The sequence below is a fragment of the Kumtagia sp. genome (assembly GCF_059502445.1).
This window is the reverse complement of the sequence record NZ_JCACER010000026.1, coordinates 1-56,295: the sequence shown is the minus strand read 5'-3', so window position 1 is coordinate 56,295 and position 56,295 is coordinate 1. Positions and strand designations below refer to the sequence as shown.

Sequence of the window (56,295 nt, the reverse complement as noted above, 5' to 3'; positions counted from 1 at the left end):
CCGGCCGGCACCGGCTTGGTGCGGAAGACGACGTCCTCCTGCGCCTCGCGCAGGAAGAAACCGATCGGCGGATAGATCCTGAGAGCCTCTCTCGCCAGCGCGTCGGCGATCGAGTCCGGGTCCGCCGCTCCCCAGAATCCCTCCCCCTCGGTCTTGCCTGCGAGTGCCGCGGCGGTCGCGTCCTGCAGTTCCGGACGTCCGGCAAGCTCGTAGGAGAGCCAGGACAGCGTCGAGGCCGTGGTCTCGTGGCCGGCAAGCAGCATGACGGCGATCTCGTCGAGCAGCGCCTCTTCTCCGGCCAATCCCGGCTCCAGCCGGCCGGCCTCGGCGAGCGCGAGCGCGAAGGGCGCGGTCTCGAGCGGCCGGTCCCCATTGATCAGGGGCGTGACGAAGCGCTCCCGCATCAGCGCCCGCATCTCCCCGCCGATCTCCTCGATCCCCATGTCCCGCATCACGCGGGCACGCGCCCGTTCGTCCTGCCCGGCAAGCATCAGCACCAGCGGTGCCGCCTTCCTGTGGAAGGCGAAGAACAGCCGCGTGAAGCGAAGCGACTGGTCCGCATCGAAGCGATCGCCGAGCGTGCAGTGCGAGACGATATCGACGGTGAGCCGCGACAGTTCCTCGCTGATCGCGACCTGGCCACCCGGGGCAGCCAGCCAGCGGGCGAGATAGTCCGCCGTGATCGCCTCCGTCACCCGCCGCACCTCTTCGTCGGGGATCGTCGCCAGCGAGCGCGAGAAGATGCGGCGCGTCTCCTTGACCGACGCGCCGCCCGGCTGGCCGAAGACGCCGCCGCCGATCAACGGTTTCAGCAGATCATGCACCACCGCGCTTTTCGGGAACTGGCCGGCGCGGTCGAGCATCACCGTCTCGACAACCTTCGGATCATTGGCGAAGACGAGCTTGCTGCTGGCCAGATCGATCAGCATGAGCCACCGCTCGAGCGGCTTTCCCGCGGCGTAGCGCATCGGATCGGCGAAGATCCGGGCGGCCAAACGGCTGGCGAACGGCACCCGGCCCAACGACCAGGACAGCATGCTCAGGAGGCGGGGAATGGCAGTCGCTCCTTGACCGCGATCGAATACGGACCGGAAATCTCGTAGACCACATGGCCCCACCTGATCCGCCGTGTCCAGGCGGCCGCGACGATCACGCTGAGATGGAACAGATCGACCAGCGGCTGGAGCAGGCCGAGCAGCAGTTGGATCAGCCGGACCGGGACGGAGTCGGGCATGTCGAGCCGTCTGGCGACGTCGCCGACCAGCGCCTGCTTCAGCACCGCCAGCGCGGCAAGGCCAATCGCCGCCCACAGGTAGTCGCCCGTCGCGCGGACCTGCCAGAGCACCGCGATCCAGGCGGCGAGGCGAACAGCGACCGTCGCCAGAGCCATGCGCCAGAGCCAAGGGCGGTAGATGTGGCCGATCCGATACTGGCGCACGGCGAAGCGCCAGGCTGCAACGAGGCCAAGATCCGTGGGGGAGGGAATCAGCAGTGCGCCGCGCGTAAGAACCCGCAGCCCGGCAGCCGAGGCATGCTCGGCGAGTGAAAGATCGTCGGAAAGGGTCGAATCAAGGCTGACGGAAAGCTGCATGCGCTCGGCAGCCGCCGGCGAGATGCCGATGCTGCCGCCCCAGACGACGCTGGTCGAGTTCCAGCCGGTGCGCGGCAGCAGGGTGACGGCGCGGTCGATCGCCGCCACCAGATGCGCGCCCAGGCGATGTTTTCGCACCTGCTGCCAGCGATGGCCGGTCACCAGATCGAAATTGCCGTCCATCAGCGGAGAAACCAGCGCGCTCAGCCACCAGCGTTGCGGAACGATGTCGCCGTCCATCATGACGATGGCCTGGTCGCGCTCGTCGATCAGCGCGAGAGCGGCCTGCTGGTTGCGGCACTTCTGCGCCTGGTCGCGGGCGTCGCCCGCCACCACGATCTCAACGGGAAAGCGCGCCATCGGCGCCGCCTGGCGGACCCGTTCATAGGCAGGATCGTCATGCGATTCCACCGAGACGATCAGGCGGGCGGGAAGCAGCGTCTGTGCGTTGAGCGTGCCGATGAGCGTCTCGAGCCCAGGCATCGCGCCGGTGATCGGCAGGATGACGCTGACGGCTGCACGGCGCTCGGAGCGCGGCTTCTGCAGGCGCATGAGCCGCACGATCACGCTCGCCAGCGACAGCAGGTTTATGCAGAGCCCGACCAGGGCCAGAGGCAGAACCCAGGACCACATTCCTCCCCTCTACGCGATGGCGGCGCTGAACGGTAGCGCTAACCTGCGCGCGGCCGGCGTCACCTGCTCGAAGAGGACGAACTTTCGCCCCAGATACCGCGCTCGCTCACCTGGATGCCGGCGGGGCCGAGAATGACGGCGAACAGCACGGGCAGAAAGAACAGGATCATCGGCACGGTGAGCTTGGGCGGCAGCGCGGCTGCCTTCTTCTCCGCTTCGTTCATGCGCATGTCGCGGCTCTCGCTGGCCAGCACGCGCAACGCATGCCCGACGGGCGTGCCATAGCGTTCCGCCTGGATGAGCGCCTGCATCACCGACTTGACCGATTCGAGACCGGTGCGTCCCGACAGGTTCTCGAACGCCTGGCGGCGCTCCGGAAGATAGGAGAGCTCCGCATTGGTCAGGATCAGCTCCTCGGCGAGTTCGCCCGATTGCGTGCCGATCTCGTCGGCGACACGGCGCATGGCGACCTCGACCGACATGCCCGACTCCACGCAGATCAGCATCAGGTCCAGGGCATCGGGCCAGGCGCGCTGGATGGACTGCTTGCGCTTCGTCGCCTTGTTGGTGACGTAGAGCACAGGCGCATAGAAGCCTGCATAGGCGGCGGCAATTGCCACGAACACTTTTACGAAGAACGGCTGCTCCGGCATCGCGCCGAGGAAGAACAGGTAGAACAGGGCGACAGCAAAGAAGACGAAAGGCAGGACGAAGCGGAAGAACAGGAACCGGTTGAGCGGATTCTGACCGCGGAAACCGGCGACCTTGAGCTTGTTCAGCGTGGCCTCGTCGACCAGCGCACGCTTGAGGTCGAGCCTTTCGACGAAATTGCGTATGCCGATCGACTGCTGCTCGCGCAGGCCCTTGCGGCGGCGGTCGGCCTCGGCCGCCAGGCGGGCCCGCTGCCTGGCGCGCAACTCGTCCCGTTCCAGCGCGACGCTCTTCATCCGCGCCCGGAGGGGATTGCCGCCGAGGGCCGGCATGACGGTGAAGATCGTCGCAAACACGGCGATGCCGACCAGAAGTGCGATCAGCAGCGAAGGATCTGTCAGGAGTCGGACGGTCTGTTCGGACATCCAGCTAGACCTCGAAATTGATCATCTGCCGCATCACCAGGATGCCGATCAGCATCCACACAGCCGAGACGCCGAGAATGAGATTGCCGGTCGACGTGGCGAACAGCGGCATGATGTAGGTCGGGCTGGACAGGTAGACGAGGCCGGCGACGATGAAGGGCAGCGCCCCGATGATGGCGGCAGAGGCCTTGGCCTCCATCGACAGCGCCTGAACCTTGGCCTTCATCTTCTTGCGGTCACGCAGCACGCGCGAAAGGTTGCCGAGCGCCTCGGAGAGATTGCCGCCGGCCTGATTCTGGATCTGGATCACGATGCCGAAGAAGCCGGCTTCCGGGCAGGGCATGCTTTCGGGCATCCGCATGACGGCGTCAGGAATGGACATGCCGAGCTGCTGGGCTTCGACGATGCGGCGGAATTCGCTTCTGACCGGTTCGGCCGCCTCGTTGGCGATCAGCCGGATGCCGTCGTTGAGCGGCAGCCCGGACTTGACCGCGCGCACGATCACGTCGAGCGCATTCGGGAACTCGGCGAGGAAGGCCTTGACGCGGCGCGCCCGTTTGAACGACACGAACCAGCGCGGCAGGCCGAGCGCGCCGACGATGAGCAGGCCGGGCAGCAGCAAAAGCGGCAGCCCGGCGATGAAGCCGGCCGCCGTCAGCGCCAGCCCACACAGCGCCGAGTAGAGATAGAAACGTTCGATGGAGACGGTGAGGCCGGCCTGCCGCAACTGGATGCGCAGCGGCGGCCGGCGGATGTTGTTGTCCCGCACCTTCTGCTTTTCGTCGAGCTCCTTGAGCGAATCCTGCACCGACTTGCGGCGGCGGGCCGCTTCGGCGGCGCGGTCGCGAGACGCCTTGACGACCGAGCGGTCGGTTTCAGCACGCTTGATCGTGTCGAGCCGCCGGTCGGCCTGCTTCTCGTCGGCGATCCGGTTGAACAGGAAGGCGTAGGCGACGGCCCCGGCGCTGACGCCGGCGAGCGCGATGAAGACCAGCAGGGTGGAGTCCAGACCGAACATCATTCCGCCCGCTTTTCCATCGCCTCGAGCGCGGTGGCGAGGCGATGCTCCTCGCCGAAATAGCGGGCGCGCTCCCAGAAATGCGGGCGTCCGATGCCCGTCGACATATGCTCGCCGATCAGCCGTCCCTGGGCATCCTCGCCCTTGAGATTATAGACTACCAGATCTTGGGTGATGATGACGTCACCCTCCATGCCGACCACCTCGGTGATGTGGGTGATGCGGCGAGAGCCGTCGCGCAGGCGCGCCGCCTGGATGATGACGTCGATCGAGCCGACGATGATCTCGCGCACGGTCCTCTGCGGCAGCGAATAGCCGCCCATGGCGATCATCGATTCCATGCGGTTGAGGCATTCGCGCGGGCTATTGGAGTGAATGGTGCCCATCGAGCCGTCATGGCCGGTGTTCATGGCCTGCAGCAGATCGAACACTTCCGGCCCGCGCACCTCGCCGACGATGATGCGCTCGGGACGCATGCGCAGGCAGTTGCGGACCAGGTCGCGCATGGTGACCTCGCCCTCGCCCTCGAGATTTGGCGGCCGGGTTTCGAGACGCACCACATGCGGCTGCTGAAGCTGCAGCTCGGCGGAGTCCTCGCAGGTGATGACGCGTTCGTCGCGGTCGATGTAGTTGGTGAGGCAGTTGAGCAGCGTCGTCTTGCCGGAGCCGGTGCCGCCGGAGATGAGGATGTTGCAGCGAACCCGGCCGATGATCTTGAGAATCTCGGCGCCGTGGGGAGAGATCGCGCCGAATTTCGTGATCTGGTCGAGCGTGAGCTTGTCCTTCTTGAACTTGCGGATGGTCAGCGCAGTGCCGTCGATCGACAGCGGCGGCGCGATCACGTTGACGCGCGAGCCGTCGGGCAGGCGGGCATCGCAGATCGGCGAAGATTCGTCGACGCGGCGGCCGACCTGGCTGACGATGCGCTGGCAGATGTTGAGAAGCTGCTGGTTGTCGCGGAAGCGGACGCCGGTCTGCTCGACCTTGCCGTTGACCTCGATGTAGACGTTCTTGGCGCCGTTCACCATGATGTCGGCGATATCGTCGCGGGCGAGCAGCGGCTCCAGCGGGCCGAAGCCGAGCACATCGTTGCAGATGTCCTCGAGCAGTTCCTCCTGCTCGGAGATCGACATCACGAAATTCTTGATCGCGATGATGTCGTTGACGATGTCGCGGATCTCTTCGCGGGCGCTGTCGGGGTCGAGCTTGGCAAGCTGCGACAGGTCGATCGTATCGATCAGCGCGGAGAAGACCTGGCTTTTGGTGTCGTAGTAGGTCTCGCTCCGTTCGCGCTGCGCCCGCCGCGGTTCGGCGGGAGGCGCCGGCACCTCCGGACGCCTGGGTGCGAGCACCGCCGGCCCTGCATCGGGCTGACGCGGCGTCAGCGTCGCCGTCGCGCCGGCCGCCGGTGCCATCGGCATCGGAGGGGGAGCGCGGAACTCGGGCGTCGTCCTCGTCCCGTCGTCGTTGCCTCTTCTACCGAACATGACTTTTCTGCCGTTACGCTGCGGAGGATCACTTCTTCTTCAGCTTGAGCTTGCCGATGATGCCGGAAAGCCCCGGCTTCGCCCGCGGCTTGATCTCGCTGCGGCCTGTCAGCACATGCGCGATCTCGCGGATAGACTGGACGATCGGGTGCTTGGCGTCCATTTCCCCGAGCATGCGGCCGTTGTTGGCCGCATTGCCGAAGAGCTGCGGATCGAAAGGTATGACGCCCACCGGCACCACGCCGAGCGGATCGGCGAAATCGTTGATCGATATCTCCGAGCGCTTCGGCACCCCGGCCTGGTTGATGATCAGCTTCGGCGGGGCGTCGTTCGGCCGCGTCTTCTTCAGCATGTCGACCAGGTTCTTGGTGTTGCGCAGGTTGGCGAGCTCCGGCGTGGCGGTGATCACCACGTCGTCGGCCTGCATCAGCGTCTGCTTGCTCCAGCCGGTCCAGACATGCGGCACGTCGAGCACGAGCAGCGGCGCGCTGCGCTGCGCCGTCTCGATGATCTGCTTGAAGGCATCCGCCTCGAAGTCGTAGACCCGATCCAGCGTCGACGGCGCAGCCAGCAGCGACAGCCGTTCGGCGCACTGGGCGAGCAGTCGATCCAGATAGACCTCGTCGATGCGCTCCGGCGAGAACACGGCCTCGGCCATGCCTTGCGCCGGATCCTGGTCGAAATTGATGTTGGCGGTGCCGAAGGCCAGATCGAGGTCGGCGACGACGACCTCGGAACTGAACAGGTTCGACATCGCCCATCCGACATTGTGGGCTATGGTGGAGGAGCCGACGCCGCCCTTCGCACCGATGAAGGCAATCGACCGGCCGATCGGCTCGGCCGAGGGATCGACGAAGATTCCGGAGATCACGCCGAGGATATCGGCGAGCGAAATCGGCGCGACCATATACTCCGAGATGCCCGACTTGATCAGGTCGCGGTACAGCGACACGTCGTTGTAATGGCCGATCACCACCACCTTGGTGCTTGGGTCGCAGCATTCGGCGAGTTGGCCGAGGCTTTCCAGCAGCGGGCGGGGCTCGCTGCGCGACTCGACGATGATCAGGTTGGGCGTCGGCGCACTCTGGTAGAAGTCGACGGCGGTGGGTATGCCGCCCATGTGGATCTTGACATGCGCCTTGGCCATCCGCCGGTCCAGGCTCGCCCGCTCGACCGGCACGGCGATGCCGTCCGTCTCGCAGAATGCCTGGATCGAGATGCGCGGTACCGGACGCAGCGCATGCAGCTCGGAAATGTCGCGCTCCATCGCGCGGCCCGGATCGAGCTCTGAGTCGTAAGCCAGAGTGCCCATGGATCGCCCCGTCCTCAGTATTCGATCTCGCGCGTCGGCTCGTCGGCCCACACCGGTGCGTTGCGGTAGTCGTCGATGACGACGCTGCGCCGCTCGGCATCGACCTCCGTCGTCTTGCGCGGCCCGAGCAGGTCGGCGGGATTCTCGAGTTGCGCGGCAAGGTTGTTCTGGTAGGAACAGCCGAAATTGGCGTAGTGCTTGTTCTCGCTGGTCTCGCCGAGATCCGCGGGCCACCGGCCGCATTTGTTGGTCTGCGCCGTGATCGCCGTGTAGCTCACCCGCACCGGCGCCGAGACTTCGGCCGCACCGGCCTGGTAGGACGAGATCATGATCCGGCTGGCCGGCACGCCCTGCTTCTTAGCGTAATGCGCGAAAGCGCTTCCGGCCTCGGAAGCGGCGACCTGGTTGGCCGAGCCGACCGGAACCAGGATGGTCAGCGGCGGCGCGGCGCTGCGGTCGTAATTGTCGAGGAAGCCACCGAGCGCGACCCGCTGCGTATTGGTTATGCCGCGATCGCTGGCGCCGACCGGCAGATCGATCACCTGCTCCTTCTCGGCGATCACGATCGGATGGCTAGTCCGGTAGTCGTCGGGCACGGAGCCCACCGTCACGCTATCGGTCCTGGCGGCGCAACCGCCCAGCAGGGCAGCGGCGAGCGCGGCGGCAAGCACGGTAGCCGGCCTGCGCATGATGCGGATCGGGACGGGTCGCGGCGCCGCGAGGGGAGCCGTCCTGGAGGTCTTCTCGATCATGGCTCGTCCCCCGATCACTTGTAGATGTAGCCGACCATGCCGTGATAGCGGCCGTCGGGCTTGTCCGTCTTCATGGTCCCGTAGACGCGGTTGATGCGGCCGAGGAACATGCCCGCGCCGTCGCTGGCGGGGTTGAAATTGTCGTCCGGCTTGGCGAGCGCGGCACGCGCCACCGGCTTGCTCAGATAGGGCGTGATCAGGATCACCAGCTCCGTCTCGTTGCGCACGAAGTCGCGGCTGCGGAACAGCGTGCCCAGCACGGGTATCTTGGAAAGCCCGGGCACGCCCTGCACGGCCTGCCGGACATCGTCGCGCACCAGGCCGGCGATCATCATCGAGCCGCCGGACGGCAGCTCGACGGTGGTGTCGGCGAGCCGCTTGCGGATGGAAATGAGATTGGTGCCCGGCAGATTAGTGCGCGGCTCGAAGATGCCTCCGAACAATCCCGGATTCTTGGCGGGCGGGCCGCCGGGGGCGGTGACCGATCCTTCGGTGGTCGGCTCGGATACCGAGGTGCGCACCTTCAGGCTGATCCGGCCCGGCGAGAGCACGACCGGCAGGAATTCGAGGCCGATGCCGTATTCCAGCTTCTCGATCTCGTAGGTCACCTGGCCGGTCTCGTTGTCGTCAGACACGTTGCTTGAGCGGCCCGTGACCAGGTTGAACTCGCCGCCGACCCTGAAAGTCGCCTTCTCGCCCGAGACCGCCGTCAGCGTCGGCTCGGCCAGCGTCTTCATCACGCCGGCCTGCTCCATCGCATTGACATAGGCGTCGATCGCCGACGTCCCGAGCGCGAAGCCGGAGGCAGAGAGCGGCGCGCCGAGGCCGAAGGAGTTCTCGGCGATGGCGCCCCAGCTGATGCCGTTGCTGTCGCCGCCGGCGATCAGGTTGACGCCGAGCTGCTTCATGACCGTGCGGCTGACCTCGGCCACCGTAACCTTGAGCGTGACCTGGTCCTCGCCGATGATCTTCAGCAGGTTGACGATCCGGCTCACCCGGCGTTCAGAATCCGGGTTGTTGATGTCGACGCCGCTGTCGCTCGACCCGCCCGAGGCCGTCTGCGAATACTGGCCGGTCGTCGCCTCACCGCCGCTGACGAAGATGGTCGCGAGCTCCGCCGCGCGCTTGGCGTCCAGGGGCGTCTCGACCGTGCCGGTGAGCACGACATTGTCGTTGAGCAGCTCGACGGTGACGTCGGACGTCGGCAGGAAGCGCTTGATGTAGCCTTCCAGCCCCGCGACATCGCGTTCGATCTGCAGGTCGAGATTGGCGATCTGCTCGCCATTGGGCCCGAAGACGAAGATGTTGGTCTGGCCGACCGCCTTGCCGAACAGGTAGATGCGGCGGGCCGTGCGGGTCACCGCGTCGGCGACCGCCGGATTGGCGACCAGGATGTCGTAGGCATCGGTCGGCAGGTCGATGACGATCGACTTGTTGAGGCCGAGCTTGATCGGCTCGCTGCTGCTGCGCGACGGGCCGACCTCGACGCGGCCGGATCCCGCCTGCGCCGCCGTGGGCGGCATGACCGTACCCGCCAGCACCGCAAGCGCCACGGCAAGCGCTGTCGCATTCCTGAGAACCCGCTGCGAGGCGCGGCGCCCCGTCATCGGCCGAGACACGGCGTCCGCTCTCATTTCCTCGCTCCCACTTCGGAGACTTCGCCGGATTTGATCAACCGCACGGTGCTGCGCTTGCCGTTGCCCGAGACCAGGTAGTCGGCCTCGCCATCCGGTACCTCCTGCGCGTCGGCGACGGAACGCAGGGCCAGCGTCAGGCGATCGGCCATCTGCTGGGCGACGGTGATGATCTCCGCCTGCTGCGGCGTCAGCTCGAGCGTCGCGGTTTCGCCGACCTTCACCTTCTTGCCGTCCTCGTCCTCCTGGATGGTCTGGTCGATGGCCAGAACCTTGATGTTCTTCAGGATGGTCTCGGTGACGAAGCCGGTGGCGGTGGCCTTGTCGGACCGCCGGGTCATGATGACGTCGACGAAGTCGTTGGGCAGGATGAAGCCGCCGGCGGAGGTGTCGGCGGAAATCTGCGTCGCTATGGCGCGGCGGCCGGACGGCAGCACCGAGGACATGAAGCTCTGGCCTTCGCCGACCAGCTTGGAGCGGCGGAGCGGCTCGCCGCCATAGATCGGCACACGGGCTATGCCCGTCCGCAGCTTCTCCATGGCATCGGGCTCGGCATTGCGGGTTATGAAATTCTCGTTGATGCCGGCGCTGGGCCAGTCCTGCCAGGAGAGCTGGTCGCCGATGCCGGCGCCCATCGGTACGTCGCCGGAAACCACAAGCACCTGGGCCGTGGAGATCGACGGCGTCTCGGATTCGACGACGACGGCCGGCAAGGGCGCCGTCATGTTCTTGGCAACCCAACCTGCTCCGCCCGCCGCCACGGCGGCGACGCCCAGAATGATAAGCCGCGATGCAGCCATATTCCAAAACCCCGCGCTCGGCACCCCATTCAGCCGAGACGCAGGTTGCAGCGCCAATCGTCAAATTACGGTTAACGCTCTACCAACAATTGTGATTAATTTTCCGTTGCGCTTTGACCGTGCGGCGAAGTCCGCGCAAGCAATCGAGGGGTCAAGCCTGACGATCCCGCTCCTTCAGCCGGTCAGCCTTGTCACCGCCCAGGCCATCAGCGGCGCGTGCGGATAGGTGAGCAGGCCGCCGATGCCGAGGGCAATGCCATAAGGCACGCCGGCCTTGCTGTCGGCGATATTGCGCAGGAACATGTTGTTGCCGGTGTAGACCGACAGCGCCGACCCGCGGAAGCTCAGTATGCCGAGCGTCAGCACGCCGCCGACCACGGCCGAGATCGCCAGATACTGCGCCAGCGGAAAGCCCATGCCCATGTAGAGAGCCGTCGCCGCCATCAGCTTGGCGTCCCCTCCCCCCATGGCGCCCATGGCGAAAAGACCGAACCCGGCAATCAGCACCGTCAGGCCGGCGGCGAAATGCCAGCCATAGGTCGTCCAGTCCATGCCGGTCAGCGGCGCGACGACGGCGAAGGTCGCGACGAGCACAAGTGACACACGGTTGGCAATCGTCATGGAAAGCAGGTCGGAAACCGCCGCGAAGACCATGCAGAACGGGAACACGACGAAGATCAGGGCTTCCAGCATGCGTGCATTCCGATTTCGGCCGATTTCAAGATAACCCGGCTGCGCTAAACGGCGATAAGCCCAGTCCGAAAAATTAAAGGTCGGGATGCATGGAGCTCAACGAAAGAGGCCGCCCTCTTGGAGCGGCCCTTCCGATTCCCGGCCTGCAGTCAGACCAATGGTCTGTCTGCTTCCGCAGATTACGGGTTGCCGGCAGGCGGCGCTGCCTTCGGCGCCAGCTCGTCGGCGACCTCCTGGAACTTGTCACCGATGCTACCGCCGAGGGCAGTCGCACCGGTGATGATGGCAAGCGCGATGAGAGCGGCGATCAGACCGTATTCGATGGCGGTCGCGCCGGATTCGTCCTTCACAAAACGTGCAAACAGTTTCGACATGACAGAGACCCTTAACTCCACGTGTTACAGCACTTCCGTCAACTGTTCTTGGGGTTGATCGGATGACCGGCAATCTACGCAGCAGCCCTTTCGATGCGCTTAACGAACAGCCTTACCGAAACCTTGCATGCACTTCCGCGATCCCGTGGTTAATCATTCCAAAAGCAGAAATCTTTAATAAAAGTCGATCTTCCGGCCAATAGGCCAAGCACTTCAATGAATTCGGCTGAGGCATCAGGCGGTCGCACCGATCACCGCCCGCCTGGGTTCGTCGACAAGGCAAGCCGGCTTAACCGGCGATTCACCAATATCGTTCATCTTCGTGAAAGTGCCCGTCCACCGGAGAGCCGAGATGGCCGTATCGAAGACCTGTTCCCGTCTGCTCGGCGCGCTTGCGGCGCTGGTGCTGACCGCGACCGCCGCGGCTCATGCCGAGGGCGGAATCGAAGTGGTGATGAACCAGGCCAAGATCGTCAAGCTGGCGCGCGCCGCCGACACGATCGTGGTCGGCAACCCGCGGATCGCCGACGCCGCCGTCCAGGACGCCACCACCATCGTGCTGACCGGCAAGGGATTCGGCGTCACCAACCTGGTCGTTCTCGACGAGGCCGGCAGCCCGATCGTCGACGAGCAGATCGTCGTCACGCGCCAGACCGCAAACTCCGTGCGCGTATACAGGCGTGCCGACATCCAGACGCTTTCCTGCGCGCCGTTCTGCGAGGGCTCCTACAAATCGGCTGCCGAGTACACCTCGGAAGCCGAAATCTCGGCGGGGCCATAAAATTCGCGCCAGGCATGCCCCGTTAGCGGGACGTGAATGCAGGCATCGCGATTTTAACGATCGCCAAAACGGCGGATCAACAAGTTTCGTCTAGGTTGCCGCCGAACATGTGGGGCATGGGGCGGATCATGAGCACGTCTCCCGAGGCGAGCGGTCGTAGAAAGAAACCGGCGTTTTCGCCGTTGCGGCGTTTCGCCGGCAATTCCAGCGGCGCCACGGCGATCGAATTCGCCATGCTGGCGCTGCCGTTCTTCCTGCTGGTGCTCGCCATTATCGAGGTCTGCCTCTCCTTCGGCGGCCAGCAGGTGCTGGTGAACGCGACCAACGACGTCGCCCGCCAGTACCGCACCGGGCAGATCAGGCCGACGAACAACCCCGCGGCGGACGAGACGAAGCTGAGGGACGAGATCTGCGAGCGCCTCGAAATCATCGTCAGCAGCGGCTGCCCCGGGCTCACCGTCGATCTGCAAAGCTATACGACCTTCGAGGATGCGGCCAAGGTTCCGATCGCCTATCCGGACAAGGACGTGGCAACGCCTGGGCTGGCGGGCTCGAAGAACATGCTCCGCGCCTACTACAGATGGCCGCTGATCACCGATCTCCTGCAACTCATGGGATCGAAGGACAAGGACGGCACCACGATGCACTTCGCCGTCGCGGTCTGGCAGAACGAACCCTTCAACGATTGAGGCCGCGGCCAAGCGGAAAGTCAGGACCATGAACGCGCGTCTTTGGACACTTCGCCCTTCCCTTCGTCGCGCCTGCGCGAGGCTGGCGGGCGACCGCCGCGGCGTGGCGGCGGTGGAATTCGCCCTTCTCGTACCCATTCTGATGGCGATGTATTTCGTCACCATCGAGGTCGCTCAGGCGATCGACGGCAACCGCAAGGTCGGACGTATCGCCAGCATGGTCGGCGACCTGATCACGCAGCAGCCCGAGATCACCAAAAGCGAGCTCGAGGCGATCATGAAGATCGGCGGGTCGATCATTCAGCCTTATTCCCGCTCGGGGGCAACGATCACGGTTACGGCGATCCAGATCACGGCCAATCCCGACTCCAAGGTGCAGGTCGCCTGGTCCAGCAAGCTCGCCGGCGGGTCCTATAGCAAGCCGTTCACAACCGGTTCGGCAGCCACGGTACCGGACGCGCTGAACGTTCCCGGCACCTTCGCCATCAAGGTCGAGGCCGATTTGTCCTACCTGCCGATGATCGCATGGGGCGACGGCCAGAAGACGGCGCTCGGGCTAGGCGGGCTGTTCGACGACATCAAGATGAAAGAGACCTATTTCCTGCGGCCGCGCATGAGCACGACCATTCCGTGCACCAGTTGCTGAGCCGCAGACCATCCATTCATCCGCCAAAAAAAACGGGCGCCGCATCGCGGCGCCCGAAGCATTATTGCGTCAGCGCTCAGGCGACGACGAAGTCGGCGCTAGTGAGCGAGAGGCCAGGGGCCAGGCTGGCGAACTGCACCGCGGACGAGCCGCCGGCATTGCCGTCGGCGTCGTAGAGCAGGGCGCCGCTGTCGGTATCGTAGATGATGCGATGGGCCGCAGCTGTCGCCGCACCGGCCGCATTGGCGACGAAAGCCCCCGCCGCCAGCGGTCCTGCTCCAAGGACCGTGAAGATCGCGCTCGCGAGCTCGATCGTATCGGACGCCACGTTGTAGCCGACGATGGTGTCGACATTGCCGGCGCCGAGTGCGCTTGAGAACACGTAGGTGTCGGGCCCGGCGCTGCCAGTCAACGTGTCCGATCCGCCCTTGCCGTCGAGGCGGTTCGCACCGGCATTGCCGAAGATCTCCTGCGCGAACTCATTGCCGGTCAGATCGACACCGGCAAAGCCCTTCGAGTTCGTGGTCTTCATCACCTCGACCTCGACACCTGCCGCCAGCACGAAGTCCACGAAGCTGGCGACCGTGTCTTGTCCTTCGCCGCCGGCCTCGATGATCGTATCGCCGGAGTTGTAGACGAAGTAGGTGTCGTCACCGTCGCGTCCGCGCATCACGTCGGCCGCGCCGGCGCCGCCGTCGTTCAGGACGTTGTCGCCATCGTTGCCGATGATGGTCTGCGCGAACTTGTTGCCGGTCAGGTCGATCGCATCGGTGGCGGTCTGCGAGGTGGTCACCAGCGATTCGACATGCACGCCATTGCCGAGCTGGTAGTCGACCCCGGCGGCGACCCGGTCGGTGCCTTCGGCCGCTCGTTCAACAACGACGGCATTCGAATTGTAGACGATATAGGTGTCGTTGCCGTCCCGCCCGATCAGGGTATCGGGTTGGCTGTCGCTTGCGCCCGGACCGGTTCCGCCGTCGTGCAGCCGGTTGTTGCCGTCATTGCCGACGATTCTCTGAGCAAGCGCGTTGCCGCGCAGATCGATGCTCGAAGTACCGGTCGATTTGGTCGTCGTCAGCACCTCGATTTCCTGACCTGCCGCGAGGACCCAGTCGATGTTGGACGCCACCCGGTCGGCAGTGCCGCCGCCCGCGACTTCGTCCACCACATCCGACAGGCTGTTGACGATATAAGTGTCGTTGCCCAGCCCGCCGGTCATCTTGTCGTTGCCGATACCGCCATTCAGCGTATCGGCGCCGTTGCCGCCGACCAGCGTGTCGTTGCCGAGCGCACCGGTCAGCGTATCGTCGCCGTCCAGTCCGGTAAGGACGTTGGCATCGGCATTGCCGATGAGGGTGTCCTTGAAGTTTGACCCGCGCAGGTTGGTGATGCCGGTCAGGATATCGCCCTCGGCATGCCCGCCTGACCCCACGGTCGCATTGGTAAGCGCGATCTTCACGCCGAGAACATTCACGTCGATCGTCGACGTCGTGCTCAGGTTGATCGTCACGCCTGCGGTCGAGGTGTCGTAGATCGCGGTGTCGTTGCCGGACAGGCTGATGGTGCCGACGTTCAGCACGACGTTGAGCACGCCGCCAATAATGTTGTCAGCCCCCGCGCCTCCTTCGATGATGTCGTTGCCGGCGTAGCCGATACAGGTATCGTCCCCTCCCTTGCCGTAGATCTCATCGTCGCCAAGACCTGTCACAATCCCAAGAAGTCCCGGAAGGACGTTAGGATTGTCGTCGCCTTCGAACTTAGCCATTTCTACCTCCACTTGTGCGGGGAACGAACCAACCTGCAATCTATGCAGGCGCTTCCCCGCAGCGGGAGAGACTATATACCGATTCTTGACAAGCAATAATCCTATTAGGATCGCTTTTATCTACAATTTAATCGGGTAATTGCTTTATTTAATGCTGATTGTACTGTATATTCTATAATAAACTACTTATAGAAAATATAGTATAAGTCATAAATATACTTATTCGCTCAAGTTATTATTCTTGAGTTTGAGCTGAATGTATTCGCTCATGAAGCGCCTCCCCGTCCTGCCGGTTCCACGATTCGCTTGCAGCGGCGGCGCGCTGCCTCTAGCCTTCGGAAAAACACCGAGGGAACGCCGATGCTGCCTGGCATCAAGGCCGGTTTCGAACTCGATGCCCGGCTCGAAGCCGACAGCGTGTCGCTGTTATGGCTCGGGCTGTGCGAGCTCCGTCTGATGAACGATCGGCGCTGGCCGTGGGTGCTGCTGATCCCGCAGCGCCCCGGCATCGAGGAGTTGCACGACCTCACCCCGCTCGACCAGGCGATGCTCACCTTCGAGACCAACATGGTCGCGCAAGGGCTGAAACAGGTCACCGGCTGCACCAAGATCAACTCCGGCGCGCTCGGCAACATCGTACGGCAGCTGCATGTGCATGTGGTGGCGCGCTCGGAGGGCGATCCCGGCTGGCCCGGTCCGGTCTGGGGTTTCGGCCCGCGCGAGCCCTACAAGGTCGACGCCATGCGTAGTTTCATCGACAAGATAAGAGCGGCGCTGTAGGGTCGGCCTCCCGACTCAAGCGCCCATGCCCATGCCCTTCCGCCTCTTCGACGCGCCCGAGCGCGAACCCAGCCAGTTCGTCGGTTTCGCCGGCAACCGTCTCGACCGGCGCGCCGAGAAGCGCGGCGACGACGCGGCTCAGCTTGCCCTCACGGAGCCTGGGGCTCGGGTCCTGCTGGTGCACGCCGGACGCGCCTACCTGCGGCCGAACGGCGAGGCCTTTGGCGGCTTCTTCGCGCTCTCGGAGGTGGAAAGCTTCGGTGCGTCGCCGGCGGAGATGGTCCTGCTCGGCTTCGACGAGGCCGGGCCGGTGCTCGCCGCGGCGGCCGGTGTCGAGCCCGAGCTGCTTCCCGAATCCGTCAAGGCGATCGACTACCGCTCCGTCTATATGCAGGGACTGCTCGGCCTGGCCGAGCTCGGCGCGCTTGCACAGGGGGCGGCCCTGCTCGCCTGGCATGCCAGCCACCAGTTCTGTGGCCGCTGCGGAACCCGGACGGAGATGCGCGCCGGCGGCTACAAGCGCCAGTGCCCGGCCTGCGGCACAGAGCATTTTCCGCGCACCGATCCCGTGGCGATCATGCTCACGGTGACGCGCGGCAAATGCCTGCTCGGACGGGGGCGGCATTTCGCCCCGGGCATGTATTCGGCTCTGGCCGGCTTCATCGAACCCGGCGAGACGATCGAGGCGGCGGTGCGCCGCGAGACTCTCGAGGAATCCGGCATCCGGCTCGGCCGCGTCGTCTACCATGCCAGCCAACCCTGGCCGTTCCCCTATTCGCTGATGATCGGGTGCTTCGGCGAGGCGCTCGACGAGGACATCCGGCGCGACGAGGCCGAGCTGGAGGACTGCCGCTGGTTCTCGCGCGACGAGGTGCTTGCCGCGCTGGCCAAAAACCATCCCGGCGGGGTGTTCGTACCGCCGCCAGGCGCGATCGCCCATCATCTCATCCGCTTCTGGGCCGAAAACCCGTAGGCGCCCCGTTCACACGCAAGGAGACGACATGATCCGGCACACCGTCGTGTTCACGCTCAGGCACGAGCCGGGATCGGCCGGGGAGCGCGATTTCCTCACCGAGGCGCGCAGGCTGGCCGACATTCCCGGTGTCGAAAAGTTCGAGCAATTGCGCCAGGTCAGCCCAAAGAACGATTTTCGCTTTGGCTTCTCGATGGAGTTTTCCGACCAGGCCGCCTATTCGGGCTACAACGACCACCCGTTCCACGTCGCTTTCGTCCGCGACCGCTGGATACCGGAGGTGGAAACCTTCCTGGAAATCGACTACGCACCGCTGGATTGAGGGTCGCGAGGCCGCTCGGCCTCAATCCGCGACGTTCCACTCCTCACGCGAATCGCTGCGCGGATAGACGCCGAGGATGCGCACCTCCTTCGAGAAAAACCGCAATTCGTCGAGTGCGTTCTTCACGCCCGGATCGTCCGGATGGCCTTCGATGTCGGCGTAGAACAGCGTCGCCGTGAAGGCGCCGAGTTGGTAGCTCTCAAGCTTGGTCATGTTGACGCCATTGGTGGCGAAGCCGCCCATCGCCTTGTAGAGCGCGGCCGGCACGTTGCGCACCCGGAAGATGAAGGTCGTCATCATCCTTGCGTCGGGCGACGGCCGTTCGGCCCATTTCTTGTCCTTCGTCAGCACGACGAAACGGGTGACGTTGCTGTCGGTGTCCTCGACGTTCTCCTCGATGATGTCGAGGCCGTAGAGGTCGGCCGCGAGCCGCGGCGCCAGAGCCGCCATGCCGCGGTCGCCCATTTCGCCGACCAGCTTGGCTGCGCCCGCCGTATCGCCGGCGACCACAGGCTTCCAGCCGTTCTTGCGGATGAACTTCCGGCACTGGCCGAGCGCGTGGATGTGGCTGTGCACGCTCTTGATTTCCTTGCGGGCGACGCCTGGCAGGACCATCAGCTGGAAATGGATCGGCAGGAAATACTCGGCGATGATGTGCAGCCTCGATTCGGGCAGCAGGTGATGGATGTCGGCGACGCGGCCGGCGATCGTGTTCTCGATCGGGATCATGGCGAGGTCGGCCTTGCCGGTCTCCACGGCGTTGAAGGCGTCCTCGAAGGTCGGGCAGGGCAGCGGTTCCATGTCGGGAACCATGTTGCGGCAGGCGGTGTCGGAATTGGCGCCCGGCTCGCCCTGGAAGGAGATGCGGTTGGTCTTGTCGGCCATCGTCAGGCTTTCCTGCTCAGGATTTCGCGGGCGCGCTCGAGATCCTCGGGCGTGTCGACGCCGAGCGGCACCGAGGCGACCAGCTCGACATCGATGCGCATGCCGGCCTCCAGCGCACGCAACTGCTCCAGCCGCTCACGCTGTTCCAGCGGGGAAGGCGGCAGCGCCACGAAGCGGGCAAGCGCCGAGCGGCGATAGGCGTAGAGCCCGATGTGATGATAGTGCGGGCCTTCGCCCCAGGGCGCGGTGGCGCGGGTGAAGTACAGCGCCCGCAGCCGGCCCCGCGACAGGGGAGAGCCGACGACCTTGACCACGTTCGGATTCGTTCGCTCCTCCTCGCGCGAGATTTCCACGCCGAGCGTGCCGATGTCGACGGCTGGGTCGGCCAGGGGTGCCAGCGCGGCCGCGATCGTCGCCGGCTCGACGGTCGGCAGGTCGCCCTGGACGTTGATGACGGTCTCCACGCGCGCCTCGGGGTCGAGCGCGGACAGCGCCTCGAAGATGCGATCAGAGCCCGATTGATGATCGACGCGCGTCATCACCGCCTCGAAGCCGTTCGCCTGCACCGCCTGGGCGACGGCCTCGGTGTCGGTCGCCACCACGACGCGGCCGAGACCGCTCTCGGCGGCGCGCGCCGCCACATGCACGATCATCGGCAGGCCGGCGATATCGGCGAGCGGTTTTCCCGGCAGGCGTGTGGAAGCCATGCGGGCGGGGATCAGGATGAGTGTGGTCATTTGGCTCGGGCGGGTCGCAAAACAGGGGTTTCGAAAGTGGCAAAACGTCTCATGGGCGGCGCCCTTATAGGAGTTGCAACGACCAAGCAAAAGACCTAGTTTCCGCGCCACCTGACCGGCGGCTCCCGGTCGCGGCACCCTTGCCCGCGGACCGGAAGCGCACGGAGACCAAGGGCGGACTCAGGAGCCAGGAGCGTATGGACTCTTTCGAATTCAACAAGATCGTCGGCGCGCTGCTGGCGGCCGTCTTCGTGATCTTCTCTGTATCCCTGATTTCCGACTCGATTTTTGCCGCTCCCACGCCCGAAAAGCCCGGCTACCACATCGAAGCGACGGAAGAGGCGCCAGCCTCCGGCGGCGGCGAAGCCCCGGCGCAGGAATCGGCTCTGCCACTGATCGCCGGCGCCAACGTCGAACAGGGCGCGGCCATCTTCAAGAAATGCATCGCCTGCCACACCGACGACAGCGGCGGCGCCAACAAGGTCGGCCCGAATCTCTGGGGCGTCGTCAACCGCCCGGTCGCCTCGCATGCCGGCTTCTCATATTCGGCGGCCATGAAGGACTTCGCCCAGGGCGGCTCCGTGGTCTGGGACTACGAGCACCTCGACCATTTCCTGCTGTCACCGAAGGCCCTGGTCAAAGGCACCGCCATGGGCTTCGCCGGCCTGAAGAAGGTCGAGGAGCGCGCCGCCGTCATCGCCTATCTGCGCACCACGGCCGACAGCCAGGCGCCGCTGCCGGAGGCTTCCGCCGCACCGGCCGCAGAAAACGCATCCGCTCCCGCCGATGCGGCACCGGCGGCCGAAAACGCCGCGCCGAAGCCGGCTGAAGGTGCTGCTCCCGCCGAGGGTGCCGCCCCGGCGGAAGGCGGTGCTGCCGCGCCGGCCGAGAATACCGCTCCGGGCGCCGCCCCGCAGCCGGCCGAACCGGCGCCTGCCCCGGCACAATGACAAATTTGTAATCGAAGACTTCATGAAAAAGCCGGGTTCAGCCCGGCTTTTTTGTTATCAAGGGTTGGTTCGTGCCGCTGCCCGGTTCCCATCGCTGGCGAGTGGACTAGGTTATGGCAAGTTCTGTCAGGAGGTCTGGATGAAGGGTCTGCCCCGTGCGCGCAAGCTGGTACCGGCGATCGCCGCCTTGCTGATGGCCGTGACGGCCGGCCACGCCCAGGAATGGCAGACCACCTCGTCGCTGATGGGCGAATCGAAATACGGCCAGAACTTCGCGCGCTACGACTACGTCAATCCCGATGCGCCGAAGGGCGGGACGCTGAATTCCACGGCGCTCGGCACCTTCGACAGCTTCAATCCCTATATCGTCCGCGGGACGCCGGCGGCGGGCTTCGCCCAACTTCGAGGAGGCTTGCTCTACGATACGTTGATGGATGCGTCTACCGACGAGGCCAGCGTCAGCCATCCGCTGGTGGCGGATGCCTACAAATATCCGGACGACTATTCGTCGGCGACCTACAGGCTCGATCCGCGCGCCAAGTGGCATGACGGGCAGCCGATCACCGTGGACGACGTGATCTGGTCGTTCAACGTGCTGAAGGCCAACAGCCCGATGTACAACCGCTACTACGAGAACGTCACCGAGGCGGTGGCGCTCAACGATCGCGAGGTCGAGTTCCGCTTCGACCAGAAGGGCAACCGCGAACTACCGCAGATCATGGGCGACCTCGTCGTCCTGCCGAAGCACTGGTGGGAAGGCACCGACGCGGACGGCAGGAAGCGCGACATCACCCAGCCAACGCTGGAGCCGCCGCTCGGCTCCGCCGCCTACAGGATCGCCAGCTTCAAGCCGGGCTCGGAGATCGTCTGGGAGCGCGTCAAGGACTACTGGGGCCAGAAGCTTCCCGTGAAGATCGGCCGCGAGAACTTCGACAGGCTGCGCTACGTGTATTTCCAGGACGACAACGCGATGTGGCAGGCCTTCACCAAAGGGGGCTTTGAAGACATTCAGATGGAGATGAGCTCGCGGCGCTGGGCTACCTTCTACAATTTCCCTGCCTTCAACGCCGGTGATGTCGTCAAGAAAGAGTTTGCGGCGACCGCACGCGCCAACATGCAGGGTTTTGCCATGAACATGCGCCGGCCGCTGTTCCAGGACCGCAAGGTCCGCGAGGCGCTGACCTATGTCTTCGATTTCGAGACGATGAACAGGACCATCTTCTTCGGCTTCAACACCCGGGTGAACAGCTATTTCGTCGGCAGCGAGTTGGCCTCCTCCGGTCTGCCGAAAGGCAAGGAACTCGCAATCCTGGAGCAGTTCAGGGACCAGCTTCCGCCGGAAGTGTTTACCCAGGAATACAAGCTTCCGGTCTATGAGCAGCCTAAACCGCAGGCCGGCGACCGACTGCAGCCGGCCCCCGCGAGCCAGCCGGAGCCCGAACGCAACCATCTGCGCGATGTCGTCAGGCTGTTCGCCGAAGCCGGCTGGAAAATCCAGAACGGCCGCATGACAAACGAGAAGACGGGCGAACCCTTCAGGTTCGAAATCCTCGGCAACAACAATACGGATGGGGTGATCGCCACGCCCTACATCAACATGCTGCGCAAGGTCGGCATCGATGCAACACTGCGCATCGTCGATCCCAACCAGTATGTCAATCGCATCAACAACTTCGATTTCGATGTGGTGACGACGGTACTCGGCCAGTCGAGTTCCCCGGGCAACGAGCAGCGGGACTTCTGGTCGTCGAGGGCTGCGGATACACCGGGATCGCGCAACCTCTCCGGTATCAAGAATCCGGTCGTCGACGCGCTGGTCGAGAAGGTGATCTTCGCGACCGACCGCGAGGAATTGGTCGCCGCCACCAACGCGCTCGACCGCGTTCTGCTGTGGAACTTCTACGTGGTGCCGCAGTACACGCGGGCCGTGACCTGGCTCGCCTACTGGAACAAGTTCGGCATCCCTGAAAAGCAGCCGGACTATATCGGACCCGACACCCAGTCCTGGTGGATCGACGCGGACAAGGAGAAGGCGCTGGCGGCGAAGTACAAGGGCGTCAATTGATGCGCGCCAGCCGCCGCGGGTTCCTCGCCGGGGTGGGCGCCGCGCTCGCAGCGCCTCTCCTGCCGCGAAAGCTCTTCGCGGAGAACCCCGCGGGCACGCCGCTGCACGGGCTTTCCGCCTTCGGCGACCTGAAATACGGCCCCGATTTCACGCATTTCGACTATGTCGACCCCGATGCGCCGAAGGGTGGAGTGTTCAATTTCTCGCCGCCCAACTGGCTCTTCAACCAGAACCCGCAGACCTTCAACACGCTGAACAGTTTTGTGGCGCGCGGCGACGCGCCACCGCGCATGGAGCTGTGCTTCGATTCGCTGATGACCAACAAGTCGACGACGGCGCTCGACGAGCCCGACGCCGTCTACGGGCTGCTGGCCGAAAGCATCACCATCTCGGAGGACCGCAAGAGCTTCGAGTTCGCGCTGCGGCCCGAGGCGCGCTTTCACGACGGCTCGCCGCTCACCGCCGAGGACGCGGCCTTCACCTACAAGCTGTTCAAGGAGGACGGCCATCCCAGCCTGCTGCTGGTGCTTACCGAGATGACCGAGGCGGTGGCGCTGGACCGGCACCGATTGAGGCTGAGCTTCTCCGGCAAGCATTCGGAGCGCACCATCCTCGACGCGGTGACGTTCCCCATCCTGTCGAAGGCCTACTACACCGAAAACAGCTTCGAGGGCGGCGACCTCAAGCCGCCGCTGGGTTCGGGGCCTTACAAGGTCGGCCGCGTCTCGGCTGGGCAGACGATCGAATACGAGCGGGTCGCCGACTATTGGGGCAGGGACCTGCCGGTGAACCGCGGCACCTACAATTTCGACCGCATCCGCATTGATTTCTACCGCAACCGGCAGGCCGGCTTCGAAGCCTTCAAGAAGGGCGACGTGCTCTACCGGCAGGAACACACCGCGCGGGTCTGGGCGACGGACTACGACTTCCCGGCGATCGCGCAGGGGCGCATAATCAAACGGGAATTTCCCGGCGAGAAGCGGCCGTCGATGCAGGCCGTGGCGATAAACCTGCGCCGGGAACGCTTCCGGGACGTGCGCGTGCGCCGGGCGATCGGCATGTGCTTCGACTTCGACTGGACGAAGCGCAACCTGTTCTACGATTCCTATGAGCGCTCGCAGTCCAGTTTCGAACGTTCCGACTACAAGGCCGAGGGCATGCCTTCGCCGGAGGAACTCGCCCTGCTGGAACCCTTGCGCGAGCTGCTTCCGCCCGAGGTGTTCGGCGAGGCGGTCGTGCAGCCGGTCTCCAACGCCTCGGGACGCGACCGCAAGCTGCTAGGCGACGCCTCGAAGCTGCTTGCCGAGGCCGGCTGGAAGCGCGACGGCGGCGTGCTGGTCAATGCCAAGGGCGAGCGGCTGACCCTCGAGTTCCTCGACGACGACGACAGCCTTCTGCGCATCATCGCGCCTTGGGTCGAGAACCTGAAGGCGATCGGCATCGACGCCTCGATGCGGGTGGTGGACGCCGCGCAGATGCAGGCGCGGCAGGCCGATTTCGACTTCGATCTGGTGATGATGGCGGTGTTGTGGGACGCAACCCCGACCGAGGATGGGCTGGCGACGACGTTCCATTCCCGCTCGGCGAAGCTGGCCGGCTCGCGCAACCTGCCCGGCACGGCGGATCCTGCGGTCGACGCGCTGATCGCCGCGGTCGGCCGCGCGACCGACCGCCAGAGCCACATGGCCGCCATGCGCGCGCTCGACCGGGTCTTGCGCGCGCGCCAGGACTGGATTCCATGCTGGTATCTGGCGAATCACCGTGCCGCGTTCTGGGACATGTTCGGCTTCAAGGAGCCGAAGCCGGACTACGGTTTCCCGGTCGAGGCGCTGTGGTGGCATGACAAGGACAAGGCGTCGGCGATTGGCAAAGGGTAGGATCTTTCCCTTGGTACGAGGGCGAACGCGACGGCGCGTTGTCGCGGGTCTCGCCCGGTCGCACTCTACGCGACGAGCGGGTTCCTTCTGATGGCCGCCTATATCCTCCGCCGCCTGCTGCTGATGGTACCGACCTTGCTCGGCATCATGGCGATCTCCTTCATCGTGGTGCAGTTCGCTCCGGGCGGTCCCGTGGAGCAGGTCATCGCACGGCTGACCGGCCAGGGCGGCGATGCCATGGACCGTATCTCCGGCGGCGGCGGCGGTGACATGGCGGCCACCAATTTCGACGCCGGCGGCGAGGCATCGTCGCGCTACCGCGGCGCGCAGGGGCTCGATCCCGAGTTCATCGCCAAGCTGGAGCAGCAGTTCGGCTTCGACAAGCCGCCGCTCGAGCGCTTCGGTCTGATGCTGTGGAACTATGCCCGCTTCGATTTCGGCGAGAGCTATTTCCGCAAGATTTCGGTGATCGACCTGATCCTGGAGAAGATGCCGGTCTCGATCTCGCTCGGGCTGTGGCTGACGCTTCTCTCCTATCTCATCTCCATCCCGCTCGGCATCCGCAAGGCGGTGAAGGACGGCTCGGCGTTCGACACCTGGACCAGCGCGGTGGTCATCGTCGGCTACGCCATCCCCGCTTTCCTGTTCGCCATCCTGCTGATGGTGCTGTTCGCCGGCGGGTCGTTCTTCGACTGGTTCCCGCTGCGCAATCTGACCTCCGACAATTTCGACCAGCTGTCCTGGCCGGAGAAGATCGTCGACTATTTCTGGCACCTGACGCTGCCGCTGACGGCGATGGTGCTGTCGGCCTTCGCCACCACGACGCTGCTGACGAAGAACTCCTTCCTCGACGAGATCCGCAAGCAATATGTGGTCACGGCACGCGCCAAGGGCCTGTCGCAGCGGCGCATCCTCTATGGCCACGTCTTCCGCAACGCCATGCTGATCGTGATCGCCGGTTTTCCCGGCGCCTTCATCTCGGCCTTCTTCACCGGCTCGCTGCTGATCGAGAACATCTTCTCGCTCGATGGACTCGGCCTGCTCGGCTACAAGTCGCTGCTCGACCGCGACTATCCGGTGGTGTTCGCCAACCTCTACATCTTTTCGCTGATCGGCCTGTTCGTCTCGCTGCTCTCCGACCTCACCTACACATGGATCGACCCGCGCATCGATTTCGAGCGGAGGGACGTCTGATGTCGGACGTGCTCGCCAAGGCGACGGTCGAAGGCGTTCGCCATCAGGTCAAACGGCCACGGCTGTCGCCGCTCAACCAGCGGCGCTGGCAGAACTTCAAGGCCAACCGCCGCGGTTTCTGGTCGCTGTGGATTTTCCTGGTGCTGTTCGTGCTGTCGCTGGTCGCCGAGCTGATCGCCAACGACAAGCCGCTGATCGCCTCCTACAAGGGCGAGATCCTGTTCCCGGTGCTGGTCGACTATCCGGAAGAGATGTTCGGCGGCTTCTACGCCGTCACCGACTACCGTGATCCGGTGATCCAGGACGAGATCAACGCCAATGGCTGGGCGGTCTGGCCGCCGATCCGCTATTCCTACCGCACCGTCAACAACGAGATCGCCGAGCCGGCACCCTCGAAGCCATCCTGGATGTATTCGAAGGAAAAACGCTGCGAGCGCTACCCGGCCGGCGTCGAAGACCCGAACTGCACGCTCGGCAACTGGAACTGGCTCGGCACCGACGATCAGGCCCGCGACGTCTTCGCCCGCGTCATCTACGGCTTCCGCATCTCGGTGCTGTTCGGCCTGATCCTGACGTTCGGCTCGGCCGTGATCGGCGTGTCGGCCGGCGCGGTCCAGGGCTATTTCGGCGGCTGGACGGACCTGATCTTCCAGCGCTTCATCGAAATCTGGTCGGCCATCCCGGTGCTTTACCTGCTCCTGATCATCGCCGCGATCCTGCCGCCCGGCTTCTTCATCCTGCTCGGGCTGATGCTGGTGTTCACCTGGGTCGGCTTCGTCGGCGTGGTGCGGGCGGAGTTCCTGCGCGCCCGCAACTTCGAATATGTGAATGCGGCCCGCGCCCTCGGGGTGCCGGACCGCACCATCATGCTCCGCCACCTCCTGCCCAACGCCATGGTGGCGACGCTGACCTTCCTGCCCTTCATCCTCAACGGCTCCATCACTACGCTGACCTCGCTCGACTTCCTCGGCTTCGGCCTGCCGCCAGGCTCGCCGTCGCTGGGCGAACTGCTGAAGCAGGGGCAGCGCAACCTCAACGCATCATGGCTCGGCCTGTCCGGCTTCGTGGTGATTTCGCTGATGCTGTCGCTGCTGATCTTCATCGGCGAAGCCACACGCGACGCCTTCGATCCGCGGAAGACGTTCAGGTGAGACAAGCGGCATGGTATAAGGTCGTCGGTCTTCTACAGCGCAGACCGCGACGCTATGGCAGCGGTCCTCGAGAGTTGGAACTCGTTCCGTGAACAAGATCGTGCTCGAACATTATCCGGCTTCAAAATTGCCCCAGGAGTTGCGTGAAGGAATAGACCTTGCGGCAACGGTGAAGATTACCGTCGAAGAAGAAGCCGTTCGAAAACCGATGAACCGGGAAGAACTCCGAAATTCGCTGCTGACTGCTCGTGCCAAGGCGAAAGGCGTAACGCTCGAAGAGGCCGTCGCTCGCGTGCGCGAATTGCGGGACGAGTGGGACGATTGATGGAAATCATCAAGCGTCTCTACGTGGACACGAACATACTTATCGCGCTCGGCGAAGGCACGGACGATATCTCCAACCTTCTTTACTCTCTGGTCGACAGCCAAGCTCCTGACGAGCAACCATTTCTTTGCACTTCCGAATTGAGTTTGGCGGAACTGCTTGTCAGGCCATATCGCGAGCAGGATGAAACGCTAATCCAACTCTACGACAATTGGATTCAACGGCAAAATCCTTGGCTTCAGGTCGGTCCCGTCGATCATCAAACTCTGTGGTACTCGGCCGTCCTGCGGGCCTCCTACCGATCGCTCAAACTGCCTGATGCAATCCATTTGGCCACAGCGATCGGTTTCGAGTGCAGCCATTTCCTCACTGCCGACACCCGAATCCAGAACAGAGTCGAACTCTTTCATGAGCGAAGGGGCATCCGCCGTGGTCCCGCCGTTCTGGATGTTGTGCGACCGGACGCCGGCACGCTGAAAGCTATACTTGAAAGTCGGATTCCAAGTTGACCGCCCCCCTCCTCTCCGTCCGCGATCTCTCCGTCACCTTCACGCAGGGGGGGCGGACGACGACTGCCGTCGACCGCATCTCCTTCGACATCGCCAAGGGCGAGACGGTGGCGCTGGTCGGCGAATCCGGTTCCGGCAAGTCGGTCTCGGCGCTGTCGGTGCTTAAGCTCCTGCCCTATCCGCCCGCCGCCCATCCGGGCGGGCAGATCCTGTTCCAGGGCGACGACCTGCTCGTCAAGGACGAGCAGGCGCTGCGAAAGGTGCGCGGCAACAAGATCACCATGATCTTCCAGGAACCGATGACCTCGCTCAATCCGCTGCACACGATCGAGCAGCAGATCGTCGAGGTGCTGTCGCTGCACCAGGGCATGGGCGACAGGCAGGCGCGGGCGCGCACGCTGGAGCTGTTCCACGAGGTCGGCATACGCGATCCGGAAAAGCGTCTCGGCGCCTATCCGCACCAGCTTTCCGGCGGCCAGCGCCAGCGTGTGATGATCGCCATGGCGCTGGCCAACGAGCCGGAGCTGCTGATCGCCGACGAGCCGACCACGGCACTCGACGTCACGGTGCAGGCGCAGATCCTGGAGCTGCTGGCCCAGCTCAAGCAAAAGAACGGCATGTCGATGCTGTTCATCACCCACGATCTCGGCATCGTGCGCAAGATCGCCGACCGGGTCTGCGTGATGACGAAAGGCAAGATCGTCGAGACCGGCCCGACCGCGGAGATCTTCGCCAATCCGCAACATGACTACACGCGCCACCTGCTGGCGGCCGAGCCGAAAGGCCGCCCGCCGGCAGCCGATCCGGACGCAAAGACGGTGATGTCGGGCAAGGACGTAAAGGTCTGGTTCCCGATCAAGGAGGGGTTCTTCCGGCGCACCGTGGACCACGTGAAGGCGGTCGACGGCATCGACGTCACGGTGCGCGCCGGCCAGACGGTCGGGGTGGTCGGCGAATCCGGATCAGGCAAGACGACGCTGGGGCTGGCGCTCTGCCGCATGATCTCCTCGCAGGGTCGCATCCGCTTCCAGGAGCGCGACATCGACGCGATGACCTTCGCCGAGATGCGGCCTTTGCGCCGCGAGTTGCAGATCGTCTTCCAGGATCCCTTCGGCTCGCTCAGCCCGCGCATGTCGGTGGCCGAGATCATCGCCGAGGGTCTGCTGATTCACGAGCCCGGGCTGTCCGCCGATGCCCGGGACGAACGTGTGGTCGCCGTGCTGAAGGAAGTCGGCCTCGACGCGGAAACCCGCTTCCGCTACCCGCACGAATTTTCCGGCGGGCAGCGGCAGCGCATCGCGATCGCCCGGGCCATGGTGCTCAATCCGAAATTCGTGATGCTGGACGAGCCGACATCGGCCCTCGACATGAGCGTGCAGGCGCAGGTGGTCGATCTCCTGCGGGCATTGCAGGCCAGGCACGATCTCGCCTATCTGTTCATCAGCCACGATCTGAAGGTGGTGCGCGCGCTCGCCAACGAGGTCATCGTCATGCGCAACGGTCGAGTGGTCGAGCACGGCCCGGCCAGCCAGATCTTCGAGCGACCGCAGACTGACTACACCCGGGCGCTGATCTCGGCCGCCTTTCGTATCGAGACGGCCAAGGCGGACGTCGTCAGCGAGTAGCCGACCGTCGGCCGCCGCGGGCCTCGCGAAATGGTCGACCTCAGAACTCGCGGCCGAGCCTGGCGTCGACCGAATGCCGGTTGCCGCCGCGGATGGCGAAGAAGATGAAGATCGCCGCCCACAGGATCGACTTTTCGGCGCCGGAATAGCCTTCCGCCCGGACGATCCAGTGAACGTAGACGGTCACCAACAACACGATGGTGGCGGCGACCGACGCCGGCCGGGTGAGCAGGCCGAGCGCGATGAGGATGCCGCCGAAGAATTCGGCAGCGGCAAGCAGCGGCGACCAGAAGACACCCGGATAGAAGCCGAGGCTCTCGACCATCCCGGCCGCGCCGAAAGGGTTGACGATCTTCGGCACGCCATGGGTGACCAGCGCCAGACCGGCGACGACGCGCAGCAGCGTCTCGGCACCATCGTGCAGGCTGCCATAGAGGCGGCCGAGGGCAGGAATGATCAGGCGGCGGCGTGTCGGTAGGCTGGCGTCCGTCATCGGGTTCTCCGAATTTGCTGCGTTGCAGCAGAACGCGTAGGGGAGATCGCCGGTCAACTCAATCGAGCTGACAAAAAGTTGATCCGATAGAGAAGGTTTCCGTCACCGAGTCGCGATCTTGCCGCTCGACATGCGGCACCTTCCGTCAGCCGTCCCGCCCGGCGACACAGGCAGGCGGAGGTGAAGGATCAAACAAGAGTCAAAATCAGGAATCCCTGCTATGCAATGGCCCCGAGGTGCGGGCCGTTGTGGCGAGCGCGGCGATGGCCTGCCGGATGGTCTCGCGCGTGAACGGCTTTTCGACGACCGGCCTGCCCGCCCGTTCGAGGAAATGCGCCGCCGACAGGCCGAGCGTATCTCCGGTGACGAAGACGAAGCGGTCGGCAGCGGCGGGCACCGTCTCCCGCGCCCAGTCGTACAGAGCGGGGCCGTCGGTGTTCGGCATTCTGAGGTCGCAGAAGATCGCGTCGAACGGAGTCGCCGCCATGGCATGCTTGGCGTGGGCGCCATCCCCTACGACGGTGACCGAAAAGCCTTCCGTCTCCAGGAACAGGCCGACCATCTCGGCGACGTCGGGCTCGTCGTCGACGACGAGCGCGGTGCGGCCGATGCCGCCTTTCGTAATCTGCGGCTCGCGCCGGTCCGGCTGGCTGCCGGCACAGGGCTCGACCGGCAGCCGCAGGCGGAAATGCGCGCCCGCCGGGCCGTCGAGAAGCTCCAGCCGGCCGTTGTGGGCCTGCACGACGCCCAGCGAAAACGCCAGCCCGATCCCGGTTCCCACGCCCTGCGGCTTGGTGGTGAAGAACGGATCGAATATCCGGCTGCGGACGTCCGCCGATACGCCGGGCCCGTTGTCCGACACGAGGATCTCGATCTCGCCGCCGATCATCGCCGTGGCGATCTCGATGTGGCGCGGCTCGGGAATCTCCTGCAGCGCCTGCTGCGCATTGATGATCAGGTTGAGCAGCACCTGGTGCAGCTGATCGGGATCGACTTCGAGCAGCGGCAGGTCGTCGGAGAGCCGCGTGTCGACCTCGACGCCGGCCGTACGCAGGCCGTAGCTCGCTATGTCGAGCGCGGCGCGGATCAACTCGTTGACGTCGACGCTGCGGCGCTCGGGATGGCGTTCCCGCGCCATTGCGAGGAAGGTCTTGACGATGCGGGCGCAGCGTTCCGCCGCGCGCTTGATCTTGCCGGCACGGTCGGCATGGACCGTGCCCGCTAGCTGCTCCTCCAGCATGGCCGCCTGCGCGAACACCACCGCCAGCGGATTGTTGAGCTCGTGCGAGACGCCGGCAAGCAGCGACCCGAGCGCATTCAACCGTTCGCTCTGGGCAAGCGCCTCGCGCGAGCGCGCCAGCTCGGCTTCCGCCGCCTTCCTCGCGGTGAGGTCGAGAATGCTGCCGACGATCACCAGCCGACCGTCCATCTCGACATGGCGCCAACTAAGCGAAACCGGGAAAACCGATCCGTCGAGCCTGCAAAAATGCGCTTCCACGCCGTCGACGCGCGCCACCTCGCGCGACATGGCGTTGATGCGGCGATAGTCCTCGCGGGTCGCGAACCAGCGATGTCGCAGGAACCGCTCCTCGTCTCCCGGGCCGACCCCCATCATCTCGCGAAAGGCCGGGTTGGCGACGATCAGCTGGTTGGCCTCATCGATGAAGACGACCGGAACTGGATGGTGGTGGGTCACGGCGCGGAAGCGTTTTTCGCTCTCCGCCAGCCGCTCCGCCGAGCGCTTGAGTTCGGTGATGTCGATATCGAAGCCGCCGATGCGCGCCTGCTGCTGGTCTTCCCACTGGACGGGAAAGCGTACCACCAGGCTCCAGGCGTAGTCCGTCGCCTGGCTCAGGAATTCCTCGACGGCGATCGCCTGTCCCGCTTCCAGAACGCGGCGGTCGTTCTCCGCGATCATCGCGGCTTCCTCGTGCCCAAATATATCCACGGCCGAAAGCCCGATCGCTTCTTCGGCCGGCCGCCCGAACACCTTTCCCATTTCGGGATTGGCGATCAGATAGCGGCCGTCGACATCCTTGAGATACATGCCGATGGGCGCATGCCGCATGAACGCCTCCAGCCGCGCCTGGCTGCCGAGCAGCGCGGCGTCCCTGGCGTGGCGCGCCGAGAGATCGCGCAGGGTCGCGACGAAGAAGCGTCGGCTGCCGCTGCGCCCCCCCGTGATCGCAAGCTCCACCGGAAACTCGCTGCCGTCGGCGCGGACCGCGATCTGTTCTGAACGCTGCCCGAGCAGGCGTGGGACGCCTTCCGCCAAAAAGGCGTTGCGACCGAGGGGATGTACGTCGTGCAGGTGCGGCGGGACGATGAGGTCGTAGATCGTGGCGCCGATGGCAACGGCGCGGCGACAGCCGAATGTCGTCTCCGCCGCCGCGTTGAATTCGATGACGCGGCCGGTCTCGTCGGTGACGACGATGCAGTCCAGCGACGAACGGATCGCCGCAGCCAGGATCGCGTCGGCGGAGGCGGCCGTGGCGTCAGCCTGTTCCACGCGAGGCTTTTCTTCGAAAGGTCTCACATGCCGACCTTTGTATTGCAAACGCCGCTCTATCCCGATGGCGTCACATCAATGTTCGCCTTCAGTTGGCGAACGTCCCGAAATATCATCAATTAGCACCGGAAGGCCGCGGACTGAACTACTAAAGCTTCTGCGCATGAAAGCGAAATCGCGCGCCACGCCGCGAAGAACAGCCGCAGACGAGGAGCGGTCGACGGGGCTGCCGTGCCTCGCCCTCAGACCCTATCGCGTGTCCACCGCTCCGGGAACGGACAACGTCTGCAGCGAGCTGGGATCCTTGCCGCCGATCCAGCCGAGAACGGAGCGGGCGAGTTCCTCGCCGGCGAGGCGGAAATCCTCGTTGACCACCAGCAGTTCCGGCCGGAACAGATGCAGCAGGTCCGAAGACTGCTTCGACACCACGTCCACGTCGCGGCCGAGTTTCAGCCCGGCATCCTCGATGCCGGCGACGATCGCCAGCGTCGCCGCCGCGGCGCTGCTGACGAAACCGTCCGGACGGTCGCTCCGGCGCATGATCTGCGTGGTACGGCCGCGGATATGCTCGAGCGTGTGATCGATCGACACCGCGTTGAAGGACACTTCGGTAGCGCCGACCTCGTTCAGCGCGTCGGCGAAGCCGTCGACGGTGTGGGCGTAGTAAGTCAGGCCGGTGGGCGGTGCCAGCAGGGCCAGTCGGCGCCGGCCCATCGCGGCCAGTTGGCGCACAGCGATCTGGGCGAAGGCGTAATTGTCGAAGTCGTGAAACGGGTGCACGAGGCCCATGTCGGTGCGCCCATGCGTGGCGAAGGGCATGCCGTGCTCGAGCAGGTAGCGGGCGCGCGGATCGTTGGGCTGGGTGCGCGAGATGATGACACCGTCCGCCGACCCGGTTTCCACGACGTAGCGCACCGGCTCGAGCGGGTCCCGCGAGCGGGAATAGGGCGTGACGATGAGGTGGTAGGGCGTGTCGGCGATCACTTCGGAGATTCCGTAGATGATGTCCGACACGAAGCTCATGATCTGCTGGTCGGTGTCCAGCACCAGGCTGATGACGTTGGTCTTGCCGGTGCGCAGGCGAACGCCGGCCCGGTTCGGCCGGTAGCCGATCTGACGGGCGACGAGCTGTACCCGCCGCTTCGTCTCCTCCCCGATGTCGGGAGCGTCCTTCAGTGCCCGCGACACGGTGGTGACGCCGAGCCCGGTCATGAAGGCGATCGTCTTCAGCGTCGGCCGCGGGGCCTCCACCGTTCGCTCGCTCATCTGCCCCTCTCTGCCCGTGCCCCGCATGGCGTCCGCCTATCAGGCCCACGGTTCCACGGCAATTGCGGCCTGCGGCAAATGCTGCCGGCGGTCGATATCGCCCGGATAATCTGAAACGTTGCAGATTTCAATGCTGCATTCACGTATGGGGCAAAAGGCGGCCGCTGTGGGCCAGGAAAACGCACCATTGTAAACGCCCGGTTTGGGCCGTTTCGGCATTCCCGTGCACTTGTGCATCGCAACACAGATGTTTTGCACCGCAACGATCCGATTGCAGGAGATCATAATTTCGGGCGTCGAAAAAACTTGGCGTGTCAGCCAGAAGTCGGGTTGCGTGCTCCTGACAAATCCAATACAGAAAAATCTGTAACGTTTCAGTTTCAGGGAGGAATACCGATGCGTTATCGATTTTCGCGTGCCGTGCTCGCTGCCGGCGTAGCGTTCCTAGCAACCGTACCGGCTCACGCGACCGATCTCGAAGTCACCCATTGGTGGACCTCGGGCGGCGAAGCGGCTGCCGTCGCCGAATTCGCCAAGGCCTTCGACGCCACCGGCAACAAATGGGTCGACGGTGCCATCGCCGGTTCCGGCGACACCGCCCGGCCGGTCATGATCAGCCGCATCACCGGCGGCGACCCGATGGGCGCTACACAGTTCAACCACGGCCGCCAGGCCGAGGAACTGGTCCAGGAAGGCCTGATGCGCGACTTCACCGAACTCGCCGCCAAGGAGAACTGGACCGGATTGATCAACCCGCCGACGCTGCTGCAGAATTGCACGCTCGACGGCAAGATCTACTGCGTGCCGGTCAACATCCACTCCTGGCAGTGGATCTGGCTGTCCAACAAGGCGTTCGCCGATGCCGGCGTGCCGGTGCCGAAGAACTGGGACGAGTTCGTCGCCGCGGGGCCGGCGCTCGAAAAGGCTGGCAAGATTCCGCTGGCGATGGGCAAACAGGCTTGGCAGCAGTCCGGCGCGCTCAACGTTCTGATGGCGGCGATCGTCGGACCGGAAACCTTCCTCAAGGTCTACAAGGACAAGAGCGCCGACGTGGCCGGAGGTCCCGAGATCGCAAAAGTGTTCAAGGCTGCCGACGACGCGCGCAAGCTGGCCGCGAAGTCGAACGTGCAGAACTGGAACGAGGCGACCGCCATGGTCATCGGCGGCCAGGCCGGCGGGCAGATCATGGGCGATTGGGCGCAGGGCGAGTTCCAGGTGGCCGGCCAGGTGGCGGGCAAGGACTATACCTGCCTGCCCGGCCTCGGCCTCAATGCTGTCATCGCCACCGGCGGCGACGCCTTCTACTTCCCCAAGCTCGACGATCCGGAAAAGTCGAAGGCGCAGGAGGCGCTGGCTTCGGTGCTGATGTCCAAGGAAGCGCAGGTCGCCTTCAACCTCAAGAAGGGCTCGCTGCCGGTGCGCGGCGACGTCGATCTGACGACGGCCAATGACTGCATGAAGAAAGGCCTCGAGATCCTCGCGGCCGGCAAAACCATGCAGTGGACCGACGAACTGATCAGCCCGGACACGACCCAGCAGATGAACGACCTCATGTCCGAGTTCTTCAGCACGCCGAGCCTGACGGCCGAAGCCGCCCAGGCGCGCTTTGCCGAGATCATCGGCGCCGCCGACTGACGCGGCTTCCGCGGCGCCGGCCCACTGCGGCCGGCGTCTCCGGCCATTCCATCCCGAGGGAAGCTGATGGCAGACCGGACCCGTCCCAGCGGGCTTTTCAAGAACGTCAACGCCAAGATCGCCTCGATCCCGATGATCCTGACGGCGCTTTGCGTGTTCCTCGGCGGCACGCTTTGGACGGTCGTCTATTCGTTCACGGATTCGAAGCTGCTGCCGCGCCTGCGCTTTGTCGGCCTCGATCAGTACGAACGGCTGTGGTCGGCGCCGCGCTGGCTGGTGTCGATCGAGAATCTCGCGGTCTACGGCGTCCTGTCGCTGATTCTCAGCCTGGTAATCGGCTTCGTCCTCGCCGCCCTGCTCGACCAGAAGATCCGCTTCGAGAACACGTTCCGGACGATCTTTCTTTATCCGTTCGCGCTCAGCTTCGTCGTCACCGGGCTGGTCTGGCAGTGGATTCTCAATCCGCAGTTCGGCATCCAGCACATCGTGAGGAGCCTCGGCTTCGAAAGCTTCACCTTCGACCCCCTCTACAACGCCGACATCGTCATGTACGGCATCCTGATCGCCGGCTTGTGGCAGGGGACCGGGCTGGTCATGTGCCTGATGCTCGCCGGCCTGCGCGGCATCGACGAGGACATCTGGAAGGCCGCGCGCGTGGACGGCATCCCGATGTGGAAGACCTATCTCTTCATCGTCATCCCGATGATGCGGCCGGTCTTCATCACCACGCTCGTCATCATCACCTCGGGCATCGTCAAGCTCTACGACCTGGTGGTCGCGCAGACCGGCGGCGGACCCGGCAACGCCTCGGAGGTTCCCGCCAAATATGTCTACGAGTTCATGTTCCGGGCCCAGAACCTCGGCCAGGGCTTCGCCGCCTCCACGATGATGCTGCTCAGCGTCGCCATCATCATCATCCCGTGGGCCTATCTCGAATTCGGAGGCAAGCGCCGTGGCTGATCCCGCCGCTCTCCCGACGTCGGCCGGCGTGGAACCGCACGGCCCCCGCCCTCGCCGCGCCATCTCGCGCCGCAACGTCATTCTCTATGGCACGCTGGCCGTCGTGGCGATCTACTACCTGCTGCCGCTCTATGTGATGGTGGTCACCTCGCTCAAGGGCATGCCGGAAATCCGGCTCGGCAACATCTTCTCGCCGCCCGTCGAAATCACCTTCGAGCCCTGGGTCAAGGCGTGGGCGACGGCCTGCACCGGGCTGAATTGCGACGGCCTTTCCCGCGGCTTCTGGAATTCGGTGCGCATCACCGTACCGTCGGTGATCATCTCGATCGCCATCGCCTCGGTGAACGGCTACGCGCTGGCCAACTGGCGCTTCAAGGGCTCGGAGACGTTCTTCGCCATCCTGATCTTCGGCGCCTTCATCCCCTACCAGGTGATGCTCTATCCCATCGTCATCATCCTGCGCGAGATCGGTCTCTACGGCAGCCTCTGGGGCCTCGTCATCGTGCATTGCATCTTCGGCATGCCGATCCTGACCCTGCTCTTCCGCAACTACTTCACCTCGGTCCCGGAAGAGCTGTTCAAGGCAGCGCGCGTCGATGGCGCCGGGTTCTGGGGCATCTATCTCAAGATCATGCTGCCGATGTCGCTGCCGATCTTCGTGGTGGCGCTGATCATCCAGATCACCGGCATCTGGAACGACTTCCTGTTCGGCGTCGTCTACACGCGCCCCGACACCTATCCGATGACGGTCCAGCTCAACAACATCGTCAATTCCGTCCAGGGCGTGAAGGAGTACAACGTCAACATGGCAGCGACCCTGCTCACCGGCCTCGTGCCGCTGGTCATCTACTTCATCTCCGGAAAGCTGTTCGTGCGCGGCATCGCCGCCGGCGCGGTGAAGGGCTGAGCATGACGAGCGTCCTGGTCAAAGACGTCTCGCTCAACTTCGGCGCCGTCGAGGTGCTGAAATCCCTCAATCTCGACGTGACCGAAGGCGAGTTCATCGTGCTGCTCGGGCCGTCGGGCTGCGGCAAGTCGACCCTGCTCAACTGCATCGCCGGGCTGCTCGACGTGTCGGCCGGGCAGATTTTCATCAACGGCAAGAACGTCACCTGGGAGGAGCCGAAGGACCGCGGCATCGGCATGGTGTTCCAGTCCTACGCCCTCTACCCGCAGATGTCGGTGGAGGGGAATCTCTCCTTCGGCCTTAAGAATGCCGGCCTGCCGAAGGACGAGATCGCCAGGCGCATCGCCCGCGCCGCCTCCATCCTGCAGATCGAGCCGCTGCTCAAGCGCCGGCCGGCGGCGCTGTCGGGCGGCCAGCGCCAGCGCGTGGCGATCGGCCGGGCGCTGGTGCGCGACGTCGACGTCTTCCTGTTCGACGAGCCGCTCAGCAACCTCGACGCAAAGCTGCGCTCGGAGCTGAGGGTCGAGATCAAGCGGCTGCACCAGAAGCTCGGCAACACCATGATCTACGTCACCCACGACCAGATCGAGGCGATGACGCTGGCCGACCGCATCGCGGTGATGAAGGGCGGGCTGATCCAGCAGCTCGACGCGCCGCAGGCGATCTACGGCAAGCCGGTCAACCGCTTCGTCGCCGGCTTCATCGGCTCGCCCGGCATGAATTTCCTGGAAGGCCGGCTGGAGCCGCGCGACGGCCAGCCGCGCTTCGTCGCCGACGGGCTGGATATCCCGCTCGCGACCTACGCCTTCGACGCGGCCGGCTTCCGCCCCGGCCCGGCAGTGTTCGGCATGCGGCCCGAGCATGTCGGCCTGAACAGCGGCACCGGCTGGCCGTTCTCCTCCGCCACGACGGTCGAGGTGGTCGAGCCGATGGGCTCCGACACGCTGGTGTGGGCCAGGCTTGCCGGCCAGAATTTTACCGTGCGCGTCTCCTCCGAGCGTGCGCCGACCGTCGGCGATCAGATCGTGATCGGCTTCGATCCGCTGCGCGCCTCGCTCTTCGACGCCGATACCGGCGTCCGCCTCTGACACCCTTCGACAGCAATGGGAATGTTCCGATGACCTGGTCCTTCCAACTCTACAGCGCCCGCAACTTCCAGCCCTGGTCCGACGTGCTGAGGACGCTCGGCGAACTCGGCTACAAGCAGGTCGAGGGTTTCGGTGGCGTCTATGCCGAGCCGTCGGCCTTCCGCGCCGATCTCGACAGGAACGGTCTTGCCATGCCGAGCGGGCATTTCCCGATCGACATGCTGGAGACCGATTTCGGCATGGCGGAGACGATCGCCAGGACGCTCGGCATGAAGCTGATCGCCTGCCCCTATCTGCAGGCGCCCGACCGGCCGACCGATGCCGAGGGCTGGCGCGGCTTCGGCAAGCGGCTGGCGGCGGTTGCCAAGCGGGCTGAGGACGCCGGCTTGGCCTTCGCCTGGCACAATCACGACTTCGAGTTCCAGCCGCTTGCCGACGGCTCGACCCCGCAGGACCGGATTTTCGAGGGCGCGCCCGATCTCGGCTGGGAGATCGACGTTGCCTGGGTCATCCGCGGCGGCGCCGACCCGCTGAAGTGGATCGGCGAGCATGGCCAGCGCATCGTCGCCGTGCACGTCAAGGACATCGCCCCGGCCGGCGAGAACGCCGACGAGGACGGCTGGTCGGATGTCGGCCACGGCACGGTGGACTGGAAAGGCCTGCTGGCGACGCTGAAGGCCAGGACGCCGGCAAAATATTACATCATGGAACAGGACAACCCGAACGACTTCCGGCGCTTCGCCAGCCGGTCGATCGCGGCGGTCAGCAGTTTTTGAGGGACACGCATATGGCAAAAAAGCTTGGAGTGGGGGTGATCGGCTGCGGCAACATCTCCGCGGCCTATTTCTCGCTCGCGCCGCTCTTCCGCGGCTTCACCATGAAGGCCTGCGCCGACATCAACATGGACGTGGCCAAGGCGCGCGCCAAGGAGTTCAAGGTGCGCGCCGAGACGGTGGAGGACCTGCTCAAGGCCGATGACATCGACATCGTCGTCAACCTGACGGTGCCGGCGGTCCACTACGCGGTATCGAAGGAGATCCTTGACGCCGGCAAGCACGTCTATTCCGAAAAGCCGTTCGTGCTGACCGTCAAGGAGGGTGCCGACCTCAAGACGCGCGCCGAGAAGAAGAAGCTGCGCATCGGCTCGGCGCCGGACACCTTCCTCGGCGGCGCGCACCAGCTCGCCCGCGATATCATCGACAGCGGCAAGGTCGGCAGGATCACCAGCGGTACCGCCTTCGTGATGAGCCACGGCATGGAGCACTGGCACCCGAACCCGGACTTCTTCTTCCAGCCCGGCGCCGGCCCGGTGCTCGACGTCGGCCCCTACTACGTCACCAACCTGATCCAGCTCATCGGCCCGGTGAAACGCGTCGCCGCCATCTCCTCTACGCCCTCGCCGGAGCGCACCATCACCTCGAAGCCGCGCTTCGGCGAGAAGATCAAGGTGACGACCCCGACCACCATCCATGCCCTCGCGGAATTCGAGAATGGCGCGGTGGTGACGCTGAATTCCAGTTGGGACGTATGGAACCACAGCCACAAGCCGATGGAACTCTATGGCGAGGAAGGCACCATCCATGTGCCCGATCCCAACTTCTTCGGCGGCCAGGTCACCTTCACCAGGCAGGCCTCGGCGATCAAGAAGATGCCGAAATGGGAGCATCCGCTCGGCGTGCCCAACCAGAAGCATTCGATCGGCATGATGGCCAACTATCGCACCGTCGGCCTCGCCGACATGGCCATCGCCATTGCCGAAGGCCGGCCGCACCGCTGCTCGATGGAGCTGGCGCTGCACGCCGTCGAGGTGATGACCGGCATCCTCAAGGCCGGCGAGACCGGAAAATTCGTGGAGATGACGACGACCTGCGAGCGTCCGGCGGCGCTCGGACCGAAGGCGGCGAAGGCATTGCTGGCGAAGAAGAAGTAAGGGAGGATTTCTGAAGCGATTTGTCCGGCCACGCTTTTTCGCCAGGGTGCGTCCTTCGAGGCTCGCCCGCCGTGGCCGGTGGACACATTCGAGGATCGTCCGGGCTCGCATCTGAGGTGCGAGCCCGCGGGGCGGAGGCTTTGGGGGCCGAACTCTCGAAGGGCGAGCCTCGAAGGACGCACCGCAAGCAGGATCCAGCGGCGCATCGCGCCCTTGGCTCAATCGAACCCATGCCGGCGGACCTTGCCTTCGCCACAAATATCGGTCACAGGCGCGTTCACTAGGATAGCCCGCCGTTTCGCGGGATGCGTGGCGCTTGACGATCTCGTCGCGCCCGACGCTGTGAAAGTAAGAGCAATGACGATGACGCAGGCCGGCGTGAAAGCGCCGGAAAGCCCCTGGCGCGGCGAAGCGCGCGCGATGCTGTCGCTGGCCTGGCCGATGATCCTCACCAATCTCGGCCAGACGGCGATGAACGCCACCGACGTGATGATGATGGGGCGGCTCGGCCCGCAGGCGCTGGCAGCCGGCGCGCTCGGCTCCAATCTCTATTTCATGCCGCTGATCTTCGGGCTCGGCCTGATCCTGGCGACGTCGCCGATGATCGCTACCGAGCTCGGCCGCAAGCGCCACTCGGTGCGCGACGTGCGCCGCACCGTGCGGCAGGGGCTGTGGCTGGCCGGGCTCGTATCGATCCCTATCTGGCTGTTCCTGTGGAACACGGAAGCCATGCTCGTCTGGATGGGGCAGGACCCGGCGCTGGCGGAACTGGCCGGCCAATACATGGTCTGGCTGCAATGGGCGGTGCTGCCCTTCTACGGCTACATCGTGCTGCGCTCCTTCATCTCGGCGCTGGAGCGGCCGGGCTGGGCGCTGGTCATCGTCTTCGCGGCGGTCGCCTTCAACGTGCTCGCCAACTGGTGCCTGATGTTCGGCAATCTCGGCTTCCCGACGATGGGCATCGCCGGCGCGGGAGCGGCGACGACGCTGTCGAGCCTGCTGATGTTTCTGGGCATGGCGGCGGTGGTGACGATCGAGCGGCGGTTCCGCCGCTATCGGCTGTTCGGCCGCTTCTGGCGGGCCGACTGGCCGCGCTTCATGGCGCTGCTCAAGCTCGGCCTGCCGATCGGCGGCATCCTCGCCTTCGAGGTGACCATCTTCAACGCGGCGGCACTGCTGATGGGGCTGATCTCGTCGGCCGCTCTCGCCGCCCATGCCATCGCCATCCAGCTCGCCTCGATCTCCTTCATGGTGCCGCTCGGGCTGAGCCAGGCGGTGACGGTGCGCGTCGGCCTCGCCTTCGGCGCGCGCGATCCCGACGGCATCGGCCGCGCCGGCTGGACCGCCTTCGTCATGGGCGTCGGCTTCATGGCACTAATGGCATTGATCATGGTCACCGTGCCGCGCCCGCTGATCGGCGCCTTCATCGATGCCGGCGACCCGGGCAATGCGGAGGTGGTGGCACTCGCGGTCACCTTCCTCGCCTTCGCGGCGCTGTTCCAGGTGGCCGACGGCGCCCAGGCGGTCGGCGCCGGCATGCTGCGCGGCCTGCACGACACCAAGGTGCCGATGCTGTTCGCGGCGCTCGGCTATTGGGGCATCGGCCTGCCGCTCGGCGTGCTGCTCGCCTTCCCGCTGGGATTTCAGGGCGCAGGCATCTGGACCGGCCTGTGCGCCGGCCTGCCCGTGGTCGCCGTGCTGCTGCTGTCGCGCTGGCTGCGCCGCGACCGACTGGGCCTGGCGGACGAGAGACGGGCGTTCGGGTAGGCCTGGGCTGATCACCCCTCCGCCCTCTTCGAGCCCCTTTGGGGCATCGCATGTGGCAATGGTGAGGAATTCGGTGGCCTCGCACCCCCACCCCTAACCCCTCCCCACAAGGGGGAGGGGAACCAACTCGCGTCGCCGCCCGGCGTCAAGCATCGACTGTTTCGCATGGCATAGCGGCCGCAAAGTCCCCCTCCCCCTTGTGGGGAGGGGCTAGGGGTGGGGGTGCAGGCCCGAGCAGCGTTGCTGAAATCCCATATGCGATAGACCTCGATGAGGAGGTGCCGAGGCGGGTAAACCTCCCACAACGGATGTGAGGGACGACGGAACCTTCTCCCCGAAAACGACGAAGAAGGAGGCTAACCGCCCATCGCGCCGAGCAGTTTACGGATGTCGCCGAAGCGGCCGATCAGGCCGAAGACGATCGCCGCGATGGCCACGAAGAAGATCGACACGGCCGCCATGGTCGGCGTGTAGCCGTAGCGCAGCGCGTTGAAGATCTTGATCGGCAGCGTCTCGACGGTGAAGCCGACGGTCATGTAGGCGACGATATATTCGTTGAGCGACAGCACGAAGGCGAAGGCGTACCCGGAGACGAGGTAAGGCAGGATCAGCGGCAGCACGACGGTTTTCAGCACCGTGCGGTCGTCGGCGCCCATGGTGGAGGCGGCCTCGACCAGCGAGCGGTCGATCGAGGCGAAACCCAGCGACAGCGTCACCAGCGGCAGGGTGACGAAGAAGATGCCGTGGCTGATCGCCGCCGTCCAAGGCTGGCCGTAGAGGCCGCTGGTGGCCCAGAAGGTCAGCAGCCCGAGCGCGGTGATGACCGGCGGCAGGATGAAGGGCGCGACGCCGAGAAGCTGGAAGATGTTGGCCCACGGCGCGATGCGGCGCCACAGGAACCAGGCGAGCGGCAGCGCGATGGCGACCGCGATCGCCGCGGCGCTGACGGCAAGCAGCAGCGACGAGATCAGCGCCCGCCGCCATTCCGGGTCGGCGAAAATCTGTCCGTACCAGGAAAGCGAGAAGCCGACCGGCGGGAAGGTGAGGTCCTGCTTCTCGTTGACGGAGACGCCCGCCACGACGATCAGCGGCAGGGCCATGAACAGGGCGACGGCGAAGAAGCCGAGCCGGCGCAGGATGGTCCCGGTCATAGCGCGTTCTCCCTGCGCCCGGCGAGCAGCGTCAGGCCGACCAGCGCCAACGAGATCAGCACCAGGAACACCGCCATCGCCGCCGCGAACGGCATGTTCGACTGGTAGATCGCCTGGTCGGTGATGTGCACGGACAGCGTCCAGTGCTGCGGCCGGCCGAGCAGCTGCGGCAGCAGGTAGGAGCCGAGCGCGAAGACGAACACCATGATGAGTGTGGCCACCACCGTGTTGCGCAGCGCCGGCAGCACCACGTTGAGGAAGGCGCGCACCGGCGAGGAGCCGAGCGTGCGCGCCGCCTCGGTCAGCGTCGGGTCGAGCCGCACGAGGGCGGGGTACAGCACCAGGATGGTGTAGGGCAGCGCCTGGTAGACCATGCCGGTGAGCACCGCGCCGAAGGAGGGCAGCAGCGCCACGGGCTTGTCCATCAGCCCCAGCCAGACGGCGAGGTTGGTGATACCGGCGGTGCGCGAGAACAGCGTCGACCAGGCGAAGCCGATGATGACCTCCGACAGCGACAGCACCGAGAGCAGGCAGACCAGCCAGATGGTCTGCACCTTGCGCGACTGTTTCGTCAGCAGATAGGTGAAGGGGAAGGCGACGACGACGCAGACGATCGCCACCAGCACCGCCAGCATCAGCGAGAAGCCGAGGATGTTGGCGAAGAACAGCGACAGGAAGCGGGCGTAGTTGTCGAACACGAAATCCGGCTTGTAGAAACCCGCGGGGTCGCGCCGGAAGAAGCTGACGGCGATCATCGTCGAGAAGGGGATGACGAAGAAGACGATCAGCATCACCGCCGGGAAGAAAAGCGGCGTGTAGTCTGCGAGGTTTTTTGGGGGCTCGCGTTTCATGGCAGGCGCTCCGAACGGAAGATACCCCCACCCCTAACCTCTTCCTCTCGAGGCCGCGCAATCGCATATGAAAACACCCCCACCCCTAACCCCTCCCCACAAGGGGGAGGGGAACTGGCCAGCATTTCCGCCAGGCGCCAATCGTCGACCGTTTCGCATGGAGCAGCAGCAAAGTCCCCCTCCCCCTTGTGGGGAGGGGTTAGGGGTGGGGGTACGAGGCGACCGAATTCCTTGCCGTTTGCCAAATGCGATAAGGGGCGTTGTTCTAACGCGGCGCTCATGACTTCACCACCACGCAGCTTTCGGCAGGCAGGATGACGCCGACCTTGTCTCCCGCCGCGACGTCGACGCGCTCACGCGGGGTGGTGACGGCGACGATGGTGGTGCCGGCCGTTTCCACATAGGTCTCGATGGTGGCGCCGAGGTCGCGCACGAAGGTCACCGTACCGTCGACGGCGCCGGAGCCTGGCGCGCCGAGCCGCACGTCCTCCGGCCGGATCGACACGGACGCTTTCGCCACACCCGAGGGCAGGGCGAGGCCGGCAACGGCGCCGCCGAGGATGGTGGCGCGCCCGGCGGAATCGGCGACCGCCTCCAGCAAATTGGTCGAGCCGATGAAGTCGGCGACGAAGGCGTCGGCGGGCTTGCGGTAGATCTCGATCGGCGCCGCGGCCTGGCGGATGCGGCCCTCGCCCATGACGACGACGAGGTCGGCCATGGTCATGGCCTCGCGCTGGTCGTGGGTGACGACGATGGTGGTGATGCCGAGGCGCTGCTGCAGCTGGCGCAATTCCACCTGCATGGATTCGCGCAGCTTCGCGTCGAGTGCCGACATCGGCTCGTCGAGCAGGAACAGTTTTGGCGACAGTGCCAGCGCCCGGGCGATGGCGACGCGCTGGCGCTGGCCGCCGGAGAGCTTCGCCACCGGCCGGTCGGCGAAGCCGGGCAGGTGCACCAGCTTCAGCAACTCGTCGGCTCGCTTCTTCTGCTCGTCCTTCGGCGCGCCGCGGATGCGTAGCGCATAGGCGATGTTGTCGCCGACCGACAGATGCGGGAACAGCGCCAGCGACTGGAAGACCATGCCGAAATTGCGCTTGTGGGTGGGCACCTGGGTGATGTCGGCGCCGTCGAGCGCGATCGTCCCGGCGGTCGGCTCCTCCAGGCCAGCGACCATGCGCAAGAGCGTGGTCTTGCCGCAGCCCGACGGCCCGAGCAGGCAGACGAAGGTGCCGTGCGGCACCGACAGGCTGACGTCGTCGACAGCATTGAAGTCGCCGAAGCGTTTGGTGACGGACTGGATCGCTAATCCGGACATGGGTGCATCCCGATGGATGAGGCGGCTTCGCTGCGCCTCAGGACCTGCAAATAGTCAATCGGTGGCAAGCAGCGCGATTCGCGCTTAGATCGATGCCGGCAAAGAATTCGGGGGCGGAAGCAGGGGCGCCGAGCCAGCCGGCGCATTGGGGAGGATGGGCCACCCCAACCGCGGCGACGGGCCTCGCTCTCGAACTGGAGGTGCGCCATGTGGTTTCGGCCATATAGCGTCACCCTGGAACTGAAATGGACCCGGACGGGCTGGCAAATCTCGATCCGGGTCCGCTTCAGAAGCTAGGAAACGGGGGCCGGGCGAAAGCCTGGCTCCCACTCCAGCAAGATAGCGCCAGCTCCGCATCGAGACAAGGTCCGCTTCCCCGCCTCAGCTCGCGATCATCTCCGTCCACTTCTGGTTCAGCCAGTCGGCCTTGGTGGTGTAGAGGTCGTAGCGCGGCAGGATCGGCTCGATCTCCGACGACACCGCCGCGAATTCCTCGGCGGTCAGGTCCAGCTTGTCCTTCTTCAGCGTCGGCGCCGTGCCGACCTTGCGCGACATCAGGCCCTGGATCGACGGCTGGCTCATGTAGTCGATGAACACATGCGCCTCCTCGGCTTTCTCCGAGGCGCGCGAGATGACCCAGTTGCCGCTGTCCTGGATGCCGCCCTCTTTCGGGAAGGTCGAGCGCACCGGCTGGCCGTCGGCCGCGGCGAGGCCGGTGACGTCGTGGTAATACTGGCCCATCGGGATCTCGCCCGACTTCAGCGCCTGCTCGAACTGCGCCTCGTCGCGGTACCAGAGCCGCACGTTCGGCTTGACCTCGGCGAGCTTGTCAAAGGCCTTGAGCAGGCCTTCCTCGGTGTCGAGCGCGTTGGTACCGCCGAAGAAGGTTGCGGCTGTAACTTCCAGCAGGAAGGAGTTGGAGACCAGCGCCAGCAGGCCGAGCTTGTCGGCATTGGCCGGATCCCAGAAGGCCGCCCAGGAATCCGGGGCGGTCGGATAGGCGTCGGTGTTGGTGACCAGCGTGATGTACCAGGCGACGGCACCGATGCCGGCGACGCGGCCGTCCGGATATTTGTTGACGAACTGCGGCAGCAGGTCGGCGAAATTCTTGATCTTCTTGTCGTCGATCGGCGTCCACAATTCGGTCGACTGGCCCTTGAGCGTCGAGGTCTGCGACATCATCGACACGTCGGCCGGCGCCTGCCCGGCCTTGGCGGCCTGCTCGAGCTGCACCAGCCAGGCCTCGCCGGTCGGCTCGGCCACCGATTCCACCGCGATGCCGCTCGCCTTGGTGAATTCCGGGAAGATGTGCTCGTCGAAGGATTTCTTGAAATAGCCGCCATAGACGCCGACCTTCAGCGACTTGTCCTGCGCGCGCAGGACCGACGGCATGGCGAGCGCGCCGGCGCCGGCGATCGCTGCGCCGAGCACGGTCCGCCGGGTGAGTTCGATTTTCATCTCTGGTTCTCCTCTGTTTCGGCCGGTTTTCCGGCATGTTCCTTGTCTGCAGTCTAGTGGTTGTTCCGCGCTGTGTCGCGGGGGAGGAAATCCGGGAACGTAAACTGCCCCCTGCGGCTCCTCTTCAACCGTCGCTGTCACGCGAACCGGTTATCGCCGGGCTGAACACCATCAGCGACAGGATCTCGAACAGCACCTGCGCGCCGGCATGCGCGGTGTTGGTGGTGGAGTCGTATTGCGGGGCCACTTCGACGACGTCGCCGCCGACCAGATTGACCCCCTTGAGGCCGCGAAGGATCTCCAGCACCTCGCGCGTCGTCAGGCCGCCGACCTCGGGCGTCCCGGTGCCGGGCGCGAAGGCGGGGTCGAGGCTGTCGACGTCGAAGGAGAGGTAGGTCGGGCCGTCGCCGACGATCTTCCTGGCCTTCTCGATGACGGCGGGGATGCCGAGGCCCGACACCTCCTCGGCGTGGATCACCGTCATGCCGGACTCGTAGGTGAACTCCCACAGATACTCGGCCGAGCCGCGGATGCCGATCTGGATGGTGCGGGTCGGGTCGAGCACGCCGTCCAGCACCGCGTTGCGGAACGGCCCGCCATGATGGAACTTCGTCTGGTCGAAGGCGCCGCCCGTGTCGCAATGGGCGTCGATGTGGATCATGCCGACCGGCTGTTTGGCACCGACGGCCTTGAGGATCGGGTGGGTGATCGAGTGGTCGCCGCCGACCGACAGCGGGATCACGCCGGCCTCGACGATCTGCCGGGCGCGCCGTTCGATGTCCTCGTGGCTGAGCTCCAGCCGGTAGCGGCTCTGGAAGGCGATATCGCCGATGTCCGCGACGCGCAGGTCATGCACCGGGGCGCAGTCGAGCACGTGATTGTAGGGGCCGATGCGCTCGATGGCGCGCAGCGCCCGCGGCCCGAAGCGCGAGCCCGGCCGGTTGGTGACGCCGAGATCCATCGGCACGCCGAGGATCGCCACCTGCAGGTCGCCGAAATCCGGCTGGTCGTTGTCGAGCGGCATGTAGGGCGCGGCGAGGAAGGTCGGAATGCCGGAATAGGGGGCGAGCCGCGTACCGCTCTTGGTGAAGATCTTGTCGGCCACGCGCCGGAACTGCGGGTTGAACAACTCGCCGCCGTGGCTCTCGCCATACTTGCGGCGCAGCGCCTCCAGCTTGCTTTCCGAGAAGCCCATGGCCTCCTCCTCGTTCGCGATGGCGGGAACGCCGGAATGCCGAGGGCATCCATGCTTCCGTTGCCGGATGCCCGTCCTCGCGTTCCCCTGGTTTTCTGCTTTTCCCGCTAGGTTGCGTCAACGCGATTGAAAGATCAATTGATATTGTTATAGCCTCGTCTGTGAGAATTTCTCACAGGAACGACATGACATGGCGCGCCGGCTGCCTCCGCTCAATCCGCTGCGGGCCTTCGAGGCCACGGCCCGGCACGGATCGCTGACCAAGGCGGCGTCCGAACTCAGCGTCACCCATGGCGCCGTGAGTCACCAGATCAAGGCGCTGGAGGCAATGCTCAAGGTGCAGTTGTTCGAGCGCGCCGGCCAGCGCCTGAAACTGACGCTCCAGGGCGCCGAGCTGCTGCCCTCGGTCACCAGCGCCTTCGACGGCATCGCCGCAGCGACGGCGCGCATGGCGCGCCCGACCGGCGCCGGCGCGCTGACGGTGAGCTGCGTGCCGGCGCTGCTGTCGCTGTGGCTCATCCCGCGGCTCGGCGGCTTCGTGGCGCAGTATCCGAACATCCGGCTGAAGCTGAACGCCTCCAACGATCCGCTCGACCTGCGTTCGCCCGACATCGACGTGTGTGTCCACTATGGCGACCGCGACTGGAGCGGCTGCTGGTTCCGGAAATGGTCGGACCTCGAGCTTTTCCCCGTCGCCAGCCCGTCGCTGATCAACAACCGCCCGATCCGCTCGGTGCGCGACCTCGCCGACCACGTGCTGCTGCATGGCGACGACGGGCGCGAATGGCATACCTGGCTGGCGGCGGCAGACGCCCTCGATCTGGCGCGCGGGCCGCAGCTGCATTTCAGCGATGCGCGGCTTTCGACCGAGGGGGCGCAGCATGGGCACGGCGTGGCGCTGGGCGATTCGGTGACGGCGAGCGGGCTTCTGGCGCGCGGGCTGCTGGTCACGCCGTTCAACCTGTCGGTGCCGGCGGTGGATTCCTTCTACGTCGCCTGCCGCAGCGGCGTACGCGCCGCGCCGGCCGCGCAGACCTTCATCGACTGGCTGTTCGCCGAGCGCGACATGAGCATGGCCGCCGGCGGGGTCGCGGTCGCCGGCCAGATCAGCATCCGCAAGCGGCGCGCTGGCAAGGTCCAGGCCGGCTAGCGCCGGTAGTTGTCGAATCTGGCATCACCACAGGACCAAACATATCCTGAAGCATGCCGGACTTTTCGATGCTATAGCGCGCGTGAGCCGTGAAGGCTGCGGAGGAGAGTTCGAGAGGGCCGATGACCAGGACCGATATCGCCCGGCGCGTCTACAACCACACCTGGAAGCTCGATCCGATCGTGCGCAGCCTGCTCGACACGGATTTCTACAAGCTTCTGATGCTGCAGATGATCTGGGGCATGTACCCGAAGGTGGACGCCACCTTCTCGCTGATCAACCGGAAGACTACGGTGCGTCTTGCCGACGAGATCGACGAGCAGGAACTGCGGGCGCAGCTCGACCACGCCCGCACGCTGCGCTTCTCCAAGAAGGAGATGATCTGGCTGGGCGGCAACACCTTCTACGGCCGCAAGCAGATTTTCTCGCCGGAGTTCCTGGCCTGGCTGGAGGGTTTCCAGCTTCCGGAATACGAGCTGCGCAAGAAGGACGGCCAGTTCGAGCTCGAGTTCCCCGGCCCGTGGATGTACACCACCATGTGGGAGATCCCGGCGCTGGCGATCATCAACGAGCTGCGCTCGCGCGCCGCCATGAAGTCCTTCGCGCCGTTCGCGCTCGACGTGCTCTATGCCCGCGCCAAGGCCAAGATGTGGGACAAGACCGAGCGGCTGAAGAAGCTGCCCGACATCCGCATCTCCGATTTCGGCACGCGGCGGCGCCACTCCTTCCTGTGGCAGCGCTGGTGCGTGGAGGCGCTGAAAGAGGGTATCGGCGAAGCCTTCACCGGCACCAGCAACGTCAAGCTCGCCATGGACACCGACCTGGAGGCGCTGGGCACCAACGCACACGAGCTGCCGATGGTGCTGGCCGCGCTCACCGACAGCGAGGAGGAGCTGAGGCGCTCGCCCTATCACGTGCTGCAGGACTGGCAGCGCTATTATGGCGGCAATTTGCTGATCGTGCTGCCCGACGCCTTCGGCACGGCCTCCTTCCTGCGCGATGCCCCCGACTGGGTGGCCGACTGGACCGGCTTCCGCCCCGACAGCGCCCCACCGATCGAGGGCGGCGAGCGCATCATGGCGTGGTGGCGGCAGAAGGGGAAAGACCCGCGCACAAAACTGCTGATCTTCTCCGACGGGCTGGAGGTCGAGTCCATCATCGAGACCTATCGTCATTTCGAGGGCAAGGTACGCATGTCGTTCGGCTGGGGCACCAATCTCACCAACGACTTCGAAGGCTGCGCGCCGATCCCGACCGACGGGCTCAACGCCATCTCGCTGGTGTGCAAGGTGACCAGCGCCGACGGCCGGCCGGCGGTGAAGCTCTCCGACAATCCCGCCAAGGCGACCGGCGACCCGCGCGAGATCGACCGCTACCTGCGCGTGTTCGGCGACAAGGAAAGGGTGCGGCAGGCGGTGAAGGTGTGAGAGGGCGGGCCGGGAGTGGATGGAACGGGCCGTAGTTGGGCAGGTCCGAGCGTGCGATGCGCGGTGAGTTTCCGATTGGCATCCGCATGAACATCGCCGACCTCCCCGTCCTGCCCGTCACCGAGGCGCTGCCGACGCTGCTCGCCGCGCTGGAGACGGGCAACGGCGCCGTGCTGGTGGCGCCGCCCGGCGCCGGCAAGACCACGCTGGTGCCGCCGGCGCTGCTGTCGGCACCCTGGCGCGGCGACGGCACCATCCTGCTGCTCGAGCCGCGCCGGCTGGCGGCCCGGGCGGCGGCGCGGCGCATGGCGCAAATCCTCGGCGATGAGCCGGGCGGCACCGTCGGCTACGCCATGCGCATGGAACGCAAGGTCTCCGCCAGGACGCGCATCCTCGTCGTCACCGAGGGCATTCTCGCACGCATGATCCTCGACGATCCGGAACTGCCGGGCATCGCCGCCATCCTGTTCGACGAGTTCCACGAGCGCTCGCTCGACGTCGATTTCGGGCTGGCCCTGGCGCTCGACGTGCAGGGCGCGCTGCGGCCCGACATCAGGCTGCTGGTGATGTCGGCCACGGTGGACGGGGCGCGTGTGGCAAAGCTGCTCGGCGATGCGCCGGTGATCGAAAGCGCCGGCCGCAGCTTTCCCGTCGACATCCGCCACGCCGAGCGGGCGCCCGGCACGGCGGTCGAGGATGGCGTCGCCGCGGCGGTGCGCGAGGCGCTGGCGACCGAGGAGGGCAGCGTGCTCGCCTTCCTGCCCGGCCAACGCGAGATCCTTCGCACGGCGGAGCGGCTGGAGGGACGTATCGCGGAGAATGTCGACATCGTGCCGCTCTACGGCCAACTCGACACCCGCGCCCAGGACGCGGCGATAAGGCCGGCGCCGGCGGGGCGGCGCAAGGTGGTGCTGGCGACTTCGATCGCCGAGACCTCGATCACAATCGACGGGGTGCGGGTGGTCGTCGATTCCGGTCTGTCGCGCGTGCCGCGCTACGAGCCGGCCTCCGGGCTGACGCGGCTGGAGACGGTGCGCGTCAGCAAGGCGTCGGCCGACCAGCGGGCGGGGCGCGCCGGGCGCACGCAGCCGGGTGTCGCCATCCGCTTGTGGCGGGCCGAGCAGACGGCGGCGCTCGCGCCCTACAATACGCCGGAAATCCTTGAGGCCGACCTGTCGTCGCTGCTGCTCGACTGCGCCGCCTTCGGCGTCGCCGATCCGCGCGCGCTCGCCTTTCTCGATCCGCCGCCCGCGCCGGCCCTGGCCGAGGCGCGGGCGCTGCTCGAAGCGCTGCATGCGCTCGACGCCGACGGCCGGCTCACCGAGGCGGGCGCGGCGATGCGAAAGCTCGCGCTGCCGGTGCGGCTGGCGCATATGGTGGCGGAGGCGGCGCGGCACGGGGCGGCCCGTGAGGCGGCCGAGATCGCGGTGCTGCTGACCGAGCGCGGGCTGGGCGGCGACAGCGCCGACCTGGAGCGCCGGCTGGCGCGGTTCCGGACGGAGAAGTCGCCGCGGGCAGCGGCGGCACGGCAGCTGGCGGACAGGCTGGCTCGCTCCTTACCCTCCCCCTTGAGAGGAGGGTGGGCGAGCGGTCGGAGCGAAGCGATGAGCGCGAGAGGTGGGGGAACCAGCCGAGAAGTGCTGGAGCGGTCGACCCCCACCCCGGCGCTTCGCGCCGATCCTCCCCTCGAGGGGGAGGGTGGAGCTGGCGCGCTGCCTCACCCGACCCCATCCGCCGCCTTTGGCGGCACCTCCCCCTCGAAAGGGGAGGAAAGTGCCGGCGCGTTTCTCCTCCATGCCTGGCCGGACAGGGTCGCCAGGGCGCGCGGCGAGCGCGGCCGCTTCGTGCTGTCGAACGGCGGCGGGGCGATGCTCGACGCGGCGGACCCGCTGGCCGGCGAGACGTTCCTGGTGGTGGCCGACGTGCAGGGCAAGGCGCAGAACGCGCGCATCACCGCGGCGGCTGCGGTCGGCGAGGAGGCCATCCGCGCCGTGCTCGGCGACCGGCTGGAGCGGCGGCGCGTCACCGAGTTCGACCGCGAGCGCGGCGCGGTGCGCAGCCGCGAGGCGGTGCGTCTCGGCGCCGTGGTGCTGTCCGAGCGGATGCTGCCGCCGCCGAAAGGCGCCGACGCCGACCGGGCTATCCTCGATGCGCTGCGCGCGCACGGGCTGGCGCTGCTGCCGTGGGGCAAGGACGCCGAGATGCTGCGCGCTCGCCTTTCCTGGCTGCACCGGGCGGTCGGCGCGCCCTGGCCGGACGTATCGGTCGGCGCCCTGCTCGCTTCGCTGGAAGACTGGCTGCTGCCGTTCCTGACCGGCGAGGCCGCCTTCTCCCGCATCGATCCCGGCGCCGTTTCCGCAGCGCTGATAGCGCTCGTTCCGCACGAGCTGCAGCGGCGGCTCGACAAGGCCGCGCCGACGCATTTCGATGCTCCTTCGGGCAGCCGGGTGCCGATCCGCTACGACGGCGAGATACCGGTGCTGTCGATCCGCGTGCAGGAACTGTTCGGCCTGACCGCGCATCCGACGATCGGCGACGGCCGCATGCCGCTGACGCTGGAGCTCTTGTCGCCGGCGCACCGACCCATCCAGACGACGCGCGACCTGCCCGCCTTCTGGCGCGGTTCCTGGGCCGACGTGCGCGCCGACATGCGCGGCCGCTATCCCAAGCATGTCTGGCCGGAGGATCCAGCCCGCGCCATGGCTACCGCCCGGGCAAAGCCCCGCGTCAAATAGCGCTTGGCGCAAGCGCCCTTCCGGCGCGATAAACCGGCATGATCAAACCCTTCACCACCCCCGACTTCGAGCAGACGCACCGGCTCAGGCTGAACACGCTGATCCGGCTGCGCTGGCTGGCGATCGCCGGCCAGAGCGTCGCGGTCATCGTGGTCGCCTACTGGCTGCAGTTCCCTCTGCCGGTCAGCCTGTGCTTCGCGCTGATCGCCTGCTCGGCCTGGCTCAACCTGTTCCTCACCTTCCGCTTTCCGTCGACGCATCGGCTGCCCCCCAATTCGGCCCTGGCCACGCTGCTGTTCGATTCCCTGCAGCTCGCCGGCCTGCTCTATGTCACCGGCGGGCTCACCAATCCGTTCTCGCTGCTGCTCACCGTGCCCGTGGTCATCTCGGCCACCACCCTGCCGCTGAAGATGACCGCGGCGCTCGGCGCCCTGGTGATGGCGATGGCGACGGTGCTGGTGTTCCGCCACATGCCGTTGCCCTGGGTGGAGGGCGAGCGGCTGGCGATGCCCTTCGTCTATGTCGCCGGCATGTGGGTGGCGCTGTTCTCCTCGATCACCTTCACCGCCGTCTATGCCTGGCGGGTCGCCGAGGAGGCGCGGCTGCTCGCCAATGCGCTCGCCGCGACCGAGCTGGTACTGCAGCGCGAGCAGCATCTGTCGGCGCTGGACGGGCTGGCGGCTGCCGCCGCGCACGAGCTCGGCACGCCGCTCGCCACCATCACCGTGGTCGCCAAGGAGATGGAGCGGGCGCTCGGCAACGATCCCAAGTTCCGCGAGGACGTCACGCTGCTGCGCTCGCAGAGCGAGCGCTGCCGCGAGATCCTCAAGCGGCTGACCAGCCTGTCGTCGGAGAGCGAGGGCCACATGGCCCGCCTGCCGCTGACCTCGCTCATCGAGGAGGTGATCGCCCCGCATCGCGACTTCGGCATCGCCATCCGGCTGGAGCCGGGCGAGCGCATCGGCCAGGAGCCGGTCGGCCACCGCAATCCCGGCGTCATCTACGGACTCGGCAATCTGGTCGAGAACGCCGTCGACTTCGCGGCGAGCACCGTCACGGTGCGCTGGCGCTGGAACGACGAGGCGGTGACGATCGACGTCGTCGACGACGGCCCCGGCTTCCGCCCGGAGATCCTCGACCGCATCGGCGAGCCCTACATGTCGACGCGGCAGGGGCCGGAGCCCGGCGGCGGGCTCGGCCTCGGCCTGTTCATCGCGAAGACGCTGCTGGAGCGCTCCGGCGCCGGCCTCTCCTTCTTCAACGCCAACGAGCGCGGCATGGGCGCGGTGGCGCAGGTCTCGTGGCGGCGCGACCAGTTCGTCAGCCGGCGTCCCGCCCCCGACATCATGCACGATACCGCCTGATGTGGCATTCCGGGCCCCGAATGGCTATATCGTGGCAAGAACAAGACAGATGAAAGGGTAAGGCGCCGATGATGGCCGAAGAGACGATCACCGATACCGGCATCGGGCAGGACGCATCGCTGCTGCTGGTCGACGACGACAAGCCGTTCCTGACCCGGCTGGCGCGCGCCATGGAGGCGCGCGGCTTCTCGGTCGACACGGCCGAAAGCGTCGAGGAGGCGGTCGCCAAGGCGAAGGCCGGCGCGCCCGCCTATGCGGTCGTCGACATGCGGCTCGGCGACGGCAACGGGCTAGACGTGGTTGCGGCGATCCGCGAGAGCCGCGCCGACGCGCGCGCCGTCATCCTCACCGGCTACGGCAACATCGCCACCGCCGTGACGGCGGTGAAGCTCGGCGCCATCGACTACCTGTCCAAGCCGGCCGACGCCGACGACATCTACGCGGCGCTGACGCGCAGCGGCGGCGAGCGCGCCGCCCCGCCGGAAAACCCGATGTCGGCCGACCGCGTGCGCTGGGAGCACATCCAGCGCGTCTACGAGATGTGCGACCGCAACGTCTCGGAAACGGCGCGGCGCCTCAACATGCACCGCCGCACCCTGCAGCGCATCCTCGCCAAGCGCGCGCCGCGCTGAGCGCGGCTGCGCCCGGAGGCGGAGTGGCGGAGGTGAGGCTCGCCGCCGGATAAGAGCGCCCGGGACAGGCCCGCTTGTTCCCGAAAGAGGGGACAAAAAATCGACCTTGCGAACAAAAAATCCGCGAGGGCACACGTCCAGGCGATTACTGCTTCGGCAGGATTGATTTTGATTTCAATCGCTTGGCCGGTATGACCGGCTGGCGCCGCGCCGTGCCGCCATGCCGAAAGAGCCCGGCGCATCGCCGCGCTGCCCCTCCTCCGCAACCCGTCCCATGCTTGTGCCGAGTTCAACGAGGCGCCGACATGGACACTTCCGACAATCTCGCTCTCCCCTACATCCTGCCGTCGCAGGCGCAGAAGCACGTCACCCACAACGAGGCGATCGCCATGCTCGACGCGCTGGTGCAGCCGGGCGTGCTCGACCGCGACCTCGCGGCGCCGCCGGCGTCGCCCGCCAACGGCGACCGCTACATCGTGGCAAGCGGCGCGTCGGGCGACTGGACCGGCCGGGCCGGCAGCATCGCGCATCGCCTCGACGGCGTCTGGGCCTTCTACGCCCCGCACCCCGGCTGGCTCGTTTTCGTCGTCGACGAAGCGAAGCTCGTCCATTGGAGCGGTTCGGCATGGGTGGATTATCCGGCGGCGATCGATGTCCTGCAGTCGCTTTCCCTGCTCGGCATCGGCACCACGGCGGACGCGGCCAATCCCTTTTCGGCAAAACTCAACAAGGTTCTGTGGACGGCCAGAACGGCCGCGGAGGGTGGCGACGGCGATCTTCGCTACACGCTGAACAAGGAGACCGCGGCCGACGTCCTGTCGCTGCTGATGCAGACTGGCTTCTCCGGCCGGGCCGAGTTCGGGCTGATCGGCGACGACAATCTGTCGCTGAAAGTCTCGCCCGACGGCACGGCCTGGACAACGGCGCTGACGGTCGACAAGGCGACCGGCCAGCTTGCCATCGGCGACCAGCTCAATCTGAACGCCTCGCTGTCGATGTCCGGGGCGTCGCTGACCATCACGCGGGACGCTGCGGCGACTCTGCTCAGGCTGATCAGCTACCGCGACACCAATGCCACCCACGCGACCTTTGCCGCGGATGTGGCGCGCGGCAACCTGGCATCGCCGGCCTTCATGACCAATACCGGGCTGATGGCGGAATTCATCGTCCGCCCGTGGGACGGGACCGCCATCGGCACGGTGACCTCAGGCCGCCTCGCCTTCCGCGCCTCGGAGAACCACAGCGCCGCGGCGCGCGGCACGCGCTGGACGATCGAGCTGACGCCCAACGGCAGCACGTCGGTCGCCGAGGCCGGGGCGCTCGACCATGCGTCGGGCCTCTCGCTGTTCTCGGTGCCGGTGATCGACGCAAACCGCCATTTCCGGCTGCGCTCCTATACGATCGCAAGCCTGCCCTCGGCTTCGCCCGCCGGGCAGATGATCCATTGCTCGGACCTGGGGGGCGGCGGCGGGCAGCTCAATTCCGACGGCGCGGCCTGGCGGCGCGTGTCGCGCGGCGGCCAGCAGGCGGTGGCGAGCGATGCCGATTTCACGCTTGCCGTGCTGGCCAATGCCGAGGAGCAGCGCCATACCGGCACGCTCACCGCCGATCGTGCGGTGACGCTGTCGGCGACCAACGCCTATGCCGGCGCCCGCTTCCGCCTGGCGCGTACCGGCGGCGGCGCGTTCAGCCTGTCCTTCGGCGGACTGAAGAACCTGGCGACGAATACGTGGGCCGAAGCCGTGCATGACGGCTCAGCCTGGTATCTGGCGGCATATGGAGGGTTGTGAAGGCTTTCCCTCCTCCTTGAGGGGAGGG

The 56,295-nt window shown here is 65.8% G+C and carries 49 protein-coding genes (1 of these 49 only partly in view); 27 read left to right on the top strand and 22 right to left on the bottom strand.

Translation table 11 applies throughout. From position 1 onward, the window contains the following. The 11 genes from AC5JDC_RS11300 to AC5JDC_RS11250 form a co-directional block, all read right to left on the bottom strand. Nucleotides 1–929 carry the 5' portion of a cytochrome P450 gene (locus AC5JDC_RS11300; RefSeq protein ID WP_495841429.1) on the bottom strand. 319 nt of this gene lie to the left of the window's left edge, so the window shows 929 of its 1,248 coding nt (coding positions 1–929); the start codon lies at nt 927–929; the stop codon falls past the left edge of the window. A 110-nt stretch (nt 930–1,039) separates the two neighbouring features. Continuing rightward, complete coding sequence (locus tag AC5JDC_RS11295; protein WP_495841428.1) at nt 1,040–2,224, bottom strand: glycosyltransferase; 1,185 nt, start codon at nt 2,222–2,224, stop codon at nt 1,040–1,042. A 59-nt stretch (nt 2,225–2,283) separates the two neighbouring features. Further along, nucleotides 2,284–3,300, bottom strand: coding sequence for a type II secretion system F family protein (locus tag AC5JDC_RS11290; RefSeq protein ID WP_106772760.1), 1,017 nt, complete (start codon nt 3,298–3,300; stop codon nt 2,284–2,286). A gap of 4 nt (nt 3,301–3,304) precedes the next feature. Beyond that, on the bottom strand, nt 3,305–4,318 hold the full coding sequence (locus AC5JDC_RS11285; RefSeq protein ID WP_106772879.1) for a type II secretion system F family protein: 1,014 nt from the start codon (nt 4,316–4,318) through the stop codon (nt 3,305–3,307). Beyond that, entirely contained in the window at nt 4,318–5,805 is a 1,488-nt protein-coding gene (locus AC5JDC_RS11280; RefSeq protein ID WP_495841427.1) for a TadA family conjugal transfer-associated ATPase, read from the bottom strand. The genes AC5JDC_RS11285 and AC5JDC_RS11280 overlap by 1 nt, the downstream gene beginning before the upstream one ends. A gap of 28 nt (nt 5,806–5,833) precedes the next feature. After that, on the bottom strand, nt 5,834–7,117 hold the full coding sequence (locus AC5JDC_RS11275; RefSeq protein WP_495841426.1) for a CpaE/TadZ family protein: 1,284 nt from the start codon (nt 7,115–7,117) through the stop codon (nt 5,834–5,836). A gap of 14 nt (nt 7,118–7,131) precedes the next feature. Continuing rightward, on the bottom strand, nt 7,132–7,869 hold the full coding sequence (locus AC5JDC_RS11270; RefSeq protein WP_495841425.1) for a CpaD family pilus assembly protein: 738 nt from the start codon (nt 7,867–7,869) through the stop codon (nt 7,132–7,134). 14 nt (nt 7,870–7,883) lie between these two features. Continuing rightward, entirely contained in the window at nt 7,884–9,503 is a 1,620-nt protein-coding gene (locus AC5JDC_RS11265) for a type II and III secretion system protein family protein (protein WP_495841424.1), read from the bottom strand. Continuing rightward, nucleotides 9,500–10,303 carry a Flp pilus assembly protein CpaB gene (gene cpaB / locus AC5JDC_RS11260; RefSeq protein ID WP_495841423.1) on the bottom strand — a complete coding sequence of 268 codons (804 nt, stop codon included), beginning with the start codon at nt 10,301–10,303 and terminating at the stop codon, nt 9,500–9,502. Before cpaB ends, AC5JDC_RS11265 begins: the two co-directional genes overlap by 4 nt. 174 nt (nt 10,304–10,477) lie before the next feature. Next, nucleotides 10,478–10,996 (bottom strand): A24 family peptidase, encoded by a 519-nt coding sequence (locus AC5JDC_RS11255; protein ID WP_495841422.1) that lies wholly within the window; start codon nt 10,994–10,996, stop codon nt 10,478–10,480. A gap of 179 nt (nt 10,997–11,175) precedes the next feature. Continuing rightward, a complete protein-coding gene (locus tag AC5JDC_RS11250; protein ID WP_495841421.1) occupies nt 11,176–11,370 on the bottom strand; it encodes a Flp family type IVb pilin in 195 nt (64 codons plus the stop codon). A gap of 352 nt (nt 11,371–11,722) precedes the next feature. On the opposite strand from AC5JDC_RS11250, the gene AC5JDC_RS11245 reads away from it, so the two are divergent. The 3 genes from AC5JDC_RS11245 (at nt 11,723) to AC5JDC_RS11235 (ending at nt 13,486) form a co-directional block, all read left to right on the top strand. Beyond that, nucleotides 11,723–12,151 (top strand): pilus assembly protein N-terminal domain-containing protein, encoded by a 429-nt coding sequence (locus tag AC5JDC_RS11245; RefSeq protein ID WP_495841420.1) that lies wholly within the window; start codon nt 11,723–11,725, stop codon nt 12,149–12,151. Nucleotides 12,152–12,279: 128 nt separating this feature from the next. Then, the gene (locus tag AC5JDC_RS11240) at nt 12,280–12,840 is read left to right on the top strand and encodes a TadE/TadG family type IV pilus assembly protein (protein WP_106772881.1); all 561 of its coding nucleotides are present in this window, start codon (nt 12,280–12,282) and stop codon (nt 12,838–12,840) included. Between the two features lie 28 nt (nt 12,841–12,868). Then, the gene (locus tag AC5JDC_RS11235) at nt 12,869–13,486 is read left to right on the top strand and encodes a TadE/TadG family type IV pilus assembly protein (RefSeq protein ID WP_106772768.1); all 618 of its coding nucleotides are present in this window, start codon (nt 12,869–12,871) and stop codon (nt 13,484–13,486) included. A gap of 76 nt (nt 13,487–13,562) precedes the next feature. Here AC5JDC_RS11235 and AC5JDC_RS11230 read toward each other — a convergent pair whose 3' ends face one another. Beyond that, a complete protein-coding gene (locus tag AC5JDC_RS11230; RefSeq protein WP_495841419.1) occupies nt 13,563–15,251 on the bottom strand; it encodes a calcium-binding protein in 1,689 nt (562 codons plus the stop codon). A gap of 360 nt (nt 15,252–15,611) precedes the next feature. Here AC5JDC_RS11230 and AC5JDC_RS11225 point away from each other — a divergent pair, with 360 nt between their 5' ends. Genes AC5JDC_RS11225 through AC5JDC_RS11215 form a run of 3 tightly spaced genes read left to right on the top strand, consistent with a single transcriptional unit; the run spans nt 15,612 to nt 17,326 of the window. After that, the gene (locus AC5JDC_RS11225; RefSeq protein ID WP_106772771.1) at nt 15,612–16,031 is read left to right on the top strand and encodes an HIT domain-containing protein; all 420 of its coding nucleotides are present in this window, start codon (nt 15,612–15,614) and stop codon (nt 16,029–16,031) included. 31 nt (nt 16,032–16,062) lie between these two features. Next, entirely contained in the window at nt 16,063–17,004 is a 942-nt protein-coding gene (gene nudC, locus AC5JDC_RS11220) for an NAD(+) diphosphatase (protein WP_495841418.1), read from the top strand. A gap of 28 nt (nt 17,005–17,032) precedes the next feature. After that, entirely contained in the window at nt 17,033–17,326 is a 294-nt protein-coding gene (locus AC5JDC_RS11215) for a Dabb family protein (RefSeq protein WP_495841417.1), read from the top strand. 21 nt (nt 17,327–17,347) lie between these two features. Here the strand turns inward: AC5JDC_RS11215 and AC5JDC_RS11210 are convergent, their stop codons facing one another. Together AC5JDC_RS11210 and AC5JDC_RS11205 are read right to left on the bottom strand one after the other, a co-directional pair. Next, nucleotides 17,348–18,211, bottom strand: coding sequence for a prephenate dehydratase (locus tag AC5JDC_RS11210; RefSeq protein WP_106772773.1), 864 nt, complete (start codon nt 18,209–18,211; stop codon nt 17,348–17,350). Between the two features lie 2 nt (nt 18,212–18,213). Further along, nucleotides 18,214–18,948 (bottom strand): 3-deoxy-manno-octulosonate cytidylyltransferase, encoded by a 735-nt coding sequence (locus AC5JDC_RS11205; RefSeq protein ID WP_495841416.1) that lies wholly within the window; start codon nt 18,946–18,948, stop codon nt 18,214–18,216. 197 nt (nt 18,949–19,145) lie between these two features. On the opposite strand from AC5JDC_RS11205, the gene AC5JDC_RS11200 reads away from it, so the two are divergent. The 8 genes from AC5JDC_RS11200 (at nt 19,146) to AC5JDC_RS11165 (ending at nt 28,644) form a co-directional block, all read left to right on the top strand. Beyond that, nucleotides 19,146–19,898 (top strand): c-type cytochrome, encoded by a 753-nt coding sequence (locus AC5JDC_RS11200; RefSeq protein WP_495841415.1) that lies wholly within the window; start codon nt 19,146–19,148, stop codon nt 19,896–19,898. 139 nt (nt 19,899–20,037) lie between these two features. Then, nucleotides 20,038–21,963 (top strand): extracellular solute-binding protein, encoded by a 1,926-nt coding sequence (locus AC5JDC_RS11195; protein WP_495841414.1) that lies wholly within the window; start codon nt 20,038–20,040, stop codon nt 21,961–21,963. Beyond that, complete coding sequence (locus AC5JDC_RS11190) at nt 21,963–23,840, top strand: extracellular solute-binding protein (protein WP_495841413.1); 1,878 nt, start codon at nt 21,963–21,965, stop codon at nt 23,838–23,840. The genes AC5JDC_RS11195 and AC5JDC_RS11190 overlap by 1 nt, the downstream gene beginning before the upstream one ends. Before the next feature lie 90 nt (nt 23,841–23,930). Beyond that, nucleotides 23,931–25,034, top strand: a complete 1,104-nt coding sequence (locus AC5JDC_RS11185; RefSeq protein WP_495841412.1) for a microcin C ABC transporter permease YejB — start codon at nt 23,931–23,933, stop codon at nt 25,032–25,034. Continuing rightward, a complete protein-coding gene (locus tag AC5JDC_RS11180) occupies nt 25,034–26,185 on the top strand; it encodes an ABC transporter permease (RefSeq protein WP_495841411.1) in 1,152 nt (383 codons plus the stop codon). Before AC5JDC_RS11185 ends, AC5JDC_RS11180 begins: the two co-directional genes overlap by 1 nt. Before the next feature lie 88 nt (nt 26,186–26,273). Continuing rightward, complete coding sequence (locus tag AC5JDC_RS11175) at nt 26,274–26,510, top strand: hypothetical protein (protein WP_133170094.1); 237 nt, start codon at nt 26,274–26,276, stop codon at nt 26,508–26,510. Further along, nucleotides 26,510–27,019 carry a type II toxin-antitoxin system VapC family toxin gene (locus AC5JDC_RS11170; RefSeq protein WP_495841410.1) on the top strand — a complete coding sequence of 170 codons (510 nt, stop codon included), beginning with the start codon at nt 26,510–26,512 and terminating at the stop codon, nt 27,017–27,019. Before AC5JDC_RS11175 ends, AC5JDC_RS11170 begins: the two co-directional genes overlap by 1 nt. Next, a complete protein-coding gene (locus AC5JDC_RS11165) occupies nt 27,016–28,644 on the top strand; it encodes an ABC transporter ATP-binding protein (RefSeq protein ID WP_495841409.1) in 1,629 nt (542 codons plus the stop codon). Before AC5JDC_RS11170 ends, AC5JDC_RS11165 begins: the two co-directional genes overlap by 4 nt. Before the next feature lie 40 nt (nt 28,645–28,684). On the opposite strand, the gene AC5JDC_RS11160 is transcribed toward AC5JDC_RS11165, so the two are convergent. From AC5JDC_RS11160 to AC5JDC_RS11150, 3 genes are all read right to left on the bottom strand, one after another. Next, on the bottom strand, nt 28,685–29,137 hold the full coding sequence (locus AC5JDC_RS11160; RefSeq protein ID WP_106772782.1) for a DoxX family protein: 453 nt from the start codon (nt 29,135–29,137) through the stop codon (nt 28,685–28,687). Between the two features lie 205 nt (nt 29,138–29,342). Continuing rightward, complete coding sequence (locus AC5JDC_RS11155) at nt 29,343–31,646, bottom strand: hybrid sensor histidine kinase/response regulator (RefSeq protein ID WP_495841408.1); 2,304 nt, start codon at nt 31,644–31,646, stop codon at nt 29,343–29,345. Nucleotides 31,647–31,895: 249 nt separating this feature from the next. After that, nucleotides 31,896–32,912: a LacI family transcriptional regulator gene (locus tag AC5JDC_RS11150; RefSeq protein ID WP_106772784.1), complete on the bottom strand. Its 1,017-nt coding sequence runs from the start codon at nt 32,910–32,912 to the stop codon at nt 31,896–31,898. Between the two features lie 396 nt (nt 32,913–33,308). Here AC5JDC_RS11150 and AC5JDC_RS11145 point away from each other — a divergent pair, with 396 nt between their 5' ends. The 7 genes from AC5JDC_RS11145 (at nt 33,309) to AC5JDC_RS11115 (ending at nt 41,199) form a co-directional block, all read left to right on the top strand. Next, nucleotides 33,309–34,547 (top strand): ABC transporter substrate-binding protein, encoded by a 1,239-nt coding sequence (locus AC5JDC_RS11145; protein WP_106772785.1) that lies wholly within the window; start codon nt 33,309–33,311, stop codon nt 34,545–34,547. Nucleotides 34,548–34,613: 66 nt separating this feature from the next. Then, on the top strand, nt 34,614–35,507 hold the full coding sequence (locus AC5JDC_RS11140) for a carbohydrate ABC transporter permease (RefSeq protein ID WP_106772786.1): 894 nt from the start codon (nt 34,614–34,616) through the stop codon (nt 35,505–35,507). Beyond that, on the top strand, nt 35,500–36,414 hold the full coding sequence (locus AC5JDC_RS11135) for a carbohydrate ABC transporter permease (protein ID WP_495841407.1): 915 nt from the start codon (nt 35,500–35,502) through the stop codon (nt 36,412–36,414). The genes AC5JDC_RS11140 and AC5JDC_RS11135 overlap by 8 nt, the downstream gene beginning before the upstream one ends. A gap of 2 nt (nt 36,415–36,416) precedes the next feature. Continuing rightward, nucleotides 36,417–37,502: an ABC transporter ATP-binding protein gene (locus AC5JDC_RS11130; RefSeq protein ID WP_495841406.1), complete on the top strand. Its 1,086-nt coding sequence runs from the start codon at nt 36,417–36,419 to the stop codon at nt 37,500–37,502. A 29-nt stretch (nt 37,503–37,531) separates the two neighbouring features. Beyond that, nucleotides 37,532–38,278 carry a sugar phosphate isomerase/epimerase family protein gene (locus AC5JDC_RS11125; protein WP_495841405.1) on the top strand — a complete coding sequence of 249 codons (747 nt, stop codon included), beginning with the start codon at nt 37,532–37,534 and terminating at the stop codon, nt 38,276–38,278. Nucleotides 38,279–38,289: 11 nt separating this feature from the next. Then, complete coding sequence (locus tag AC5JDC_RS11120; protein ID WP_495841404.1) at nt 38,290–39,432, top strand: Gfo/Idh/MocA family protein; 1,143 nt, start codon at nt 38,290–38,292, stop codon at nt 39,430–39,432. A 363-nt stretch (nt 39,433–39,795) separates the two neighbouring features. After that, the gene (locus tag AC5JDC_RS11115; RefSeq protein WP_495841452.1) at nt 39,796–41,199 is read left to right on the top strand and encodes an MATE family efflux transporter; all 1,404 of its coding nucleotides are present in this window, start codon (nt 39,796–39,798) and stop codon (nt 41,197–41,199) included. 356 nt (nt 41,200–41,555) lie between these two features. Here the strand turns inward: AC5JDC_RS11115 and AC5JDC_RS11110 are convergent, their stop codons facing one another. The 5 genes from AC5JDC_RS11110 to speB all read right to left on the bottom strand — a co-directional run bounded on the left by AC5JDC_RS11110 (nt 41,556) and on the right by speB (nt 47,169). Further along, a complete protein-coding gene (locus AC5JDC_RS11110; protein ID WP_495841403.1) occupies nt 41,556–42,350 on the bottom strand; it encodes an ABC transporter permease in 795 nt (264 codons plus the stop codon). Further along, the gene (locus AC5JDC_RS11105) at nt 42,347–43,201 is read right to left on the bottom strand and encodes an ABC transporter permease (RefSeq protein ID WP_495841402.1); all 855 of its coding nucleotides are present in this window, start codon (nt 43,199–43,201) and stop codon (nt 42,347–42,349) included. Before AC5JDC_RS11105 ends, AC5JDC_RS11110 begins: the two co-directional genes overlap by 4 nt. Nucleotides 43,202–43,478: 277 nt before the next feature. Further along, nucleotides 43,479–44,516 carry an ABC transporter ATP-binding protein gene (locus AC5JDC_RS11100; RefSeq protein WP_495841401.1) on the bottom strand — a complete coding sequence of 346 codons (1,038 nt, stop codon included), beginning with the start codon at nt 44,514–44,516 and terminating at the stop codon, nt 43,479–43,481. A 381-nt stretch (nt 44,517–44,897) separates the two neighbouring features. Then, nucleotides 44,898–45,974 (bottom strand): ABC transporter substrate-binding protein, encoded by a 1,077-nt coding sequence (locus tag AC5JDC_RS11095; protein WP_495841400.1) that lies wholly within the window; start codon nt 45,972–45,974, stop codon nt 44,898–44,900. Nucleotides 45,975–46,098: 124 nt separating this feature from the next. Further along, entirely contained in the window at nt 46,099–47,169 is a 1,071-nt protein-coding gene (gene speB / locus AC5JDC_RS11090) for an agmatinase (protein ID WP_495841399.1), read from the bottom strand. A 190-nt stretch (nt 47,170–47,359) separates the two neighbouring features. On the opposite strand from speB, the gene gcvA reads away from it, so the two are divergent. From gcvA to AC5JDC_RS11060, 6 genes are all read left to right on the top strand, one after another. Then, entirely contained in the window at nt 47,360–48,319 is a 960-nt protein-coding gene (gcvA, locus tag AC5JDC_RS11085) for a transcriptional regulator GcvA (protein WP_495841398.1), read from the top strand. A 122-nt stretch (nt 48,320–48,441) separates the two neighbouring features. Next, nucleotides 48,442–49,746, top strand: coding sequence for a nicotinate phosphoribosyltransferase (pncB, locus tag AC5JDC_RS11080; RefSeq protein ID WP_106772799.1), 1,305 nt, complete (start codon nt 48,442–48,444; stop codon nt 49,744–49,746). An 86-nt stretch (nt 49,747–49,832) separates the two neighbouring features. Continuing rightward, on the top strand, nt 49,833–52,481 hold the full coding sequence (gene hrpB / locus AC5JDC_RS11075) for an ATP-dependent helicase HrpB (RefSeq protein WP_495841451.1): 2,649 nt from the start codon (nt 49,833–49,835) through the stop codon (nt 52,479–52,481). Nucleotides 52,482–52,519: 38 nt separating this feature from the next. Beyond that, nucleotides 52,520–53,845: an ActS/PrrB/RegB family redox-sensitive histidine kinase gene (locus AC5JDC_RS11070; RefSeq protein WP_106772800.1), complete on the top strand. Its 1,326-nt coding sequence runs from the start codon at nt 52,520–52,522 to the stop codon at nt 53,843–53,845. 68 nt (nt 53,846–53,913) lie between these two features. Next, the gene (locus tag AC5JDC_RS11065; protein WP_106772801.1) at nt 53,914–54,477 is read left to right on the top strand and encodes an ActR/PrrA/RegA family redox response regulator transcription factor; all 564 of its coding nucleotides are present in this window, start codon (nt 53,914–53,916) and stop codon (nt 54,475–54,477) included. Between the two features lie 305 nt (nt 54,478–54,782). After that, nucleotides 54,783–56,267, top strand: a complete 1,485-nt coding sequence (locus AC5JDC_RS11060; protein ID WP_495841397.1) for a DUF2793 domain-containing protein — start codon at nt 54,783–54,785, stop codon at nt 56,265–56,267. Nucleotides 56,268–56,295 lie beyond the last annotated feature (28 nt).

What these genes read in the sequence shown, in the direction of transcription:
- AC5JDC_RS11210 (WP_106772773.1), bottom strand. Translation starts at nt 18,211, where the DNA reads ATGGCCGACAAGACCAACCGCATCTCCTTCCAGGGCGAGCCGGGCGCC.
- AC5JDC_RS11290 (WP_106772760.1), bottom strand. Translation starts at nt 3,300, where the DNA reads ATGTCCGAACAGACCGTCCGACTCCTGACAGATCCTTCGCTGCTGATC.
- AC5JDC_RS11160 (WP_106772782.1), bottom strand. Translation starts at nt 29,137, where the DNA reads ATGACGGACGCCAGCCTACCGACACGCCGCCGCCTGATCATTCCTGCC.
- AC5JDC_RS11235 (WP_106772768.1), top strand. Translation starts at nt 12,869, where the DNA reads ATGAACGCGCGTCTTTGGACACTTCGCCCTTCCCTTCGTCGCGCCTGC.
- AC5JDC_RS11265 (WP_495841424.1), bottom strand. Translation starts at nt 9,503, where the DNA reads ATGAGAGCGGACGCCGTGTCTCGGCCGATGACGGGGCGCCGCGCCTCG.
- speB (WP_495841399.1), bottom strand. Translation starts at nt 47,169, where the DNA reads ATGGGCTTCTCGGAAAGCAAGCTGGAGGCGCTGCGCCGCAAGTATGGC.
- nudC (WP_495841418.1), top strand. Translation starts at nt 16,063, where the DNA reads ATGCCCTTCCGCCTCTTCGACGCGCCCGAGCGCGAACCCAGCCAGTTC.
- AC5JDC_RS11150 (WP_106772784.1), bottom strand. Translation starts at nt 32,912, where the DNA reads ATGAGCGAGCGAACGGTGGAGGCCCCGCGGCCGACGCTGAAGACGATC.
- cpaB (WP_495841423.1), bottom strand. Translation starts at nt 10,303, where the DNA reads ATGGCTGCATCGCGGCTTATCATTCTGGGCGTCGCCGCCGTGGCGGCG.
- AC5JDC_RS11190 (WP_495841413.1), top strand. Translation starts at nt 21,963, where the DNA reads ATGCGCGCCAGCCGCCGCGGGTTCCTCGCCGGGGTGGGCGCCGCGCTC.
- pncB (WP_106772799.1), top strand. Translation starts at nt 48,442, where the DNA reads ATGACCAGGACCGATATCGCCCGGCGCGTCTACAACCACACCTGGAAG.
- AC5JDC_RS11095 (WP_495841400.1), bottom strand. Translation starts at nt 45,974, where the DNA reads ATGAAAATCGAACTCACCCGGCGGACCGTGCTCGGCGCAGCGATCGCC.
- AC5JDC_RS11250 (WP_495841421.1), bottom strand. Translation starts at nt 11,370, where the DNA reads ATGTCGAAACTGTTTGCACGTTTTGTGAAGGACGAATCCGGCGCGACC.
- AC5JDC_RS11205 (WP_495841416.1), bottom strand. Translation starts at nt 18,948, where the DNA reads ATGACCACACTCATCCTGATCCCCGCCCGCATGGCTTCCACACGCCTG.
- AC5JDC_RS11130 (WP_495841406.1), top strand. Translation starts at nt 36,417, where the DNA reads ATGACGAGCGTCCTGGTCAAAGACGTCTCGCTCAACTTCGGCGCCGTC.
- AC5JDC_RS11280 (WP_495841427.1), bottom strand. Translation starts at nt 5,805, where the DNA reads ATGTTCGGTAGAAGAGGCAACGACGACGGGACGAGGACGACGCCCGAG.
- AC5JDC_RS11170 (WP_495841410.1), top strand. Translation starts at nt 26,510, where the DNA reads ATGGAAATCATCAAGCGTCTCTACGTGGACACGAACATACTTATCGCG.
- AC5JDC_RS11180 (WP_495841411.1), top strand. Translation starts at nt 25,034, where the DNA reads ATGTCGGACGTGCTCGCCAAGGCGACGGTCGAAGGCGTTCGCCATCAG.
- gcvA (WP_495841398.1), top strand. Translation starts at nt 47,360, where the DNA reads ATGGCGCGCCGGCTGCCTCCGCTCAATCCGCTGCGGGCCTTCGAGGCC.
- AC5JDC_RS11145 (WP_106772785.1), top strand. Translation starts at nt 33,309, where the DNA reads ATGCGTTATCGATTTTCGCGTGCCGTGCTCGCTGCCGGCGTAGCGTTC.
- AC5JDC_RS11185 (WP_495841412.1), top strand. Translation starts at nt 23,931, where the DNA reads ATGGCCGCCTATATCCTCCGCCGCCTGCTGCTGATGGTACCGACCTTG.
- AC5JDC_RS11100 (WP_495841401.1), bottom strand. Translation starts at nt 44,516, where the DNA reads ATGTCCGGATTAGCGATCCAGTCCGTCACCAAACGCTTCGGCGACTTC.
- hrpB (WP_495841451.1), top strand. Translation starts at nt 49,833, where the DNA reads ATGAACATCGCCGACCTCCCCGTCCTGCCCGTCACCGAGGCGCTGCCG.
- AC5JDC_RS11070 (WP_106772800.1), top strand. Translation starts at nt 52,520, where the DNA reads ATGATCAAACCCTTCACCACCCCCGACTTCGAGCAGACGCACCGGCTC.
- AC5JDC_RS11105 (WP_495841402.1), bottom strand. Translation starts at nt 43,201, where the DNA reads ATGAAACGCGAGCCCCCAAAAAACCTCGCAGACTACACGCCGCTTTTC.
- AC5JDC_RS11275 (WP_495841426.1), bottom strand. Translation starts at nt 7,117, where the DNA reads ATGGGCACTCTGGCTTACGACTCAGAGCTCGATCCGGGCCGCGCGATG.
- AC5JDC_RS11120 (WP_495841404.1), top strand. Translation starts at nt 38,290, where the DNA reads ATGGCAAAAAAGCTTGGAGTGGGGGTGATCGGCTGCGGCAACATCTCC.
- AC5JDC_RS11065 (WP_106772801.1), top strand. Translation starts at nt 53,914, where the DNA reads ATGATGGCCGAAGAGACGATCACCGATACCGGCATCGGGCAGGACGCA.
- AC5JDC_RS11115 (WP_495841452.1), top strand. Translation starts at nt 39,796, where the DNA reads ATGACGCAGGCCGGCGTGAAAGCGCCGGAAAGCCCCTGGCGCGGCGAA.
- AC5JDC_RS11230 (WP_495841419.1), bottom strand. Translation starts at nt 15,251, where the DNA reads ATGGCTAAGTTCGAAGGCGACGACAATCCTAACGTCCTTCCGGGACTT.
- AC5JDC_RS11295 (WP_495841428.1), bottom strand. Translation starts at nt 2,224, where the DNA reads ATGTGGTCCTGGGTTCTGCCTCTGGCCCTGGTCGGGCTCTGCATAAAC.
- AC5JDC_RS11140 (WP_106772786.1), top strand. Translation starts at nt 34,614, where the DNA reads ATGGCAGACCGGACCCGTCCCAGCGGGCTTTTCAAGAACGTCAACGCC.
- AC5JDC_RS11285 (WP_106772879.1), bottom strand. Translation starts at nt 4,318, where the DNA reads ATGTTCGGTCTGGACTCCACCCTGCTGGTCTTCATCGCGCTCGCCGGC.
- AC5JDC_RS11200 (WP_495841415.1), top strand. Translation starts at nt 19,146, where the DNA reads ATGGACTCTTTCGAATTCAACAAGATCGTCGGCGCGCTGCTGGCGGCC.
- AC5JDC_RS11245 (WP_495841420.1), top strand. Translation starts at nt 11,723, where the DNA reads ATGGCCGTATCGAAGACCTGTTCCCGTCTGCTCGGCGCGCTTGCGGCG.
- AC5JDC_RS11110 (WP_495841403.1), bottom strand. Translation starts at nt 42,350, where the DNA reads ATGACCGGGACCATCCTGCGCCGGCTCGGCTTCTTCGCCGTCGCCCTG.
- AC5JDC_RS11215 (WP_495841417.1), top strand. Translation starts at nt 17,033, where the DNA reads ATGATCCGGCACACCGTCGTGTTCACGCTCAGGCACGAGCCGGGATCG.
- AC5JDC_RS11270 (WP_495841425.1), bottom strand. Translation starts at nt 7,869, where the DNA reads ATGATCGAGAAGACCTCCAGGACGGCTCCCCTCGCGGCGCCGCGACCC.
- AC5JDC_RS11255 (WP_495841422.1), bottom strand. Translation starts at nt 10,996, where the DNA reads ATGCTGGAAGCCCTGATCTTCGTCGTGTTCCCGTTCTGCATGGTCTTC.
- AC5JDC_RS11195 (WP_495841414.1), top strand. Translation starts at nt 20,038, where the DNA reads ATGAAGGGTCTGCCCCGTGCGCGCAAGCTGGTACCGGCGATCGCCGCC.
- AC5JDC_RS11125 (WP_495841405.1), top strand. Translation starts at nt 37,532, where the DNA reads ATGACCTGGTCCTTCCAACTCTACAGCGCCCGCAACTTCCAGCCCTGG.
- AC5JDC_RS11060 (WP_495841397.1), top strand. Translation starts at nt 54,783, where the DNA reads ATGGACACTTCCGACAATCTCGCTCTCCCCTACATCCTGCCGTCGCAG.
- AC5JDC_RS11225 (WP_106772771.1), top strand. Translation starts at nt 15,612, where the DNA reads ATGCTGCCTGGCATCAAGGCCGGTTTCGAACTCGATGCCCGGCTCGAA.
- AC5JDC_RS11240 (WP_106772881.1), top strand. Translation starts at nt 12,280, where the DNA reads ATGAGCACGTCTCCCGAGGCGAGCGGTCGTAGAAAGAAACCGGCGTTT.